Annotated in this window: 51 protein-coding genes and 2 pseudogenes (1 of these 53 only partly in view); 19 read left to right on the plus strand and 34 right to left on the minus strand. The window is 70.7% G+C overall.

The features are described from left to right. Positions 1 to 348: pseudogene (locus ACZ4TG_RS33960) on the plus strand (2-oxoacid:ferredoxin oxidoreductase subunit beta); the annotation flags it as partial. A 43-nt stretch (positions 349 to 391) separates the two neighbouring features. Here ACZ4TG_RS33960 and ACZ4TG_RS33965 read toward each other — a convergent pair. From ACZ4TG_RS33965 to ACZ4TG_RS33985, 5 genes are all read right to left on the minus strand, one after another. After that, positions 392 to 1333, minus strand: coding sequence for an aromatase/cyclase (locus tag ACZ4TG_RS33965; protein ID WP_468170738.1), 942 nt, complete (start codon positions 1331 to 1333; stop codon positions 392 to 394). 112 nt (positions 1334 to 1445) lie between these two features. Then, on the minus strand, positions 1446 to 1709 hold the full coding sequence (locus ACZ4TG_RS33970; protein ID WP_468170741.1) for an acyl carrier protein: 264 nt from the start codon (positions 1707 to 1709) through the stop codon (positions 1446 to 1448). Between the two features lie 292 nt (positions 1710 to 2001). Next, complete coding sequence (locus tag ACZ4TG_RS33975; RefSeq protein WP_468170744.1) at positions 2002 to 2823, minus strand: AfsR/SARP family transcriptional regulator; 822 nt, start codon at positions 2821 to 2823, stop codon at positions 2002 to 2004. A 331-nt stretch (positions 2824 to 3154) separates the two neighbouring features. After that, positions 3155 to 3988: an AfsR/SARP family transcriptional regulator gene (locus ACZ4TG_RS33980; protein WP_468170747.1), complete on the minus strand. Its 834-nt coding sequence runs from the start codon at positions 3986 to 3988 to the stop codon at positions 3155 to 3157. Positions 3989 to 4301: 313 nt separating this feature from the next. After that, positions 4302 to 4928: a ScbR family autoregulator-binding transcription factor gene (locus ACZ4TG_RS33985; protein ID WP_468170750.1), complete on the minus strand. Its 627-nt coding sequence runs from the start codon at positions 4926 to 4928 to the stop codon at positions 4302 to 4304. A gap of 490 nt (positions 4929 to 5418) precedes the next feature. On the opposite strand from ACZ4TG_RS33985, the gene ACZ4TG_RS33990 reads away from it, so the two are divergent. Next, positions 5419 to 6423: a ScbA/BarX family gamma-butyrolactone biosynthesis protein gene (locus ACZ4TG_RS33990; RefSeq protein WP_468170753.1), complete on the plus strand. Its 1005-nt coding sequence runs from the start codon at positions 5419 to 5421 to the stop codon at positions 6421 to 6423. A 26-nt stretch (positions 6424 to 6449) separates the two neighbouring features. On the opposite strand, the gene ACZ4TG_RS33995 is transcribed toward ACZ4TG_RS33990, so the two are convergent. Further along, the gene (locus tag ACZ4TG_RS33995; protein ID WP_468170756.1) at positions 6450 to 7292 is read right to left on the minus strand and encodes an SDR family oxidoreductase; all 843 of its coding nucleotides are present in this window, start codon (positions 7290 to 7292) and stop codon (positions 6450 to 6452) included. Between the two features lie 137 nt (positions 7293 to 7429). Here ACZ4TG_RS33995 and ACZ4TG_RS34000 point away from each other — a divergent pair, with 137 nt between their 5' ends. Further along, the gene (locus ACZ4TG_RS34000; RefSeq protein WP_468170759.1) at positions 7430 to 8113 is read left to right on the plus strand and encodes a ScbR family autoregulator-binding transcription factor; all 684 of its coding nucleotides are present in this window, start codon (positions 7430 to 7432) and stop codon (positions 8111 to 8113) included. A 177-nt stretch (positions 8114 to 8290) separates the two neighbouring features. After that, positions 8291 to 8755 carry a GNAT family N-acetyltransferase gene (locus tag ACZ4TG_RS34005; protein WP_468170762.1) on the plus strand — a complete coding sequence of 155 codons (465 nt, stop codon included), beginning with the start codon at positions 8291 to 8293 and terminating at the stop codon, positions 8753 to 8755. A gap of 23 nt (positions 8756 to 8778) precedes the next feature. Here ACZ4TG_RS34005 and ACZ4TG_RS34010 read toward each other — a convergent pair whose 3' ends face one another. The 3 genes from ACZ4TG_RS34010 to ACZ4TG_RS34020 form a co-directional block, all read right to left on the minus strand. Continuing rightward, the gene (locus ACZ4TG_RS34010) at positions 8779 to 9777 is read right to left on the minus strand and encodes an AraC family transcriptional regulator (RefSeq protein WP_468170765.1); all 999 of its coding nucleotides are present in this window, start codon (positions 9775 to 9777) and stop codon (positions 8779 to 8781) included. 51 nt (positions 9778 to 9828) lie between these two features. After that, the gene (locus tag ACZ4TG_RS34015) at positions 9829 to 10671 is read right to left on the minus strand and encodes an NmrA family NAD(P)-binding protein (protein WP_468170768.1); all 843 of its coding nucleotides are present in this window, start codon (positions 10669 to 10671) and stop codon (positions 9829 to 9831) included. A gap of 67 nt (positions 10672 to 10738) precedes the next feature. Then, the gene (locus ACZ4TG_RS34020; RefSeq protein WP_468171084.1) at positions 10739 to 10951 is read right to left on the minus strand and encodes a DUF4287 domain-containing protein; all 213 of its coding nucleotides are present in this window, start codon (positions 10949 to 10951) and stop codon (positions 10739 to 10741) included. 108 nt (positions 10952 to 11059) lie between these two features. On the opposite strand from ACZ4TG_RS34020, the gene ACZ4TG_RS34025 reads away from it, so the two are divergent. Beyond that, positions 11060 to 11869, plus strand: coding sequence for an alpha/beta fold hydrolase (locus ACZ4TG_RS34025; protein ID WP_468170771.1), 810 nt, complete (start codon positions 11060 to 11062; stop codon positions 11867 to 11869). 15 nt (positions 11870 to 11884) lie between these two features. On the opposite strand, the gene ACZ4TG_RS34030 is transcribed toward ACZ4TG_RS34025, so the two are convergent. Continuing rightward, a complete protein-coding gene (locus tag ACZ4TG_RS34030; protein ID WP_468170774.1) occupies positions 11885 to 12304 on the minus strand; it encodes an SgcJ/EcaC family oxidoreductase in 420 nt (139 codons plus the stop codon). Positions 12305 to 12363: 59 nt separating this feature from the next. Here ACZ4TG_RS34030 and ACZ4TG_RS34035 point away from each other — a divergent pair, with 59 nt between their 5' ends. After that, positions 12364 to 12909, plus strand: a complete 546-nt coding sequence (locus ACZ4TG_RS34035) for a flavoprotein (RefSeq protein ID WP_468170777.1) — start codon at positions 12364 to 12366, stop codon at positions 12907 to 12909. Positions 12910 to 12920: 11 nt separating this feature from the next. On the opposite strand, the gene ACZ4TG_RS34040 is transcribed toward ACZ4TG_RS34035, so the two are convergent. From ACZ4TG_RS34040 to ACZ4TG_RS34070, 7 genes are all read right to left on the minus strand, one after another. Continuing rightward, positions 12921 to 13427, minus strand: coding sequence for a DinB family protein (locus ACZ4TG_RS34040; RefSeq protein ID WP_468170780.1), 507 nt, complete (start codon positions 13425 to 13427; stop codon positions 12921 to 12923). Then, complete coding sequence (locus tag ACZ4TG_RS34045) at positions 13424 to 14617, minus strand: epoxide hydrolase family protein (protein WP_468170783.1); 1194 nt, start codon at positions 14615 to 14617, stop codon at positions 13424 to 13426. The genes ACZ4TG_RS34040 and ACZ4TG_RS34045 overlap by 4 nt, the downstream gene beginning before the upstream one ends. 366 nt (positions 14618 to 14983) lie before the next feature. Continuing rightward, the gene (locus ACZ4TG_RS34050; protein WP_468170786.1) at positions 14984 to 15805 is read right to left on the minus strand and encodes an AfsR/SARP family transcriptional regulator; all 822 of its coding nucleotides are present in this window, start codon (positions 15803 to 15805) and stop codon (positions 14984 to 14986) included. Between the two features lie 230 nt (positions 15806 to 16035). Continuing rightward, positions 16036 to 16770, minus strand: coding sequence for a TetR family transcriptional regulator (locus tag ACZ4TG_RS34055; protein ID WP_468170789.1), 735 nt, complete (start codon positions 16768 to 16770; stop codon positions 16036 to 16038). A 133-nt stretch (positions 16771 to 16903) separates the two neighbouring features. Continuing rightward, entirely contained in the window at positions 16904 to 17773 is an 870-nt protein-coding gene (locus ACZ4TG_RS34060; protein WP_468170792.1) for an AfsR/SARP family transcriptional regulator, read from the minus strand. A 249-nt stretch (positions 17774 to 18022) separates the two neighbouring features. Continuing rightward, positions 18023 to 18625 carry a ScbR family autoregulator-binding transcription factor gene (locus tag ACZ4TG_RS34065; RefSeq protein ID WP_468170795.1) on the minus strand — a complete coding sequence of 201 codons (603 nt, stop codon included), beginning with the start codon at positions 18623 to 18625 and terminating at the stop codon, positions 18023 to 18025. Between the two features lie 258 nt (positions 18626 to 18883). Further along, a complete protein-coding gene (locus tag ACZ4TG_RS34070) occupies positions 18884 to 19789 on the minus strand; it encodes an RNA polymerase sigma-70 factor (protein ID WP_468170798.1) in 906 nt (301 codons plus the stop codon). A 174-nt stretch (positions 19790 to 19963) separates the two neighbouring features. Here ACZ4TG_RS34070 and ACZ4TG_RS34075 point away from each other — a divergent pair, with 174 nt between their 5' ends. Then, positions 19964 to 21022: an NAD(P)/FAD-dependent oxidoreductase gene (locus tag ACZ4TG_RS34075; RefSeq protein ID WP_468170801.1), complete on the plus strand. Its 1059-nt coding sequence runs from the start codon at positions 19964 to 19966 to the stop codon at positions 21020 to 21022. A 77-nt stretch (positions 21023 to 21099) separates the two neighbouring features. Here ACZ4TG_RS34075 and ACZ4TG_RS34080 read toward each other — a convergent pair whose 3' ends face one another. Together ACZ4TG_RS34080 and ACZ4TG_RS34085 are read right to left on the minus strand one after the other, a co-directional pair. Beyond that, positions 21100 to 21420: a hypothetical protein gene (locus ACZ4TG_RS34080; RefSeq protein WP_468170804.1), complete on the minus strand. Its 321-nt coding sequence runs from the start codon at positions 21418 to 21420 to the stop codon at positions 21100 to 21102. Positions 21421 to 21459: 39 nt separating this feature from the next. After that, the gene (locus ACZ4TG_RS34085; protein ID WP_468170807.1) at positions 21460 to 22953 is read right to left on the minus strand and encodes an NF041680 family putative transposase; all 1494 of its coding nucleotides are present in this window, start codon (positions 22951 to 22953) and stop codon (positions 21460 to 21462) included. Between the two features lie 136 nt (positions 22954 to 23089). Between ACZ4TG_RS34085 and ACZ4TG_RS34090 the strand changes: the two genes are divergently transcribed. Further along, a complete protein-coding gene (locus tag ACZ4TG_RS34090) occupies positions 23090 to 23626 on the plus strand; it encodes a hypothetical protein (protein ID WP_468170810.1) in 537 nt (178 codons plus the stop codon). A gap of 196 nt (positions 23627 to 23822) precedes the next feature. Here ACZ4TG_RS34090 and ACZ4TG_RS34095 read toward each other — a convergent pair whose 3' ends face one another. Together ACZ4TG_RS34095 and ACZ4TG_RS34100 are read right to left on the minus strand one after the other, a co-directional pair. Then, the gene (locus ACZ4TG_RS34095; RefSeq protein ID WP_468170813.1) at positions 23823 to 25130 is read right to left on the minus strand and encodes a cation:proton antiporter domain-containing protein; all 1308 of its coding nucleotides are present in this window, start codon (positions 25128 to 25130) and stop codon (positions 23823 to 23825) included. 108 nt (positions 25131 to 25238) lie between these two features. Beyond that, positions 25239 to 25973, minus strand: coding sequence for a TetR/AcrR family transcriptional regulator (locus ACZ4TG_RS34100; RefSeq protein WP_468170816.1), 735 nt, complete (start codon positions 25971 to 25973; stop codon positions 25239 to 25241). A gap of 101 nt (positions 25974 to 26074) precedes the next feature. Here ACZ4TG_RS34100 and ACZ4TG_RS34105 point away from each other — a divergent pair, with 101 nt between their 5' ends. The 6 genes from ACZ4TG_RS34105 (at position 26075) to tpg (ending at position 33554) form a co-directional block, all read left to right on the plus strand. Then, positions 26075 to 27325 carry an FAD-dependent monooxygenase gene (locus tag ACZ4TG_RS34105; RefSeq protein WP_468170819.1) on the plus strand — a complete coding sequence of 417 codons (1251 nt, stop codon included), beginning with the start codon at positions 26075 to 26077 and terminating at the stop codon, positions 27323 to 27325. Positions 27326 to 27552: 227 nt separating this feature from the next. Continuing rightward, positions 27553 to 28227, plus strand: a complete 675-nt coding sequence (locus tag ACZ4TG_RS34110) for a ScbR family autoregulator-binding transcription factor (RefSeq protein WP_468170822.1) — start codon at positions 27553 to 27555, stop codon at positions 28225 to 28227. Positions 28228 to 28396: 169 nt separating this feature from the next. Next, entirely contained in the window at positions 28397 to 29674 is a 1278-nt protein-coding gene (locus tag ACZ4TG_RS34115) for a ParA family protein (RefSeq protein ID WP_468170825.1), read from the plus strand. Then, positions 29671 to 30636, plus strand: a complete 966-nt coding sequence (locus tag ACZ4TG_RS34120) for a ParB/RepB/Spo0J family partition protein (RefSeq protein ID WP_468170828.1) — start codon at positions 29671 to 29673, stop codon at positions 30634 to 30636. The genes ACZ4TG_RS34115 and ACZ4TG_RS34120 overlap by 4 nt, the downstream gene beginning before the upstream one ends. Positions 30637 to 30746: 110 nt before the next feature. Beyond that, a complete protein-coding gene (gene tap, locus ACZ4TG_RS34125; RefSeq protein ID WP_468170831.1) occupies positions 30747 to 32993 on the plus strand; it encodes a telomere-associated protein Tap in 2247 nt (748 codons plus the stop codon). 6 nt (positions 32994 to 32999) lie between these two features. After that, positions 33000 to 33554: a telomere-protecting terminal protein Tpg gene (tpg, locus tag ACZ4TG_RS34130; RefSeq protein WP_468170834.1), complete on the plus strand. Its 555-nt coding sequence runs from the start codon at positions 33000 to 33002 to the stop codon at positions 33552 to 33554. 264 nt (positions 33555 to 33818) lie between these two features. On the opposite strand, the gene ACZ4TG_RS34135 is transcribed toward tpg, so the two are convergent. The 3 genes from ACZ4TG_RS34135 to ACZ4TG_RS34145 form a co-directional block, all read right to left on the minus strand. After that, positions 33819 to 34196, minus strand: a complete 378-nt coding sequence (locus tag ACZ4TG_RS34135; protein WP_468170837.1) for a DUF6009 family protein — start codon at positions 34194 to 34196, stop codon at positions 33819 to 33821. A gap of 179 nt (positions 34197 to 34375) precedes the next feature. Next, positions 34376 to 35950, minus strand: coding sequence for a DNA primase family protein (locus ACZ4TG_RS34140; protein ID WP_468170840.1), 1575 nt, complete (start codon positions 35948 to 35950; stop codon positions 34376 to 34378). After that, complete coding sequence (locus ACZ4TG_RS34145; RefSeq protein WP_468171087.1) at positions 35947 to 37047, minus strand: bifunctional DNA primase/polymerase; 1101 nt, start codon at positions 37045 to 37047, stop codon at positions 35947 to 35949. Before ACZ4TG_RS34145 ends, ACZ4TG_RS34140 begins: the two co-directional genes overlap by 4 nt. 1075 nt (positions 37048 to 38122) lie before the next feature. Here ACZ4TG_RS34145 and ACZ4TG_RS34150 point away from each other — a divergent pair. Next, positions 38123 to 40543 (plus strand): UvrD-helicase domain-containing protein, encoded by a 2421-nt coding sequence (locus ACZ4TG_RS34150; RefSeq protein WP_468170843.1) that lies wholly within the window; start codon positions 38123 to 38125, stop codon positions 40541 to 40543. A gap of 396 nt (positions 40544 to 40939) precedes the next feature. Here the strand turns inward: ACZ4TG_RS34150 and ACZ4TG_RS34155 are convergent, their stop codons facing one another. The 5 genes and pseudogenes from ACZ4TG_RS34155 to ACZ4TG_RS34175 form a co-directional block, all read right to left on the minus strand. Continuing rightward, the gene (locus tag ACZ4TG_RS34155) at positions 40940 to 43462 is read right to left on the minus strand and encodes a hypothetical protein (RefSeq protein WP_468170846.1); all 2523 of its coding nucleotides are present in this window, start codon (positions 43460 to 43462) and stop codon (positions 40940 to 40942) included. Positions 43463 to 44780: 1318 nt separating this feature from the next. Next, a complete protein-coding gene (locus ACZ4TG_RS34160; protein ID WP_468170849.1) occupies positions 44781 to 45986 on the minus strand; it encodes a ParB/RepB/Spo0J family partition protein in 1206 nt (401 codons plus the stop codon). Then, positions 45983 to 47143 (minus strand): ParA family protein, encoded by a 1161-nt coding sequence (locus ACZ4TG_RS34165; RefSeq protein ID WP_468170852.1) that lies wholly within the window; start codon positions 47141 to 47143, stop codon positions 45983 to 45985. The genes ACZ4TG_RS34160 and ACZ4TG_RS34165 overlap by 4 nt, the downstream gene beginning before the upstream one ends. A 59-nt stretch (positions 47144 to 47202) precedes the next feature. Continuing rightward, positions 47203 to 47499, minus strand: a pseudogene (locus ACZ4TG_RS34170) (alpha/beta hydrolase); the annotation flags it as partial. 244 nt (positions 47500 to 47743) lie between these two features. Then, entirely contained in the window at positions 47744 to 48094 is a 351-nt protein-coding gene (locus tag ACZ4TG_RS34175; RefSeq protein WP_468170855.1) for a winged helix-turn-helix transcriptional regulator, read from the minus strand. A gap of 48 nt (positions 48095 to 48142) precedes the next feature. On the opposite strand from ACZ4TG_RS34175, the gene ACZ4TG_RS34180 reads away from it, so the two are divergent. The 3 genes from ACZ4TG_RS34180 (at position 48143) to ACZ4TG_RS34190 (ending at position 51137) form a co-directional block, all read left to right on the plus strand. Beyond that, entirely contained in the window at positions 48143 to 49048 is a 906-nt protein-coding gene (locus tag ACZ4TG_RS34180) for an NAD(P)-dependent oxidoreductase (protein ID WP_468170858.1), read from the plus strand. A gap of 916 nt (positions 49049 to 49964) precedes the next feature. Then, positions 49965 to 50669: a hypothetical protein gene (locus tag ACZ4TG_RS34185; RefSeq protein ID WP_468170861.1), complete on the plus strand. Its 705-nt coding sequence runs from the start codon at positions 49965 to 49967 to the stop codon at positions 50667 to 50669. Positions 50670 to 50720: 51 nt separating this feature from the next. Next, positions 50721 to 51137, plus strand: a complete 417-nt coding sequence (locus ACZ4TG_RS34190) for a hypothetical protein (RefSeq protein WP_468170864.1) — start codon at positions 50721 to 50723, stop codon at positions 51135 to 51137. Between the two features lie 220 nt (positions 51138 to 51357). On the opposite strand, the gene ACZ4TG_RS34195 is transcribed toward ACZ4TG_RS34190, so the two are convergent. The 4 genes from ACZ4TG_RS34195 to ACZ4TG_RS34210 form a co-directional block, all read right to left on the minus strand. Beyond that, positions 51358 to 51942 carry a DUF4352 domain-containing protein gene (locus ACZ4TG_RS34195; protein ID WP_468170867.1) on the minus strand — a complete coding sequence of 195 codons (585 nt, stop codon included), beginning with the start codon at positions 51940 to 51942 and terminating at the stop codon, positions 51358 to 51360. Between the two features lie 75 nt (positions 51943 to 52017). Further along, complete coding sequence (locus tag ACZ4TG_RS34200; RefSeq protein ID WP_468170870.1) at positions 52018 to 53163, minus strand: DUF6183 family protein; 1146 nt, start codon at positions 53161 to 53163, stop codon at positions 52018 to 52020. Between the two features lie 266 nt (positions 53164 to 53429). Beyond that, complete coding sequence (locus ACZ4TG_RS34205) at positions 53430 to 54395, minus strand: SDR family NAD(P)-dependent oxidoreductase (protein WP_468170873.1); 966 nt, start codon at positions 54393 to 54395, stop codon at positions 53430 to 53432. Between the two features lie 225 nt (positions 54396 to 54620). Next, on the minus strand, positions 54621 to 55145 hold the full coding sequence (locus ACZ4TG_RS34210; RefSeq protein ID WP_468170876.1) for a hypothetical protein: 525 nt from the start codon (positions 55143 to 55145) through the stop codon (positions 54621 to 54623). A 253-nt stretch (positions 55146 to 55398) separates the two neighbouring features. On the opposite strand from ACZ4TG_RS34210, the gene ACZ4TG_RS34215 reads away from it, so the two are divergent. Further along, positions 55399 to 55638, plus strand: coding sequence for a hypothetical protein (locus tag ACZ4TG_RS34215; protein ID WP_468170879.1), 240 nt, complete (start codon positions 55399 to 55401; stop codon positions 55636 to 55638). Positions 55639 to 55860: 222 nt separating this feature from the next. Here the strand turns inward: ACZ4TG_RS34215 and ACZ4TG_RS34220 are convergent, their stop codons facing one another. Further along, on the minus strand, positions 55861 to 56553 hold the 3' portion of the coding sequence (locus tag ACZ4TG_RS34220) for a ClC family H(+)/Cl(-) exchange transporter (RefSeq protein ID WP_468170882.1). Its footprint extends 597 nt past the window's final position; the window shows 693 of its 1290 coding nt (coding positions 598–1290); its start codon lies beyond the right edge, outside the window; the stop codon is at positions 55861 to 55863.

The raw sequence follows: 56553 nt of genomic DNA on the forward strand, positions 1-56553 counted from the left end.
CTCGAACACGGCCAGCCCATCCGCTTCGGCACCAACCAGGCCAAGGGCGTCATCCGCAACCCCGCCACCGGAGACCTCGAAGCCGTCGAGATCACGGCGGAGAACGCGTCGCGGATCGTGATCCACGACGCGAACACCACCAGCCCCACCACCGCCTTCGCGCTCTCACGACTGGCCGACCCCGACACCCTCCACCACACCCCCATCGGCGTCTTCCGCAACGTGCAGCGCCCCGTCTACGACACCCTCATGGCCGACCAGCTCGACACCGCCGTCGAGCAGCAGGGGAAGGCGGACCTCCCCGCGCTGCTGACGGGCGGCGACACCTGGACGGTTCTCGGCGGCTGACGCGGAGGACCAGGGCGCCGGACCTCCGCTCGCGGTCCGGCGCTCAGACCGCCCGCAGGCTCCGCACCGACCGCCGCGCGTACTCCCGGGCCGGCCCGAAGGTGGCCTCGCTCTCGCGGCCGAGGGCCTCGCGGACGTACCGGCGCGCCTGTGGCAGGTCGGCGTCGGGGCCGAGGACGCGTCCCACCATGTCCTCGTCCAGCAGCACGTTGTGCTGGGAGTACACGGTGACACCCGTCGCGTCCGGGACGACCGACCATTCGCCCGTGTGCGCGGCCAGCAGGGCCGAGGGCACGGTCTGCTTGTAGACGATGCGGCCGGCCGCCGGGAAGCAGACCCGTACGGACTCCGTCGTGTACGCGGAGCCGTCGGCGGTCAGCGTGTCGATGCCGGCCCGCTGTACGCCCGGCCGGTCCTCGACGAGGCCGACCCGCGCGACGTGCGGTACCCGGCCGGGCCAGGACGCCACGTCGTACAGGAACTCGTAGACCGGCTCACCCGGTCCCTCGATGCGCACGGAGTCCTCGAAGCTCAGCATGAGCCCGTCGAGCCGCTGCCAGCGTTCGGCGGCCTCCCGCAGCCGGTCGAGCATCGCGCGTCCGCTCGCTGCTGCGGCCGCGCGGGCCCGCTCGACGTCGGCGGTCCGGTTCCCGGCGACGGTGAAGTCCTGCTCCAGTGTCAGCCGGGACCAGCCGGGGGCCAGCTGCCGCACGGTCCAGCTGCCGCCCATGGAGGTGACGGGGGCCGCGGGCAGCTCCTGGCGGAAGTCGATCCGCCACCGCTCCGCGTCCAGGGAACGCCGCCACAGCGAATGCCGCGCGGTCCCGTCGACGGCGGCCCACAGGGAGAACCGCTCCCGGGTACCGTCGAAGTCCAGCCGCTCGACATGGACGGCGGCCGGCACCAGCAGCGGCCACTGGGCGGTGTCGGCCACCAGCCCGTACAGAACACCGGCCGGTGCGGCCGCATCCACTGCGTATGACATCCGGTGCACTCGCTCTACAGACATCAGACACCCTCTCTCAACGCTTGATGCAGAGCCTGTCCGTATCCGCAGGAAGCTTCCTGGACTCCCGCTGGAGTTCCGGCGACACGGTTCAGACCGCGGCGCGGGAGCCCAGCACGTGGTTGACCAGTTCGAGATAGCGGCGCGGGGTGTCGGCGTACTCCATGGCCTCTTCGTCGAAGACGACGTCGAACTTCCGCTCCAGGTAGCCGGTGGTCTGGAGGACCGAGAGGCAGTCGTAGCCGAGCTCCACCCAGTACAGGTCGCGGACGTCGTCGTGCAGTTCGACGCCCTCCTCCTCGCCTCCCCAGACGCGCAGGATGCGCGTCAGGTCGGTGAGCTCCAGCCGGTCCATGGTGTACCTCTCTCTCCGTCCGCGAGCACGCAGACGCGCCCCGGGTACACCGAGCCTGACCAACCCCCCTGGAGCTCCGCTCAACGCCCCCTGGCCCCGCCGATCCGACCCGGGGCGGAAATCCAGCCTCGCCGGCGTTTGAGGCGCGGGGTCCGGGGCGGAGCCCCGGAAAGCCGGGCGCAGCCCGGGCCGCTCGCGCAACGGCGCCGCACCCGAAACCGGCCCCGGCCCCCACCACCGCCCGGCAACCCAACACCCGGCCCGGCGGCCCCGGTTCACCCCCGGCCAGGGGCTAGGCCGCGTAGAGGTCGAACGTCGAAGACCGCCGCGGCCCCGCCACCACGTCCAGCGCCGGATCCACCCGCAGCATCGCCTGGTGCAGCCGCTGCAACTGCTGCGACGGCTCGACCCCCAGCTCGTCGATCAGCCGCGTCCGCAGCCGCCGGAACACGTCCAGCGCCCTGGCCTGCCGCCCCGACCGGTAGAGCGCGACCATCGCCTGCGAGTGCAGCCCCTCGTGCTGCGGGTGGCGGGCTATCAGTTCGGTCAGCTCCGCGAGGAGTTCGGTGTGCCGCCCCAGCCGCAGGTCGACGTCGATCCGCCGTTCGGTGGTGACCAGCCGGCTCTCCGCCAGCCGCAGGACCTCGATGTCGAGGATCGGCCCCACCCGTACGTCGACGAGTGCCGGCCCCTGCCACAGCGCGAGCGCCCTGCGCAGCAGGTCCGCCGCGGTCTCGTCGTCGCCCTCGTCGAAGGCGGTCTGGCCGCCGGCCACGAGGGTCTCGTACTCGTGGACGTCCACGGACTCCGGCGGGATCTGGAGCAGGTATCCGCCGTGCCGGGTCGCGAGGACGTCCTTCGCCGAGCCGGGGGCTCCCGGGCCCATGGCCGTGCCCAGCCTGCGGCGCAGCTGGAGGATGTACGTCTGCAGGGTGGTGAGCGCGCTCTGCGGCAGGTCGGTGCCCCAGATCTCCTCCATGAGGGTGGGCACGGGCATCACCCGGCCCGGGTAGAGCGCGAGAAGCGCCAGGATCTGACACGGCTTGCCCGCCGTGGGAACGATCGATCCTCCGTTGACCTCGGCACTCAAAGGCCCCAGAACCTGAATCTTCACGGTCTCCCGTCTCCCCTCCGCAATTCGTCGCGCCACTCTCGGATTTCAGCATTCGTCCCGAGCACGGTAACGGCGCCCATGGCAACGTCACAGAATTCTCGAGCCGGCGTCGAGCAGCCCTCCGATCCCGGTGTGCACGGATCGGAAACCGTTGGATTCCACATGGTGACCGCACCTGACCTCCGGCCTGGCCACCACTCAGTTCGCAACTGTTCCGTTCGGCAGTGGGAGAGGATGTGTCACGGCTTTTCCATTCCCCTGCGGAGATTCATTCGGCAATTACCTTGAATTAACGCCCGATGACCGATCGACTGGCCGGTCAGCTGGCCGGTCAGCCCGCTCGTACGAGGCGCTTGCGTGCGGCTTCCGGCGTTTCCACGGGGTTCTCGGGGCCCGTCATGAGGATCGAGCGCTGGAGCCGGCGCAGGGCCGCGGACGGTTCGATGCCGAGCTCGCGCACCAGCGTGGCGCGCAGCCGCTGGTAGACGCTGAGGGCTTCGCCGCGGCGGCCGGAGCGGTGGAGGGCGAGCATGAACTGCCCGTGCAGGTTCTCGTGGGTGCGGTACCGGCTCGCCAGCACCGTCAACTCCGCCAGCAGCTCCCGATGACGGCCCAACCGCAGATCAGCCTCGATCCGCTGATCCAACGCACACAACCGGGTCTCCTCCAGCCGCCGCGCCTCCATGTCCAACTGCACCCCACCATGCACATCCGCAAAAGCAGGCCCCGACCACAACGCCAGCGCCTCCCTCAACAACCGCGCCGCACCCGGATGATCACCCGCATCCATCGCCCGGTACCCCATCCCCGACAACCGGTCGAACTCCCGCACATCACTCGTCCCACCACCACTGCTCAACAAATAACCACCCGGCAACGTGACCAGCACATCCTTCGCCGTCCGCGCGTCACCGGCCCCGTCCTCGGCCGCTTCGAGCGCCGTGGCGATGAGCGTGCGCAGCTGGAGTACGTACGTCTGGAGCGTGGTGCGGGCGCTGCGCGGGGGCTCACCGCCCCACAGCTCCTCGATCAGGGCGTCGACCGGGACCACCCGGTCGGCGTGCAGCGCGAGGAGGGCCAGGACCTGCCGGGGCTTGGTGGCGGTCGGCGTGATGGAGATCCCGTTCTCCCGCACGGCCAGTGCACCCAGTACATCGATGTCCACGTCGTACTCCCCCTGTCCGTGTATGAATCTCCCTCAGTAAAAAACCAGACCCACGGTTTGTCAATATGAAACCGACCATGCTGTTTTAGTCGAAAGATCTCCCGCCAGACCCTCAAAACCCCCTCTGACCTGGCTAGTTACTCCACAGAGAGCATGACTGTCTCTCCGAAATCCCTCGGCATCACCTCCAGAACGGGCCGAGGTACGAGCGAAACAGACCATGGAGCCTACGTACGCCCACCCCAGGGCGGGCACACGAACGCCCCGGCTCCCCACGCATCCGCGCGGAGGGCCGGGGCGCAGCCGCACCGTCCTACCGGGAGCCGGAGCCGGTTCCCTCGGCGGCGAGGCCGCCGAGGAGCGCCGGCGCCGCGAGGGTCGGCAGCAGCAGCCGCCAGAACCCGGCGACCGTGTCCCTCGACAGCCACATCGCGTCCCTGGCCCCGAGCACCCCGAACCCCAGGCTTGCGGGCACCACCGCGGTCACCACGTCCCGGGCCGCCACCCCAGGGCGCAGCTCGCCCTCCGCCTCGGCCCGCTCCATCTCCGCCTCCACCCACCTGCGCCACCACTCGCGCAGATCGGCCCGCGGCGGGCGGGACACCTCGCCGCTCAGCTCGAAGCCGGCCCGCAGCACCACGTCGTCACGCAGGCCCAGCGAGAGTGCGTGCGTGACGTCGATCAGGCGCTGCACCCGGCTCGCCCCGAGCGGAAGCACCGGATCGGTGACGGCCACGAGCCGGGCCAGCGCCGCCTCCTCGACGGCATCCGCCAGGACCACCTTGCTGGCGAAGTGGAAGTGCAGCGCCCCGTTGCTCACCCCGGCCTGCGCACTGATCGCGGCGAGCGAGGCCACCGCGAAGCCCTCCCGGTCGAAGATCTCGGCCGCGGACCTGATCAGGGTCTCGCGCGTCCGCGCCGCGCGTTCCTGCTTGACCATCAACTGCTCCGTCACTGCGAGGGACTGCCGCACCTGCCGAGAGGGCAGGGCGGTCTGGGTGCTGCGGAGCTTCGCGAGGGGGCTGAGCCCGGGGGTACTTCCGGGCCACCGCTCAGAGTCGCGGCACACCCCGCCGCCAAGGCGAGGCCCCGGCGCCCCACTATAACCAACCGTCCACGCGGTTTTTTGGGGAGCTGCGTCCACGCTTTGGTCAAGGGTGGAATTCCGGCCGACTTTTGGGCACTTTCGGTGACCGGCCTCAAGAATGGCTCTCGTACCGCTCGAATCACGCGGTCCCGAAGAAGGCCGCGAGGCCGCCGCGGAGAACGGAAGAAGGGGGCCGGCCTGCGAAATCAGGTGAATGGAGCCAATGTCTCCACTTCTGGGGCGCCCAACTGTCAGACACCCCTGGATATTATACCGGTTGGTATGTATCTTTCCGGCGAGAAGCAACTCATGCCCGTCTCGCCACCGCAGCCCAGGGGGAGCAATGTCTGCGAGCACGTTTCGAGTTGAGCGCACCACAACAACACGGGACTCCCGAGAGAGAGCCACCGCTCTAAGGACTCGGCCCAATGGCTTCCAACAGGCCACGTGGACCACCACGGTTCCCAAGGAACTGGTCCACCGGGCCGCAGTGGCCGAGGTGATGCTCACCGGGTGGGAACGGCACGACGACACCCACTTCACGGTGACCGCGCAGTGGCCGCGCAGCCACAGCTTCTTCACCCCGGTGCACGGTGGGCTCCACGACCCGCTCATGGTCGTGGAAACGTTCCGTCAGACCGGCTCGCTGCTCGGCCATGCCGAGTTCGGCGTACCTTTCGGCCACCAGTTCCTGATGCGGGACCTCGCCATAGCGGTACGGCCCCAGCACCTCGAAGTCAGCCGTACGCCCGCCTCGGTGGAGATCGAGGTCGTCTGCAGCGACGTCAAGTGGCGCGGCCTGCACCTGGCGGGACTCCGCTACGACGCCTCGATCCGCCGTGACGGCCAGCTGGTGGCGACGGCCGGCAGCTCGTACAAGTGCACCTCACCGGTGGTCTACCGGCGGCTGCGCGGCGACCGCGCGCTGAGCGGCGGCGAGCAGCGGCTGCTGCCCCTCACCGCCCCGGCGGCCCCGCAGAGCGTGGGACGCATCTCGCCCGTGGACGTCGTGCTGTCGCCGACGAACGAGTCGAACCGCTGGCTGCTGAGGGTGGACACCCACCACCCCGTGCTGTTCGACCACCCGGTCGACCACGTGCCGGGGATGCTGCTCCTGGAGGCCGCCCGCCAGGCCACGGCCGGCGTGCTGGGACGCTCCTGCTACCTGCCGCTGGACATCAGCAGCCACTTCGAGCGGTACACCGAGCTGGACTCGCCCTGTGTCATCGAGGCCCAGCGCCTCCCGGGGGTCCTGCCCTGCGGCGGCGAAACCGTCCGCGTGACCGGCCATCAGGACGGCTGCCTCGTCTTCAGCGCCATCGTGACCGCCGCGTCACCGCACCGCTGACCCACGACGGTGCGCACGGGGCCGGGTCACGCGAAAGCGTCCAGGTGGTCCCGGGCCCATTGCCCGAACGATCCCGCCGGCCGGCCGGTCAGCTCGCCGACCGCGCCGTCCACCCGGACCTTGGCGCCGTCCCGCTGCCTCTCCGCACTGTGCAGCAGGGCGTCGACCACGGCCTCCGGATAGCGCTCCCGCCACAGAGCCCGCGCCTGGCCGGGCCCCAGCTCCTCGAACCGCAGCGGACGGCCGAGCAGGGTGGCCAGCTGGGCCGTCTGCTCGACCGCACTGATCGCCCGGGGCCCGGTCAGCGTGTAGGCCCGGCCGGTGTGCCCGGGCTCCGTGAGCGCGCGCACCGCCACGTCCGCGATGTCGCGCGGATCGACGCAGGCGTTGGCCGAAGTCCCGTAGAGGGCCCGCACGACGCCCTCCGAGCGGATGGCGGCCGCCCAGCCCAGCGTGTTGGACATGAACGAGCGCGGCCGCAGCAGGGTCCACTCCATCCCGGAGCCGCGCAGGAGGTCCTCGTTCTCCCGCTGCCAGGTGGTGAGGGGATCGTCGGCCGAGCGATCCTCCACCGCCGCGGCGGAGAGTTTGACCACGTGCCGCACCCCTGCCGACCGGGCGGCGTCGAGGAAGGACGCGTCGTGGTCACCGCCGACGCGGCTGGTGACGAGCAGGGCGCCGGACACCCCGCGCAGGGCGTCCGACAGCGACCCAGGATCGTCGTAGTCCCCGCGCACGACCTCCGCGCGGGGACCCGTGCCGGTCACCTTCCCGGGCTGTCTGGCGACCACGCGCACCGCCCTGTCGGCGGGCAGCCTGCGCAGCACCTCGCGGCCCACCGTCCCGGTGGCACCCGTCACAAGGATCATCGGACGTCCTTCCCGATCAGTACATGTCGGTTATTTGTCAGGTGTGGGTTCACACTGCCGTAACCCGCTGTAAGATACGAACTAGACGGTTTATATATGGAATCTTTCCGAGGTTCGTCGATCGAGTGGAGAGCACCGTGGCAGAGCAGGAACGCGCCATCCGCACGCGCAAGGCCATCCTGCTGGCGGCGGCCAAGGTCTTCGAGGAGCGCGGCTACCAGACCGCGACGATCTCCGAGATCCTGTCCACGGCCAACGTGACCAAGGGCGCCCTCTACTTCCACTTCGACTCGAAGGAAGACCTGGCCCACGGGGTGCTCGACGCCCAGAGCCAGAACCTCGTCATTCCCGACCGCCCGTCCAAGATCCAGGAGATCGTGGACATCATCATGCTGCACACGTACCGCCTCCAGACCGATCCCATGGTCCGCGCGGGCGTACGGCTGACCATGGACCAGCTGGCACAGGGACTCGACCGCACCGGCCCGTTCCTGCGCTGGTCGGAGACCATGCTGAAGCAGCTGGAGACGGCCCGCGCCCAGGGCGAGCTGCTGCCGCACACCGTACCGGCGGAGACCGCCGACATCCTGGTGGGCACCTACGCCGGCATCCAGTCCATGTCCCAGGCGCTCAGCGACTACCGGGACCTCGAGGTCAGGGTCAGCGCGCTGATGCGCCACCTGCTGCCCGGCTTCGTGCAGTCCGCGGTCCTCGCCTCCCTGGACATCTCCGAGAGCCGGGGCCGGCGGGTCTACACCGAGGCCGTGGGGCACACGGACGAGCTGACCCCCGACGCGGTATCGCGGGAGTCGGCCGCCTGACCGGCCCCGAAGACCCGCCCGGCAGTGCCGTCGGCCCGCATCCTCCCGCACGGCGCTGCCTCCCCGGCCGATACCCGCCCCTGCATGACGCGCAAAATATACCGCTTACCTGGTTTCTTTAACCCCTCTTGTGGCACAGGAATCGGGACCGCACCGTGCAAGCCCTACGCTTCACCCGTGATCAATTCAGCACTCCGTCTTGAACCGGTCACCGCGGAGAACTTCGACGCGGTGTGTGCGATACGGCTCCATGCCCACCAGGACCATCTGGTGTCCCCCGTGGTGAAGTCGCTCGCCGAAGCGTACGTCCACGGGGCGAAGGCCTGGCCGCGGGCAGTGGTCGACGGCGGCGAGGTCGTCGGATTCGTCATGGCCTTCCTGGACTTCCCCTGGGACGGCCACCCGGACGACCGCCGCTCGGGCATCTGGCGCCTGAACATCTCCGCCGGCCACCAGGGCAAGGGCTACGGCCGCTTCGCGGTCCGGGCCGTCGCCGAGGAGATCCGCCGCCTCGGCGGCGACCGGGCGTACGTCACCTGGCATCCGGGCGAGAGCACCCCCGAGCCCTTCTACCTGGGCCTCGGTTTCCGCACCACGGGCGAGGTCAGCGGCGACCAGACGGTCGGCGTCCTCGCCCTCTGACCTTCGCCCTCTGAGCGCCCCGGTTATCCGCGCAGCACCACGGTCCTCGGCCGCCCCGCCTCCACCGGGGCGGCGCCGCCCGCCGGCCTTCCCGTACGGAACTCCTGCGGGCTCACCCCCCGCACCCGCTTGAAGGCCGCCGACAGCGCGAAGGCGCTCCCGTAGCCGACCCGGCGGGCCACCGTCGCCACCGTGGCCTCCGGCTCGCGCAGCAGGTCGGCGGCCAGGGCGAGCCGCCACCCCGTCAGGTACGCGACGGGCGGCTCCCCGACGAGCTCCGTGAAGCGCCGGGCCAGGGAGGCCCGCGAGACCCCGGTCTTGACCGCGAGGTCCGCCACCGTCCAGCCGTACGCCGGGTTCTCGTGCAGCAGCCGCAGGGCCGGCCCGACCACCGGATCGCTCTGGGCCCGGTACCAGGCCGGGGAACCCGACCCGGGGGCGGCCAGCCAGGCCCGCAGGACGCCGATCAGCAGCAGGTCCAACAGCCGGTCCAGGACGATCTCCTGACCCGGCTCGTCCCGGCCGATCTCCGAGGCCAGCAGCGCGATCAGGGTGGCGTCCGCCGTCCCCGCCGGGCGGACCAGGACCGTCGGCAGCGCGCTCAGCAGCCGACGCCCGATCTCGCTCGGCGCCTGGTAGGTGCCGCTGAGCATGACCGCCGCGCCCGCGTCCTGGAGCTCCTCGCCCCAGGTGCGCACCCCCAGCGCCATGGTGTCGGTGACGTCCTCGCCCGCCTCGGTGTTGCAGCGCTGGTCCGGGCCGACGGTGATCTGCACCGGGGTGTCCGGCGCATCCGCGACCGTGTACGGCACGGGTCCCCGTATGACCGCCACGTCACCGGGCCCGACGGGGACCGGCTCGCCCTCGTCGGGCAGCAGCCAGGCCGTGCCCTGCGTCAGCGTCATGACCGAGAGGGGGGCCCGGTCCTCCACCCGCAGGGCCCACGGCGGGTTGAGGACGGACTTCTGGAGGAAGGCGCCCCGGGCCTTGGGGCCTTCGAGCAGGCCGGTCAGCGTGTCCATGGGCCCATTCTTCTCCCCGGAGGGCGCACCGCGTACCGGATCCGCCACGGTTCACACGTCCCAGACGCCGGTGGCCGCCGCCTCCCGGGCGAAGTCCGCGAAGTCCCTGGGCGCCCGGCCCAGTACCTCCTCGACCCCGTGCACCAGGTGGGCGTTGCGCCCGTCGAGGATCAGCGTGAACAGCTCGGCGAAGTCCTCCGGGACGTCGTTCGCCCGCAGGACGGCGCGGTATTCCTCGTCCGAGACGGGGACGTACGCGATCTCGCGCCCGGTCGCCTTCGACAGCTCGGCGGCCACGTCGGAGAAGCTGAGCAGGCGCGGCCCCGACAGCTCGTACGTCCTGCCGATGTGCCGGTCGTCGGTCAGCGCCGCCACCACCACGTCCGCGATGTCGTCGGTGTCCACGAAGGGCTCGACGGCGTCCGCGGTCGGCAGGGCGATCTCCCCGGCCAGGACCGGCCCCAGGAAGAGGTCCTCGTTGAAGTTCTGGTTGAACCAGCTGGCCCGTACGACGGTCCAGTCCGCGCCGGAGGCCTTCAGGTTGTTCTCGCTGAGCTCGGCCGCCGGCTCGCCCCGCCCGGACATCAGGACCAGCCGGCGCACTCCGGCAGCCACGGCCGCCTCCGCGAACGCGCCGACCTGCTCGGCGGCGCCCGGGAAGGCGAGGTCGGGGTGGTAGGTGACGTACGCCCGGTCGACGCCTTCCAGCGCCGCTCCCCATCCGGCCGGCTCGTTCCAGTCGAAGGCCGGTGCCCCGCGGCGGGACCCGATCCGGACCGTGCGGCCCTGGGCGGCGAGCTTCTCGGCGACGCGGCGGCCGGTCTTGCCGGTGCCCCCGACGACGAGGGTGGCCGGGGCGTTCTGCGTGCTCTGCGTGTTCTGTGTCTTCGTCATGTGACCAGTCAACCGGCGCCCGCCGAGACGCAACATAGCCGAAGAGCTCAACCGCATACGCGAGCGTCTACGCCCGCCCCTCCTCGGTGAGGGTGTGCGCGACCAGGGCGTTGGCGTGGCCGTGGCCGATCCCGTGCTCGGTCTTGAGCCAGGAGACCAGCTCCATGTGCTTGGTCAGCGGGGAAGACCGGATGAGGTCCTTCCACTCTGCTACCGGGCGGCCGTACTTCTTCTCGATCGAAGGGAAGTAGCTGGCGGGGCCCTTCACCGGCTCGGTCATCTCGTGGTGTCCCATCTGTTCGTGGTCGGGCGGAGCTGTCACACGGGTAGACCGGATCCGCACCCGGAACTCATCGCGCTCAGCAGGAAAAAACCAGATGATCTTCGCATGACCTGGACCGACCGCACCGTCACCCGCGCCGGGGTGCGCCTCTCCTGCCGCGACAGCGGCACCCCCGACACCCCCGGCACCTCCCCCCGCGCCCCCGTCGTCCTGCTCCACGGCCTCGCCGGCCACGTCGGCGAATGGGACGCGCTCGCGGCGGCCCTCGCCCCCCGCCACCGGGTGATCGCCGTCGACCAGCGCGGCCACGGCGCGAGCGAACGCCACCCGGCCGACGTCTCCCGCGCGGCCTACGTCGCGGACGTGGTCGCCGTCATCGGGCAACTGGGCCTGGACCGCCCGGTCCTGATCGGCCAGTCGCTCGGCGGACACACCGCGATGCTCACCACGGCCGCCCACCCGGAGCTGGTCCGCGGCCTGGTCCTGGTCGACGCGGGCGCTGCCGCCGCGGACCCCGGTACCCCGGACGAGATCGGAGGCTGGCTCGACTCCTGGCCGGTGCCGTTCCCCTCGCTCGACGCGGCACGGGAGTTCCTGGGCAGCGAGGCCTGGGCCGCGGGCCTGGAACGGCGCGCCGACGGCTGGTACCCCCGTTTCGAGCGCTCGGTCATGGTCGCCGCGATCACCGAGAACACCACCCGCGCGTGGTGGCCGGAGTGGGAGCGGGTCGGCTGCCCGTCCCTGGTGGTGCTCGGGGAGCGGGGGATCGTCCCGCCCGGCGAATCGATGCGGATGCTGAACGTGGGCGGCCCGGACACCACGGCCGTCTCGGTCCCCGGTGCCGGCCACGACGTCCACCTGGACCGCCCCGATGTACTGAACGGCCTGCTGACGGAGTTCCTGGCCCGCCTCTGAGCCGCCCCGGCACACTCAGCCGGCGTGCACCGGGGTGTTCTGGCAGGCGGTCAGCAGCCAGCGCCCGTCCTCCCCCTTGGTCATCACGTACAGCGGGGCACCCTCGCTGCCGCCGTCGGCCGCCGACGTGTACACCTGGCGGACCTTGACGGCCGCCACGTCGGGCCGCAGGAACTGGGTGTGGACGACCTCGTACGTGACCTCGCCGTCCCAGTCCGAGGCGGGCAGCACGGCACGGGTGAAGGCGGCTATCTCGTCGAAGCCGATGAGGACCTTGCCGTGGCCCGTGGTCCACAGCGCGTCGGGGTGGAAGAGGGCCAGGAACCCTTCGGCGTCCTTGTCCCGCTGGGTGCGCTCGACGACGGCGACGATCTCGGCGATGGCCTGGATGTCAGCGGTCCGGTCCGTGCTGCGGTGTGTGATCTCGTTGTCCATGCCGACAACTCTGCGCCCTCAAGTATGGTCGAGGTCAAGGAATGTGATCACATGACGGTATGACGAGGACTCTGTACCTGCTCTGCTCCGCCGCGCCGCCCGTCTTCGACGTGGCCCACGTGATCGAGGACGCCCAGTCGCGCGGCTGGGACGTCTGCCTCGGTCTGACCCCGACGGCGGCGCACTGGGTCTCCGGGAGCCTCGACGGTCTGGCCGCCCTCACCGGCAACCCGGTGCGCTGGCAGTACAAGCTGCCCGGGGAGCCGGACGTTTGGCCCGCGGCGGACGCCCTGCTCTTCGCCCCGGTCACCTTCAACTCCCTCAACGCCTGGGCGCTCGGCCTCACGGACCGGTTCGTCGGCGGGGTGGCCGCCGAGGCCCTCGGCAAGCGCGTCCCGGTCGTGGCCATGCCCTGCACGAACGCCGCGCTCGCGGCGCACCCGCAGTTCGACCAGTCCCTGGCCGTCCTGCGGGGTGCCGGGGTCGAGCTCCTCTACGGGGAGGGCGGCTACACCCCCGGCCCGGTGGGCGAGGAGGCTTCCGGGCCCTTCCCGTGGGCGGTGGCCCTGGACGCGGTGGACCGTACGGCCACGCCCGCCCCGTAGGAGACGTCCGGCTACTCCCCCGTCGCCCCGTCGATCGCCTCGCGCAGCAGGTCGGCGTGCCCGTTGTGCCGGGCGTACTCCTCGATCATGTGGGCCAGGATGTAGTGCAGCGAGTACGGCTGGTCCCCGGAACGCCCCTGCGCGTCGAGAGACTCGGCGGCCTCCACGATTTTGCGGGAGCGCTCACAGGTCTCCTCCCAGATCCTGAACGACTCCGCCGGGTCCGCGTCCTCGACGTGGAACTCCGTCCGCTCGCCGGCCTCGTTCTGCGGGAAGTAGCCCCGTACGTCCTCGCCGTTCAGGACGTTGCGGAACCAGCCGCGCTCGACCTCCGCCAGATGCCGCACCAGCCCGAGCAGGCTGAGCCCGGACGGCGCGACGGCCTTGCGGCGCAGCTGCTCGTCCGTCAGCCCCGCGCACTTCATCATCAGGGTGTCCCGCTGCCACTGGAGCACGCTGGTGAGTGTGGCGCGTTCGTCGCCCGCCAGGACGGGCCGGGTCCGCTGTTCGTCTCTCATCGACCGATGATCACATCCCCGCGCAACTCCCGGAAGAAGTCCCGCACGTCCTGCACCAGCACCTCGGGCACCTCCATCGCGGGGAAGTGCCCGCCCTTGTCGTACGAGGTCCAGCGCACGATGCGGTCGGTGCGCTCGGCGATGTGCCGCAGGGGGATGAAGTTGTCGCGGGGGAAGTCCGCGAGGGCGGTCGGGGTCTTCGACACCTCGGGCGGCTGCCCGTAGTAGTCGGCGTGCGCGCGCTCGTAGTAGATCCGGGCGGCCGAACCCGCCGTCCCCGTGAGCCAGTACAGCATCACGTTGGTCAGCATCTGGTCCCGGTCGACCGGCGAGGCGGGGTCGCTCCACTCGGCGAACTTCTCCCCGATCCAGGCGAGCAGCCCGACCGGCGAGTCGTTCAGCGCGTACGCGAGGGTCTGCGGCCGGGTCGCCTGGATGTCGGCGTACCCCTGCCGCTCCCGCGCCCACACCCGGTACCGCTCCCAGGAGGCCACCGCCCGCGCCCGCTCGTCCGGACCCAGCCCGGCCAGTTCCTCCTGCGAGGGCTCGGCCGTCGCCCCGGCGCCCGGCAGCAGGTTCAGGTGCACCCCCACCACGTTCTCGGGCCGCAGCCGCCCCAGCTCCCGGGAGACGGCCGCACCCCAGTCCCCGCCCTGGACCCCGTACCGCTCGTAACCGAGCCCTTCCATCAGCACCCCGAAGGCCCGGGCGACCCGCTTGAACTCCCAGCCGGGCTCGGTGGTCGGCCCCGACAGGGCGAATCCGGGAATGTGGGGCAGCACCAGATGAAAGGCATCGGCGGGATCCCCGCCGTGCGCCCGCGGATCGGTGAGCGGCCCGGCAACGCGCTGGAATTCCACGAAAGACCCCGGCCAGCCGTGGGTCATGAGCAAGGGGGTCGCATTCGGCTCGGCCGAGCGAATGTGCGCGAAATGAACGGTCGCCCCGTCGATCTCGGTGGTGTACTGCGCCCAGCGGTTGATCCGCGCCTCGGCGGCCCGCCAGTCGTACTCCTCGCGCCAGTACCGCACGAGCTCCCGCACCTCATCGAGCGGCATCCCGTACGCCCGCCCGGCCCCGCTCACCTCACCGGGCCACCGCACCCGGCCCAACCGCTCCCGAAGGTCGTCCAGCTCCCCTTCGCCGACATCCAGCCGAAACTCCCGAAACCCCAGCCCAAACTCACTCATCCCCCCACCCTGCCACTCCCCCACTCCCGCCGGCCAAGTCCGGCCCCCCGGCGTATCCCGCCTCGGAGGCCACTCCAGCCCCAGCATCACCGGCCAAACCGGTCCCGACGGCCAAATCCGGCCGGGGGCGGCCACAATCCGGCCCGGGGCGGCCAAACCCGGCCGGGACCAGCCGAAATCCAGCCCGGGGGCGGCCAAAATCCAGCCTCGCCGGCGTTTGAGGCGCGGGGTCCGGGGCGGAGCCCCGGAAAGCCGGGCAGCCCGGGCCGCTCGCGCAACGGCGCCGCACCCGAACCCGGCCCCCGCCACCGCCGCCCGGCAGCCCAACACCCGGCCCGGCGGCCCCGGTTCAACCCCGGCCAGGGGCTACGCCGCGTAGAGGTCGAACGTCGACCCCCGTCTCCCTCCCGCCGCCACGTCCAGCGCCGGGTCCACCGCCAGCATCGCCTGGTGCAGCCGCTGCAACTGTGGCGACGGCTCGACCCCCAGGTCGTCGATCAGCCGGTTCCGCAGCCGCCGGTACACGTCCAGCGCCGCCGCCTGCCGCCCCGACCGGTACAGGGCGACCATCACCTGCGAGTGCAGCCCCTCGTGCTGCGGATGCCGCGCGGTCAGCTCGGTCAGCTCCACCAGGAGTTCCGTGTGCCGCCCCAGCCGCAGGTCGACGTCGATCCGCCGCTCCACCGTGACCAGCCGGCTCTCCTCCAGCCGCATGACCTCGATCTCCAGGATCGGCCCGAGCCGTACGTCGACCAGCGCCGGCCCGTCCCACAGCGCGAGCGCCGCCCGCAGGAGGGCGGCCGAACCCTCGTCGTCACCGTCCTCGAAGGCGGTCTGCCCCCGGGCGAGGAGGCTCTCGTACCCGTGCACGTCCACGGCCTCCGGCGGCACCTGCAGCACGTACCCGCCGTGGCGGGTGGCGAGAACCTCCTTGGCCCCGCCCGGCCGCCCCGGCCCCATGGCGGTACCCAGCCGGCGGCGCAGTTGGAGGATGTACGACTGGAGGGTGGTCAGCGCACTCTGGGGAAGGTCGTGCCCCCAGATCTCCTCCATGAGGGTGGGCACGGGAATCACCCGGCCCGGATGCAGCGCGAAAAGCGCCAGAATCTGCCGCGGCTTGCCGGCAGTAGGAACGATCGAGCCCCCGTTGACCTCGGCACTCAACGGACCCAGAACCTGAATCTTCACGGTCTCCCCTCCGCATTTCGTCGAGTTGCCTCGATATTCGACCTTCGTCATTCAACCTTCGACGCAAGATATCGGGACCCCGCGCAATGTCACCGATTCGTTGAGCCCGGTTCGAGCGCATCAATGGCCCCGAACCTGCGCCCCACACCCGGATCCGACCGCGCCCACGCCCCGCGGCCCGGCCGGCGGCGGCCCCGGCACCGCACACGGCGCCAGCACACGGCGCCCACCTACCCCCCAACCCCCACGCCCTCAAGGCACCGTTCTTCCCCGGCACCCTCGTCGCCCCCGGTCCGGTACTCCCCGGACCGCGCCTCCCCCACCAGGCTCGGCAGCAGCAGACCCCACAGCGCCGCCACCTTCCCCCTCAACTCCCGGTACGACATACCGGTCCCCGACAGCACCTCGATCCCGCAGACGGCGGCGGACACCAATGCCTCCGCCCCCTCCCACCGGCCCCCGGCCGAGGCACCGGCCGAGGCACCGGCCGAGGCACCGCCCCCACCGCCCGAACCGCCCGCCAGCTCCCCCGCATCGCGCGCCATCCGCAGCAGCCCGTACACCACCGACAGCCACGCCCCGTGGAAGTCCACCACCGCCGGCTGCTGCCCGACGCGCCCCGCCCGCCCGGCACACTCCTTGGTGATCCGGAAGCTCGCCGGGATCGCCGGATCCTCGTGCAGCGTCCGCGCCAGCCAGTGCGTCGTGTCGATCAGCGCCTGCAGCGGCGAGGCCCCGGCCTCCCGCAAGCCCCGCACCGCCTCGTGCAACAGCCCGCAGCCCCGCTGCTGGACCGCGTCCGCCAGTTCGTCCTTCGAGGCGAAGTGGAAGTACAACGCGCCCTTGGTGACCCCGGCCGCGCCCGCGATCTCCCCGAGCGTGGCGTTGGCGTAGCCGTTGCGGTGGAACATCTCGGCCCCGGCAAACACCAGCCGCCTACGCGTCCGCTCAGACCTCTCCTGCACCGCTCGTCTCCTCTCACCCGGGCCGGCCGTCAGCGGCGCCGCACGCACCGCCACCGCCTCCGCCCAGCCCCACTCGGCAGCCACAAGACCGCCCTCGGCCCCCGCCCGGCCGGCACCCGGGCGTCCCGCGACCTCAGACCCGTACGAGCCGCTCCACCCGAGCACCCTCAACGGCCGCGGCGCCAGCACCAGCCGCGGCGCCAGCACCAACCGCGGCCCCGCCCTCCGGCCCCGCCATCAGGATCGAACGCTGCAGCCTCCGCAGCGCCGCCGACGGCTCAAGCCCCAGGTCCCGGACCAGCGTGGCCCGCAGCCGCTGGTACACGTCCAGCGCTTCGCCGCGGCGGCCGGAGCGGTGGAGGGCGAGCATGAACTGCCCGTGCAGGTTCTCGTGGGTGCGGTACCGGCTCGCCAGCACCGTCAACTCCGCCAGCAGCTCCCGATGACGGCCCAACCGCAGATCAGCCTCGATCCGCTGATCCAACGCACACAACCGGGTCTCCTCCAGCCGCCGCGCCTCCATGTCCAACTGCACCCCACCATGCACATCCGCAAAAGCAGGCCCCGACCACAACGCCAGCGCCTCCCTCAACAACCGCGCCGCACCCGGATGATCACCCGCATCCATCGCCCGGTACCCCATCCCCGACAACCGGTCGAACTCCCGCACATCACTCGTCCCACCACCACTGCTCAACAAATAACCACCCGGCAACGTGACCAGCACATCCTTCGCCGTCCGCGCGTCACCGGCCCCGTCCTCGGCCGCTTCGAGCGCCGTGGCGATGAGCGTGCGCAGCTGGAGTACGTACGTCTGGAGCGTGGTGCGGGCGCTGCGCGGGGGCTCACCGCCCCACAGCTCCTCGATCAGGGCGTCGACCGGGACCACCCGGTCGGCGTGCAGCGCGAGGAGGGCCAGGACCTGCCGGGGCTTGGGGGCGGTCGGCGTGATGGAGATCCCGTTCTCCCGCACGGCCAGTGCGCCCAGTACATCGATGTCCACGTCGTACTCCCCTGTCCTTGGATGAGTCGCAAGAGTCAGTAAAAAACAGGACCGGCGGTTTGTCAACGCGCATCCAGCCGCACCAGTTTCAGGCCAGCCGCACCCAAGCCCCACTCAAGAACAGGCTCTGACCTGCGAGTTCACCAGCATCCCCACATCCAGCAAGCCCCCGAAGCACTTCGACCACACCTCACGACGAGCCCACAACCCCCCAAAACCACCCCGAGAAACAAACCATTCAGTCTGCTTCTATTCCGCCCAAGCCCCCACGGAATCCCCACCCGCCACCAGCCTCGGCAGCACCAACGCCCAGATCCGCGCAAGGGTCCGCGGCGCCACCCACTCCGGCTCGGCCGCACCCAGCAGCTCCAGGCCCACGGTCGACGCCACCACCGCCCGGGCCGCGTCCTCCGCGGAAACCCCCTCGGCGAGCATCCCCTCCCGCTCCGCCGCACCGAGCAACTCGACCACCCACAGCCGCCACTGCCCCCACAGGTCGACCCGGGTGCCGTGGGCGGTATCGGCCGAGAGCGCGAAGCCGGCCCGCACCAGGACGTCCTCCCCGAGCAGCTCCATCAGCGCGGCCGTCGACTCCACCAGCGCCCGTACGGGGTTGCCGACCGCCCGCGCCGCGCCCGTGATCCCGCGGACGGCCTCGGACGCACGGTCCTCGACGGCCCAGGCGAGTTCGGTCTTGCTCCGGAAGTGGAAGTGCAGCCCGCCGGCGGTCACTCCGGCCCTGCGGCTGATCGCGGAGACGAGCGCGGAGGTGAACCCCTCCTCGGCGATCACCTCCGCGGCAGCGCGCACCAACGATTCCCGCGTGCGCGCCGCACGCTCCTTCTTGATCATGGAGGCTCCACACACCGCGATTCGCCGCATTCGCCGCACCCCCGGCTTAGCGCGCGGGATACGGGATCTTGGCGCCACAGTCGGCTCCCCGGCTGGAGGCGAGCCGGACTGAGACCGGAGCCAGCACTTCCGGCTCCATCCCCCGAGCCCGCCCGGACCATTAACGGCGTTAACGGCGTTAACGGCCAGCGGCGGGAGGCGGGCGGCGGGCATGGACCGTTAACGGCGTTAACGCCGTTAACGACCGCCCCGGATGATTCAGCGGCTCACAGCGGTTTCCCGCTCCATGCGCGTCAGCTTCTCGGGGTTGCGCACGGAGTAGATGCCGGTGATGGCTCCGTCCTCGACCCGCATGGCCACGACCAGGTCGATCTCCCCGCCGACCCGCACGATCAGCGCCGGAAGGCCGTTGATCTGTGCCGGCTCCAGCGTCGCCACGGGTCCCCACACCGCCACGCCCGCGGCCAGCAGCCGGGCCACCTTCTCGGCTCCGACGGTGGGCCGCAGCATGGCCTGCTTGATGCCTCCGCCGTCGCTCAGGGCGACGACCTCCGGCGCGAGGAGGTCGACCAGCCCTTGCAGGTCTCCCGTCTCGACCGCCCGCTGGAAGGCGCCGAGCGCGGCCCGCGTCTCGGCAGCGGAAACGACACCGCGCGGTCGGCGCGCGGCAACGTGCGCCCGCGCCCGGTGGGCGATCTGCCGGACCGCGGCCGGCTTCTTGTCGACGGCCTCCGCGATCTCCTCGTACCCGAGGTCGAACACATCGCGCAGCACGAACACCGCCCGCTCGGCCGGTGCGAGCGTCTCGAGAACCAGCATCATCGCCATCGAGATGCTGTCGGCCAGCTCGACGTCCTCGGCCACGTCCGGCGCGGTGAGCAGTGGTTCGGGCAGCCAGGTGCCCACGTACGACTCCTTGCGCCGACCGAGCGTACGCAGCCGGCCGAGCGCCTGCCGGGTGGTGATCCGGACCAGGTACGCACGCTGCTCGCGCACCGTGTCGAGATCGACGGCCGCCCAGCGCAACCAGGTCTCCTGAACGACGTCCTCCGCGTCCACCGCCGACCCGAGCATCTCGTAGGCAACGGTGAAGAGCAGCTTGCGGTGGGTGACGAACGCCTCGGTGGCGGGGTCGGGACGGCGACGGCGGCCTTCCTCGCTCATGCCGGGGTCTCCTCATTCCTTCGCTGTCGACCGTGTCACCCACAAGACGCCGGATCCCGCTGTTCTGTGACACCGCTTCCCTGTGACGCGCGACACGTCGAGGGGGTGTCACAGGGGCCGGCCGACCGGCATCTCATGTGCGACCAGTCACCAGGGCAGGAGCAGGAGGCCGACATGCAGGTGGTAGTGGTGGGCGCCGGTTACGCGGGCATGCTCGCGGCGAACCGGATCGCCAAGAAGGTGAAGACCGCCGAGGTCACGGTGATCAACCCGCGCCCCGACTTCGTGGAGCGCGTCCGGCTGCACCAGCAGATCGCGGGGACCGCCTCCGTCGCGACGCCCCTCGCGTCGATGCTGCGCGACGGGATCACTGCGCGGATCGGCACCGTCGACAAGATCGGGGACGGTTGTGTCGCTCTCGACGACGGCGCGAGCGTCGACTTCGACTACGCGTTCCTCGCCGTGGGCAGCACGGTGCGGCCGATGCCGGGAACGATCCCGGTGGGCACCTGGGAGGGCGCCGAGCCGGCCCGCCTGGCGCTCGCCGCCCTGCCTGCGGGCAGCACGGTCACGGTCATCGGGGGCGGTGCGACGGGCGTGGAGACGGCGGCGGAGGTGGCCGAGGCGAGGCCGGACCTTCGGGTGCGGATCGTCGGTTCATCCGTCGGCCGGGACTTCTCCCACCGGGCGTTCCAGCGGGTCCGGTCCGGGCTGGAGCGGCTGAAGGTCGACATCGTGGACGACGGCGTCACGGAGGTCGCCGACGGCGTCGTGCGCCTTCGGTCGGGAGCGGCGTTCGCCTCGGACCTGACCCTGTGGGCGATCGTGTCGGGCGTCCCCGACCTCGCGGCACGCAGCGGTCTCCAGGTCGATGGGGAGGGCCGCGCCCTCGTGGACGGGTACCTGCGCAGCGTCGACGACGAACGGATCTTCGTCGTGGGCGACTGCGCGGCAGTACCCGGCGCCCGTTTCGCCTGCGCGCTCGCCACGCTGCAGGCCGCCCACGCGGCCGACACCCTGGCCCGCCTGATCGAGGGCCGCAAGCCCGAGCCGTACTCCCTGCGCTACGTCGCACGGGCCGTCACGCTCGGACGCAAGGACGCGGTGGGCCAGTTCACCCGCCCCGACGATTCCCTCCGGCGGACCTACATCACCGGACGGATCGCGGCCGCGGTCAAGGAGCTGGCGTCCCGCGGCGGGAAGTACGGGGCCCGCACCGGAGCCGGCGCTTGAGCAACCGGATCGGAAGCAAGCACTTAACTTGTCGTTTATGGTGCGGCCGAGATGGAGGGCCGGCCAGCGAGGCACGTTCAGATCCAGTTGCCCCAGCCGAACGTTGCGATGTAGGCCCGCCGGATGGCATCCCAACCACGGCCGCTGCCGATGTGGATCACTGCCAGCGCAAGGACGAACCAGGCTGTGAAGACACCAGCAATGATCAGTGCCCATCGAGGGCCGGAGAAGCTGGCGACCACGATGAGGGCGATGATGGTCACGCCCAAGCCCATGTGGGCGGCGGGCAGATCGGAGCGCAGGGCTTCGCGCAAAGCGTGGCGTTCTTGCTGCATATCCCGGGTGTGGCGGGAAGAAGCCGCGCCTTCGCGGTTCTCTCGCTCAGAGCTGTGCTCCATGAGGCCCCCGGTTGGTCCAGCTGCGACTACCCGAGCAGCCTATGCCGTGCTGTGATCGCGGTCAGCATCGGTTTTGCGTCGGGGTTTTGTCCCCTTCTTGTGGTGGGCGGGCCGACTGTAGGCCTCGCCAGTCGCGAGGACGCGCCCCACCTCGTAGCGGCGGCCGGGCTGTCGGTTCTTCGAGCCGAGCGGGCGTCCGGGGCCGGGTCGGGTGGGTTTCGGTGCACAGGCTGGCGTACCAGTCTTCGCGCGTAGGTTCCTGAACCCGCGCCGGACCCGCGCGGGGGTGAGTCTGTTCGGTTCCGCCGGGCGTTCCCACGGCCGGCGGAGGTCCCGTGCGAGAGGGCGGGCGAGGCGGAGCTGGGCGTGCGCGGCCAGGACGAGCCAGGTCCAGCGGTCGGCCGCCTCGGAGTCCCGCAGCCGCGGCCGGGTCCATCCGAGGGTCTGCTTGAGCAGCCGGAAGGTGTGTTCCAGGTCGAAGCGTCGCAGGAAGGACTGCCAACATCGATCGATGTCCTGCGTGGTGGCGCCGGTGCCGGACCACCACAGCCAGACGGGCTTGTTCACCCCACCGCTGGGCAACTTCTCGACCGTCAACCGGATCACGGTGCCCTCGATGATCGGCAACGGACCCTCGTGGTCGAGCCACGCAGCTCGCCGGGTCAGCCGGGGGTGGAGCCGATCCCACGCCTGCGCGGTCGCCGCCCCGTACCGGTCGGTGTTGGTGACGGTGACCGCGGTGACCTCGCCCCACGTGGACGGGTCACCGAAGACGAACTCGCCGCCGTGCTTGGGCGGACGACCGCCTTGGGGTGGGCAGATCCACGGCACCGGCACGGGCTTGCGCATCACCCGGTCCGAGCGGAGCCGGCCCAGGATCTCTACAGGGAGGTCGGCCAGGAGATGGGCGATGCGGGGCGCGTCGTAACCAGCGTCCAACACGACGAGGATGTTCGAGTCCCCGTCCCGCCATTGTCCGGCGTCCATGAGGCGTTCGACGACGTCGCGGACCTGGTCGGCGGTGACCGCCGCGACATCGGCCCCGGGCTCCAGACGGATCGCGTCCAGCAGCGCCGTCCAAGAGGTCCGGCCAGTCTCCAGAGCGGCGACGATCGAGGAGGGCCAGCCGGGCACCATCTGGTGCTTGCCCAGGCCCCTGCCGAACGTGTGGCAGAAGGAGCGGTCCGAAGAGGTGTCGGCGTCCGGCCGGAGCCACGGGGAGACATCCACCGCCAACACCAGGCGGCCATCGGCAGCCCGGGGCAAGGACACGCCAGCCAAGGCCCGCCGCAGCCGGGCGACGTCAACCCGACCTCGGTTGATCGCGCCGTACAAGGCCCCGTGCCCGCGCCGATGTTCAGGAGCGAGTGCCAGGTCCACGAGAGTGCGGACCGGACCATCGGTGCACAGCAGCGCGTCGCACAGTTCGAACAACGCGTCTCTCCGGGAGACCATGCATGCGTACAGCTCCGACCGGAACTCCGACACTTTCGCGAACGCGTCTGGTTGGACGCTGTGCTCGACCAGTCCCACGATCCCGGCCTCCGTGCCGCATTGTCGCTGAGCACAGGATCGGGCCACGGCCTCGCGCACGTCCGGTGAACTGGGGAATCGTCGATCAAGTTCGAGCCCCGTTCGACACCCCAAATGGCGAGCTTAGAATCTGACGATGATCGAGATCCTCGACAACCTGGACGTGCTGTCCCTGGCCTACCTCGACCTCATGACTGTCGAGATGCGCGGCATAGCCCTGGGGGCGCCAGCCATCAGCGTTCCACGCCAGAGCATCATCCAGGCCCAGTCCTCCGTAGTTGCCCGGTACCGCGGCGGGACCGACATCGACAGCGAGTACTACGACGCCGACGGGCGGCGCCTGACCCTCGACGAGGTCGTCGACCACGCTGCCCAGTCAGATGGATTTCTGTACTGCGCCGACAAGCTCACCTACAAGGTTCGGGCCGGTACGGTCGTCGGCTTCACGATCTACGGCCCGCATCTGTCCCACTTCGCCCACCTGACCTCATACGAGGAATTCCTGGATGCGTTCGGCAGGCCCGATCAGGCGCATGAAGACGAGGCATACGGAGACCTCATGGGCTACGTCAACTACTACTGGGGCGCTCAGAAGTGTGTGAGGTGGGATACCTGGGACCATCGAGTGAGCCTGATCAACCTGGGTGACTTCGAGGGAAACGCTCGCCCGTGACCGAACGTGCCAGATCCAGGCGACGTGAGCGTGTCCTGGCGCGAACCGGATGGTGGCAGGCTGCCAGCAACGGAACCGCCGCCTGAGGTTAAACGGCAAGCTTAACGGCGTTAACGCCTCAACGTCTTAACGGCGTTAACGTCTCGACGCCGTTAACGCCGTTAACGCCGTTAACGCTCCATCCCCAGCAGGCCGTTCACCCGCCCCCGGCGCCAACACCGGGCCGGGGCCCGCCCCCAGCGGCGTTAACGCCGTTAACGGCGTTAACGCCCCGCCTCCTCAGCTCCTTCACCACCGGCCCCGTCACCCCCGTCGTCACCAGGGCCATCAGCACCAGCATCGTGAACAGCTCGGCTCCGATCACCCCCAGCCCGAGCCCCACGTTCAGCACGACCAGCTCCGTCACGCCCCGGCAGTTCATCAGGGCCCCCAGCATCACCGCGTCCCGCCGCCCCTCCCCCGCCAGCAGCGCGGCCGCCGTCCCCCCGCCCCACTTCGCGGCGACCGCCACCACCAGCACCACCGCCGCCCAGAGCCAGGCCCCGGCACCGCCCAGCAGCCCCACGTCCGTCCGCAGCCCGCTCCCCACGAAGAACAGCGGCAGCAGCACCGGCACCGCGAACTCCCGCATCCGCTCCGCCGCCTGCTCCACCACCCGCACCCCGCGCGGCACCACCGCCCCGAACACGAACGCCCCGAACAACGCGTGCACCCCCATGGCGTCCGTCCCGTACGCCGCCAGGCAGAGCCCGCTGAACAGCGTGACCACCACACCCGCGTCGCGCCCCTCGCCCCACCGGCCGACCGCCCGGGCCAGCAGCGGCCGCACCCCCCACCACATCCCGGCCAGGAACCCCCCGGCGAGCACCGCCCCCCACTGCCCGCCCGCGGACCCGCCCAGGACTCCGCCGCCCGGTCCCGCCACAGCCACCACCACGGCCAGCAGGCACCAGGCGACCACGTCCGTCACCGCCGCGCACGCCATCGCCAGCGTCCCCACCGGCGTCCCGTACAGGCCCTGCTCGGTCAGGATCCGGGCCAGCACCGGGAACGCGGTCACGCTCATCGCCACGGCCACGAACAGCACGAACGCCGGCCGGCCCACCCCCTCCGGCGCGAAGGACCCGTACATCGCCAGCGCCAGCAGCCCCCCGAGGCCCAGCGGTACCCACACGCTCGCCTGGCTCACGACCACCACGGACCGCCCGCGGCCCCGCAGGAGCCCGCCCTCAAGCTCCAGCCCCACCAGGAACATGAAGACCAGCAGCCCCAGGTTCCCCAGCAACCCCAGGTACGGAAGCACTTCGCCCGGCAGCAGCCACTTGCTCCCCGTCGGCCAGACCCATCCCAGCAACGACGGACCGAGCAGGATCCCCACCGCGATCTCCCCGACCACGGCCGTCTGCCCGAACCGCCGCATCAACGCAGCCCCCGCCGCGCACACGAGCACGACCACCGGTACGGCGATCAACACCCCCGGCAGCGGATCCACCCCACTCGCCACAGGCCCTCCCCAGAACGGCGTCTCCCCGCACCCCTCCCCGTAGGCCACTGCACAGGAACCGAACCCCACCCGCAGCGCCCGGACTTCCGGGAGTCCGAGCGCGCCCCCTCAGGACCCCCCGCCCCTCCCCTCCATCAGCAGCCCCAGCCCGTCGAAGATCCGCTCCAGCCCGAAGTCCAGCGCCTGATCCTGTCCCCCGTGCTCCGCCACCGAGGCCAGCGCGGCCCCGAGTGCCGGGTAGCGGTCCCCGTGCTCCCGCATGATCTCGCCGAGCACCTTCCCCAGCTCCGCGTCCGGCCCACCCTTGCCCGCGGTCGCCCGCTCCTGCTCCGCGATCCCCCGTACGTGCCCGGCGACCAGCACCACCGCGTCCATGGCCTCGGCCCCGCTCAGCCGGCATCCCTCAAGCCCCACCAGGGCCCGCTCCATCCAGCCGACCTCCCGAGGCCCCATCACCCGCGCCCCCACGGTCGCCTCCAGCAGCCACGGATGTGCGCGGAACCCGGCGAGCAGCCCCCGCGCCCACACCCCGAGCCTCTCCCGCCACCCGGCGGCCGCCGCCAACTCCGCGTCCAGTACCCCGGGCTCCGGCATCGCCGCCTCCACCATCAGCGCGACGAGCTCGGCCTTCCCCGGCACGTACCGGTACAGGGCCATCTTCGTGACCCCGAGTTCCCCGGCCACCCGCTGCATCGATACGCCGCCCAGCCCTTCCGCGTCGGCGATCGCGACACCCGCCCCCGCGATGCCCTCCAGCGTGAGCCCGCGCTTGGGCCCCCGCGCGGGCTTGGCCGGCGGCCCCCAGAGCAACCGCACCGCCGCGCCCCACTGCTCATCCGACATCTGATCCCCTTGCGCTCGCACCAAAACTGCGTCTACCGTACACGGAACAATAAGTGTCCGCCGGACGCAATTTTAGGCCACATCTCACCACAGGAACCCTCATGCCCGCGCACCCACACGAGCCCACGCACCGCTCCCCGGCAACAACGCCGACAACAGCACCAGCAACGGCAGCACCAACCGTCCTCATCTCCGGCGCGAGCATCGCCGGCCCTGCCCTCGCCTACTGGCTCGGCCGCAACGGCTTCCGCCCCACCGTCGTCGAACTCGCCCCCGCCCTCCGCGAAGGCGGCCACGCCGTCGACTTCCGCGGGGCCACCCACCTCACCGTCCTCGACCGCATGGGCATCCTCGACGAGCTCCGCCGCATCCAGACCGGCGGCAGCCCGATGACCTTCGTCGACCAGGACGGCAAGCAACTCCTCCACCTCCCCGCCGCATTCGCGGGCGGTGACATCGAGGTGCTCCGGGGCGACCTCTCGCGCGTCCTCTACGAGGCCTCGCTGCCCACCACCGAGTACGTCTTCGGCGACTCGATCACCGGCCTCGCCGAGACCCCCGACGGCGTGGACGTCACCTTCCGCCACTCCCCGCCCCGCACCTTCGACCTCGTCATCGGCGCCGACGGCCTCCACTCCAACGTCCGCCGCCTCGCCTTCGGCCCGGAGCGGGAGTTCGTCACGCACCTCGGCTACTACGCCGCCTCCTGGAACCTGCCCACCCGCCTGGACCTCGGCCGCCCGGGCAGCACCGGTTACAACGCCCCGGGCCGCCTGGCCTCCGCGACCGCCGAGGGCGCCTTCTTCCTCTTCGCTTCGCCGGAGGTCCCGTACGACCGCCACGACCTCGCCGCCCAGAAGGCCCTCATCACCCGGGCCTTCGCCTCCCTGCCCTGGAAGACGCAGTACCTGCTGTCCACCCTCCACAGCGCCGAGGACCTCTACTTCGACTCGATCAGCCGGGCCGACGTCGGCACCTGGTCCACCGGCCGGATCGCCCTCGTCGGAGACGCCGCCTGCGGCGCGACGATCGGCGGGATGGGCACCGGTACCGGGATCGTGGCCGCGTACGTCCTGGCCGCCGAACTCTCCCGCTCCCCCGAGGACCCACGGGCCGCCTTCACCCGCTACGAGTCCCTGGTCCGCCCGTACGCCCGGCGCTGCCAGAAGGGCGGCGACCGTACGGGGCCGTTCCTTGCCCCCGCCACCACCCCCGGCCTGCGCCTTCGCAACACGCTCCTGGGCCGGCCCCGCTGCCTGGCCTGGATGTTGAAGCAGGGCGAGAAGGCGGCCGCCCTCGCGCTCCCGGACCCCGTCCCCCTCGCCGTTAACGGCGTTAACGCCGTTAACTAACGGACCCCAACCCTCCACTTAACGGCGTTAACGATCGGAGGCGTGCCCTCCACTTAACGCCGTTAACGGCTGGCCGAGCTGTGCCACAGCCCTTCCATCCCCTCACCCGCTCAAAAAGTACTGGTCGACTGGTTTTTTTTACCCTCACCCCACTACATTGACCAGGCATCACCACCCGCACGACCGCCGCGGCATCACGCTGGGCCGGACACCATCAGGAGACACACATGGCGAGGGCCAGGCAGGAGCGTGCCGAGATCACCCGACAGGCGATCCTCGACGGCGCGGCCATCGCCTTCGACGACGCCGGCTTCCACGGCACCAGCCTCAGCGACGTGGTCAAGCACGCCGGAGTCACCAAGGGCGCCCTCTACTTCCACTTCCAGTCCAAGGAGGCCCTCGCCCGCACCCTGATGGACGAGCAGTTCCAGGTCTCCGACGGGCTTCCCGCCGTGGAGAACCCGGGGCTCCAGACGGCCATCGACATGACCCACCAGATGGCGAACGGACTGCGCGGCAACGTCCGTATCCGTGCCGGCATCCGCCTGGTCGTCGAGTTCGGCTCGTTCACGCACCCGGACCCGACCCCGTACGACACCTGGATCGAGACCGCCCACAGCCTGCTGACGCCGGCCCAGCAGGCCGGCGACATACTGCCCGCGCTGGACGTACAGGACCTTTCGACCTTCCTGATCGGCGCGTTCACCGGCATCCAGGTCACCTCGTACGTCCGCACCACCCGCGAGGACCTGCACGCACGGGTCACCGATCTGTGGACGTTCCTCCTCCCCGGGATCGTGCCCGCGCAGCGCATCCCCGCTTTCGATCCGGCGGGCTCGCCCGAATGCCGGACCGCGCTCGGTCTGTCGGCCCCGGACTCCCCACCGGTCCAGGTCGGCTGACGACGTATCCAGGGCGGCCTCGCACACGCCGTGGCGAACCACGGGGGTGCTCGCTACGGCGTGGACGAGGCCGCCCTGGCGCGTACCCGCACCCCCCGCACCCCCTTTCGTTAGCAAAACCCAAGCGTGGTGCCCCCCAACACCCTGGAACGTTAGTAAAGTCCCTCTCATGACTTCACCCTCGTCCCAGACCGACCGCGAGAAGGTCGTCTCCAAGCTCCCCCCGTGGCTCCGCCAGGAGTTGAAGATCCGCACCGCCCAGCTGCGGGTCGACATCCAGGACGCCGTCCACCAGGGCATCGCGCACTGGAGCGCCCTCGCCTCCGCCCCCTCCCCCGTCGACACGTCCGGCGCCGAATCGTTCTCCACCTGGCTGCCCGCCGGACAGTGGGAGTCCTTCCGCACGGATGCCAGGCACCGCGGCGTCTCCCTCATCCAGGGCCTCGCCCAAGCCGTCCAGCTCTGGCTGGAGATGAACCCGGCCCCCACCGTCCGGCGGCCCTCCGTCGTACGGCGCATCGTCGTCTGCAACCAGAAGGGCGGCGTCGGCAAGACCGCCATCACCGCCGGCACGGCCGAGGCCCTCGCCGAGGACCCCTCCACCCTCCACCCCGTCCGCATCGCCCGTCAGCTGGCCCGCGTCTCCGCGGCCGCCACCGACCACGACGGCGCGTACGAGGAACAGCAGCCGGAGCCGACCACCCCCCTCGACCTCGAAGACCTGCCGGGCCTGGGCATGCGCGTCCTGCTCGTCGACTTCGACCCCCAGGGCCACCTCACCAAGCAGCTCGGCCAGCAGCCGCTCCCCATCGGCGGCGACAGCCTGACCTGCCACATGGCCGGCGAGGCCAAGGGCCCGCTCGCCGACCTGATCGCCCCCATCCCGGACAAGCGCTTCGGCGACCGGCTGCACATCCTGCCCGCCTGCACGGACGCCTTCCTCCTCGACGTCCGCCTCTCCACCGTCCGCGCCCGCGAAGCCGCCCTCGAACGCGCCCTCGCCCCCGTCGAGTCCGACTACGACGTCATCCTCATCGACTGCCCCCCGAGCCTCGGCCTCAGCATGGACGCGGCCATCTACTACGGGCGCCGCCGCGACGCCGAACAGCCCGGCGCCTCCGGCGCGCTGATCGTCGTACAGGCCGAGGACTCCTCGGCGGACGCGTACGACCTGCTCACCTCCCAGATCAACGATCTGCGCGACGACCTCAGCCTCGACATCGACTACCTCGGTCTCGTCGTGAACCTCTACGACGGCCGCCGCGGGTACATCGCGACCTCCTCCCTCCAGGCCTGGATGGACATAAAGGATCCGCGCGTCGTGGCCGTCGTACCCGACCTCAAGGAACAGCGCGAAGCCGTCCGCGTGAAGCAACCCCTCTTCGTCTACGCCCCCAAGGGCGACCAAGCGGTCGCCTTGCGCGCCCTCGCCCGGGAGATCTCATGAGCAGCAAGGCCGACAAACTCGGAGTCTCGGCATCCTTCGCCCGGGCCCAGCCGGTCGGTGTCAGCTCCCGCCGGGCCGCGATCGCGGAGGCCACCGGAGCCCCCACTTCCGGCGTGGTCCCGCCGTCCGAGGTCCCCATCGAGGCCCTCGCGCACAATCCCTTCAACCTCCGCGAAGACCTCACGGAGCTCGACGAACTGGCGGCGTCCCTCACCGCCCGAGGCCAGCTCCAGCCCCTCGCGGTCGCCACCCGCATGGCGTTCATGGAGGCCCACCCGGGCCAGACCGACGGCCTCGGCCGCGCCCCGTACGTGGTGATCGACGGCAACCGCCGTCTGGCGGCAGCGCACCTGGCCGGGCTGAAGACGATCCAGATCCACGTCAACGACGCCCTCTCGGCAACCGCGGCGGACATCCTCGAATCGGCGCTGATCGCCAACGTCCACCGGGTCGACGTGGCCCCCATGGATCAGGCGCGCGCCCTCCAGGAACTCGTGGAGGTCCACGGTTCTCAGGCCCAGGTCGCCAAGCGGCTCGGCAAGACCCCGGCCTGGGTCTCCCAGCGCCTGACCCTCCTGAACCTGACGCCCACCCTCCAGGAGAAGGTGGAGACGGGCGAGCTGAAGGTGGAACCGGCGCGCCGCATCGGCCGCCTCCCCCAGGAGGACCAGGCCGCGGCGGCGGACGAGACCATTAACGCCGTTAACCCCCCGCGCCAGCGCACCCGGCCGGCCCCCGCCCCCGTTAACGGCGTTAACGCCGTTAACGCCCCGGCTCCCTCCAGCACCCCCACCGCGCCCCCCGTTAACGGCGTTAACGCCGTTAACGCCTCGACCCCCTCCCCCAACCCCCGCATCACCATCGCCACGAACTCCCCGGAAACGATCGCGGACGCGCTCACCGCCCACCTCACACCGGACGACCTCAAGGCCGTCACCGAGCTGCTGATGACCCGTATCTGAGGCCGCACCCACGCCGGGGGCGCTGACGGCATTAACGCCGTTAACGCCCCCACGTGCGTTTCATGTGCGTTTAAGCGTGCGGTTCACATAGGCTGCTGCTGGAGGCCCCCATGAGTGAGATGAACGAGTTGAACGACCACCCGGAACAGACGACGCTCTTCGCGGCGGTGGACGCCCTGCTCCAGGAAGCCGCGGCACAGGACCGGCTGCCGCACCCCGACGAACGCAAGCGCCTGCGCGAAGCCGCCGGGCTCAGCCAGGACCAGATCGCCAAGGCGCTCTCCGTCCGCCGCGAAACGGTCACCTCCTGGGAAACCGGCCGCACGGCCCCCCGCCCCCCCAAGCGCGCGGCCTACGCCCGCCTCCTCGAAGGCCTCTCCGCCCTCCACCCCGTTAACGGCGTTAACGCCGTTAACGCCCCCGCGGCCCCCGCACCTCCCCCGGCCGCCGGGCCCGAGGCCCCGGCACCCGAACCGGGACCCCAGAGGCGGCACGAAGCGGGCCCCACCACGGCCCCCCAACCCCCTCGCCCCCTTAACGGCGTTAACGGCGTTAACGCCCCCACCCCAGCGGCCACCCCGGCCAGCCCGGACCCGCACTCCTCCCCCACCGACCGCGCCACCGTTAACGCCGTTAACGCCGTTAACGCCGTTAACGCCGTCAAGGCGACCCCTCCCCCCACCCCCCTGGCAGGCAACGGCCCCCTCGCCGTCCTCGACGGCTCCGGCCACGCCCACACCGCCGGCGGCCAGATCCTCGACCACCCCACCACCGACCTGCCGGCCCTCATCTCCTGGGCCCTCGGCCCCGACGCCGACCTCCGCTCCCCCCGCCTCCACCGCAACGGCAAGGACGGCGACCCCCTCCTCGTCCTCACCCCGGCCGCCACCGAGGCCCTGGGCCTGCCGCTGACCCTCGACGACCGACGCGCCCTGCGCCTGCCGGACAACCACCCCACCCTCAAGCAGCTCGCCAAGAGCAAGTGGCAGCTCACCCGCCGCGGCTTCGGCCCCTGGCCCCGCATCTACCGCCCCGCCACCCCCACCACCGGCCGCCAGTGCGTCCAGCTCGCGATCCTCCCCTGGGGCGCCCTCGACCCCCGCGCCTGGGGCGAGGACACGGCCGAGCTCCCCGCCCCCGAGCTCGCCGCGCTCCTCACGACCTACGCGACCCGCGTCCTGACCCCCCGCGGCTCCACGGCGGTATCCGGCCTGGAGCTCATGACGGCCCTGCGCCCGCCCACCCGCGCGGCACGCAACCCCGCCACCAACGCCTGGGAGTCCGCCCCCGTCGCCGGCTCCCTCACCCGCCCCGTCGACCCGGCCCCGCCGGAGGCCCCCGACGAGCACCCGGTGGTCGCCGCCCTCTACCCCCGCTCCCACCAGCGCACCCCGGACCAGGTCCTGGACGAGGAGGCGTACGACTGGATCCGCGACCCGGAGCTCCTCAGCGACGCCGAGTGCACCCGCAGCCACGCCGTCGGCATCGACGTGAACATGGCCTTCGCCGCGGCCGCCAACCGCCTCACGGTCGGCCTGGGCCCGGCGACCCACGTCGAGCGGCCCCGCTTCGACCCCAAGACCCCCGGCTGCTGGCTGGCGGACCTCTCCGCCCTCCAGCTCGACCCGCGCCTGCCCAGCCCCTTCACCCCCCACGGCAAGCCCCCCACCGGCCCCGCCTGGTACGCGACGCCGACCCTCGCCTACGCCCAGGAGCTCGGCCACACCGTCCACCCCACCGAGGCCTGGCTGCGCCCCGACAACGGCCCGTACCTCGACGCCTGGTACACCCGCCTGCGTGACGCGTACATGGCCACGATGGCGGACCTCGGCGTCACCCCGACGCTCACCGAGGCCGAGTTCCTCACCGCCATGTCCGTCCACAAGGAGCACAGCCCCGCCCACACCGCGGTCCTGTCCGCCATCAAGTCCACCGTCAAGGGCGGCATCGGCAAGCTCCGCGAACGCCCCCAGGGCGCCGGCTACCGCCCCGGTGAACCCTGGCCCGCCCTCGAACGCCCCACCTGGCGCCCGGACATCCGCGCGGCCGTCATCTCCACCGCCCGCGTCAACATGCACCGCAAGATGCAGAAACTCGCCGGCGCAGCGGGGGAGTACCCCATCGCCGTGCTCTCCGACTGCGCGGTGTACCTCTCCGACGGCCCCAGCCCGCTCGACTTCCTCCCCCGCACCCCCGAGGGCAAGCCCCTGCCCGGCGGCTTCCGCCTCGGCGTCAGCCCTGGCATGGTCAAGCACGAGGGCACGCAGCCCCTCCTCTGGGCCGTCCAGATGCTCGACGAACACCTCAACCCGGCCCGCCACATCAAGGGCCACGACGCAGCGGCCGACGGAGAGTAAGCAGTCATGCCCGAGATCGACGACAGCCTCACCCGCGCCGACGAGCAGCACTTCACGCGTCCCGTCCCCAAGTCCCCCCAGGCGCGCATGAAGTTCCTGGTGAAGTCCACCCGATCCACCAAGGCGGCCGCACAGCTCCTCGGCGTCTCCCCCCGCACGGTCGAGCGCTACGTGAAGGGCCAGATCAGGACCCCTCGTCCCGAGCTCGCCACCCGCCTCGAAGCGGAGGTACGCAAGCGCTGGCAGCCCGTGGTCCGCAAGCGCGCCCGCGACAAGGCAGCCCGTACCACCGGCCTGGTCATCGAGACCCGCGCCCGCTTCGGCTTCACCGCGGCCCCGGGCACCACCGACGACGGCCGCATGCGCCGCATCACCCAGCACCTCCCGGCGGCGTACGCCTCCCGCCTCTTCACCGCGCAGGAAGCCGGCGCCTCCGAGGCCCAGCTCCGCGCCATCGCGGCGGAGGGCCTCCAGGAGGTGTACTTCAAGGACAACGGCGCCCGCGCCTCGAACCTCCTGGTCGAGTTCACCGACATCGACTACGTCGACTTCGCCTTCTAGCCGGCTTGCTCCTCAGGGACCCAAGGGACCGAAGGGACTGAAATTCGCCATTACCCGAAACGATTCTCAGCCATCACTGCCAGCACGGCCTGCGCCCGTGGCACCGAAAAACCGCAGGTGAGAGCCCTCCACGCCAAACAGGCAAGACTCACTTCCCGCCAGCGGAAGAAGAACCGAGGAACCGAGGGACCAAGACCAGGGACCAAAGCCAGGTACCGAGACCAGGGACCGAGACCGGACACCAGGGGTCAGACACCAAAAGGGTCAGGCAACGGTAGGTGCGGACAGCCCTCGCTGCGAGCGTTCGGTCTTCCTGCCGACCTGCCTGGGTTCGATCGTGCGCGGGTCGACGGCCTCGCCCGGAGCGCCTTCCCGGTAGAGGCCCTCGGGCTCGGCGTCCCGGTCGTGCGGCAGCAGGTAGAACACACGCCGCTTCTGCAAGCCGCTGTCCGGGTCCGCTTCCGCGGTGTCGCCGAGTTCGGTGAAACCGATCATGCGCCCGTCGCGGTGGTAGCGCGGCTTTCCCCGGCGGCGGGGAGTCTTGTCCAGGGCCTGTCGCACGTAGTCGAGCTCTTCAGGGTCCTCCAGCCACACCACTTTGACCTCGTGGGCGAGATCGCTGGCTGACAGTAGCGAGCTCATGGCCTGAGTCCTTCCTCGTTCACGTCGGCCCTCCGGGCCCCTGGTCTCTCCGCGCCGCGAGCGGCGCCGATGCCGATATGCGACAGGACCCCGAGGGTCTCCGTCGGCGGGTGGGTGTGTTCATCGTCCTTGTCCATCGTAGGGGTGCCCGTCCCGAGGTGGCGGCACACGTCGGCCAGTCACGTCGTGCTTGCCCTGTTCGCGTCACGCGGAACCTGCTCCTCGTCGGCCAGGAGGGCAAGCCCCGGGTAAAACTTCTGGCCGTTCGAGCGAAGCATCTCGTTGGGCGAGGCGACGCCGACTTCGGCGCGAATGCGGGTGGCGAACGCGCGGGTCGTGGCGGGGCGCAGGCCCTCGCCGTCGAGGCACCAGGCACTGTAGGCGCGGTAGAGGGCTCCCTGCTCGACCTTGAGGTCGCGGGGTTCGGCCAGGTGCGCGCCGGTGGTGCAGCACTCCGCGAGGAACCGCCCGATGTGGTCCTCGGTCGTGGCGTAGGCCTGGGTGGCCGCGCGCACGACGTTGGGACCCGTCAGGGGCGGCTTGCCGGCGAGGTAGGCCTTGGCCCCCTGGATCATCCAGTGGAGGATGCCCGGGCCCTCCTCCTGTACGAGCGCCTCCGCCAGGTTGTCGATCTTGCGGTGGTCGGGGACGACCTTCTCGAAGGGGATCAGCCTGATCCGCCGCCAGAAGGCGTGCCCGCCGGTGCCGACCTCCGGACGGTGGTTGCCCAGCAGCCACAGCTTGTGCGTCGGCTCGAAGCTGAAGAAGTCCTGCCGCATGCGGCGGGCCTTGAGGCGGTCGCCACCCGTGAGGAGCTTGACGCGGGCCTCGTCGAACTTGTCGTGCGGTTTGAGCTCGCTGCACACGAACAGGCGCCGCCCGTGGAGTTCGGTCAGCTCGGTGGAGTGCTCGTTGAACTTTCCGCGCTCCATGAGGAAGCCGGGCGGCGCCACGTCCGCGTAGTCGCCGAGGATCTTGATGACGACGTCGAGCAGGGCCGACTTGCCGTTCGCGCCGACTCCGTAGAGGAAGGGCAGCACCTGCCCGCCGACGTCACCGGTGATGGAGTAGCCGAGCAGGAGATGAAGGAAGTTGATCATCTCCTTGCCCTTGTCGTCGTCGCCGAAGGTCTGTGCGAGGAAGGCGTGGAACCTGGGCGTGGGCATCGCCTCGGGCGCCAGATGGGTGGCGCGGGAGTGCAGGTCCCGGGTGGGGTTGGGCTTGTGCAGGTCGCCGGTGCGCAGGTCGACGACACCGGCCGGCGTGCACAGCGCGTACTTGTCGCCGTCCAGGGTGTCCGGGTCCAGGGCGAGTTCGGGGGAGGCCTTGGCCTGGGTGAGCATGGCCTTCACACCCGAGGTCGACATGGTGCGCTTGCGGTGCTGGGCCAGCTCCCGGTCGGTGAAGACGCCACGCGGGTCGTGGGCCGGCAGGTCCTCCGCCATGTCGCCGGCGGCCCAGATCGCGGCCTTCTCCCCGCCGGTGCGCTTCCAGCGGTACTCGTCCCAGACGTACCAGCCCAGGCCTTCCACGTGCCGGAACCGGTCGTGGTGGAGGTAGGCGAACAGTTTGGCGTTGCCGCGGTCGGTGAGGTTGTGCAGCAGGCCCGCCTGGATGAAGTCCGCGCCCGCGGCGGGGGCTCCACTCTGCTGGGCGGGCAGGCGCCGGCCCGGCGCGGCGGTGTCCGTGGTGAACGCGGCGAGCTGTTCGGCCGCTGCCTGGGCGTTGAACCCCGTGCTACCAGCGCTGCTCATGGGCGTCCCTTGGGGTGGATCGGTCGATCGCTTCCGGCGCGCAGCCCTGTTTCGACGATGAGTACGTTTCGGCGTGGCTGGTGGGGTCGGGCGTGCTCCGCGGCTTCGATGAGCAGCTGACGGGCCTCCGCCTCGGTGAGGTGCCCAGCGGCGGCCAGGCCTCCGGCGGTGAACGCGGCTCGGTTCAGTTTCTCGCTGAACGCCGTCCCCTCGGGGCTGGCTCCGCAGGAGCGGACCTCGTCGAGGAGGGAGGCCAGCACCCGCTGTCCGGCCTGTCGGTGTCCACGGGGAGCCCGGGTCTGCGGTCGTGGCAGGGGGGACTGGGTCGAAGCGGGGGATCGCCCCGGAGCGGGGGATCGCCCCGGAGCGGGGGATCGCCCCGGAGCGGGGGATCGCCCCGGAGCGGGGGAGGGCTCGACGCAGTGGCCGGTTCTCACGAGCTCCGCGTTGAGCCACAGGGGCAGGACCGCGGGCACGCGGGCTCCGGGCAGCGGCTCGTAGACCCCTGCGGCCGTTCGCGTGGAGGGCGCCACGATGTAGCCTCCGACGGCGCGGACGTCCACCTGCCAGGCCAGCGCCACCTTGGAGCTCGACCCGCTGGAGCAGCGGAAGCGCGGCCCGTCCTGGGCTGCCCGGTACCAGATGTGCATGCCTCCGGAAGGCGTACGGACACGCAACGTCGAGGTGTCCTCGCAGGGGTTGGGCGCGGACCTGTAGGCCGCCAGCAGCGCCAGGGTGTCGAAGCCGCTCTGCAGTCCGGTCAGGTCGACACGGTCGTCGATGGGGATGCCCGGCAGCAGCCGCTGGCGGTCCGGCAGGGCTGCCCCGTGCGCATCGACGTCGATCACCACGAGCCCGGCGGGTCCGCAGGCGACTCCGATGCCGAAGTCGGGGTCGTTCCCCCACCACCGGCGCACCGTGCCGGGGTCCGTGGTCGCCGCGTGGAAGCCGTGGCACCAGCGTCCCCGCGCACGGCAGGGGCACTCCTGAGGGGCGTGCCGGGCGGTACGGCACTCGGAGCAGTTCGGCGCGGGCGTCTTGGTCCCCGGGGCCAGCGGGTGCACCGGGTAGCCCCTCAGGGCCATCCAGAGGGCCACGTCCACTGCTGTTCCGCCGCTCACGTCGTGTGGCGGGTTCTCGGAATGGACGGGCACTGGCTCTTCCTTGACGCGATGTGAGGAACGGCTGCTGCGGTCCCGGAGCCGCTCGCTGAAGTGCGCTCTCACCTGCAGTTCAGGGACCAGAGGGACTGAAGATTCACTATCGCGGAGGTTACCTCAGAGTCCGCTGAGACTCAGGTCCCATTTACCGCTGTATCGAGAGTTCAGTCCCTTCAGTCCCTCAGTACCTGGAGCTTTAGGCAGGTTCCTCCGCAAAAATTCCGTCCCTGAAGCCGATGGACTCCCGGGCGTGTCGCAGCTGAGTACCCATGGTGCGTGCTCGCGGCTCCTCCCGCCCTCAAGCCGGGCTCCAGCAGAGCTCCTCCACCTGCCGCTCCGGAGGCACGTCGGGTCACCCGCCGCTCCAGGCCGGGTGGAGTGAGCCTCAGCTGCTGAAGGGTCTGGACTCCGGTTCAGTCCCTGGGGGTTCAGTCCCTGGGGAAAAGGCCAGGTCAGGGCGGTTTGGATTGGGTGGGAGGGACTGAAGGGACTGAAGGTTGGTACTTCCACTTCTCATGCGTGTGTGTGTATGCGCGGGCGTATGTAAGGGGTGCTGTGAGCGTGGGTGGCTCATAACTGGGAAATTGAGTCCCTCCAGTCCCTGGACGACGGGGGGAGGGCCGTTGACCTGCAGGTTTATGTAGTGACTGAAGGGACAGGGACCGAAGGTGGTCCACCGGCCTTCAGTACCTGGTCGGGGGGAGCGGGTACCGAGGGAGGGGGAGAGGCGTCATCGGAGCCGTCAGCCCGCTCGGCTGCCACGAGCGACTCAGGGACTCTGGACGGCCCTTGGAGGCTCTCGCCTCGGCGCTCCGGCTCCAATCCCCGGCAGGGACCCGTCCGCCCGTCACAGGCCCCCACAGGCCCCTACAGCCACGCCGAAGCCCCGGAGCCGCTGCGAAATGGCTGAACACCGCACCCGATTCCCCCCGAGGTGGCATTGACTGGCGGTTACCGAGGAGACAGCTTGGGTGATCGTGTTGGATGGAGCAGGGCACGGGGGAGGGGCAGCATGGCCATGGAGCCGACCGGGGAACAGCAGGCCGCCCGGGAGTTATTCGTCGAGGGACGGGATCTGGCCCTGGTGGCCGGGGCGGGGACGGGCAAGACCGCGACCTTGACGCTGATGGGCTCCGCCACCCGCAAGCGCGGCCTGTACATGGCCTTCAACCGGTCGATCGCGGACGACGCCCGCAAGAGGTTCGGCGGGAACGTCGAATGCCGGACCTCGCACTCGCTCGCGTTCAAGGCCGTGGGCAGGGCCTACGGGCCGCGGCTGGCGGCCTCCGCCCGTATCCCGGCGAAGCAGACCGCCCGGCTGCTCGGCATCACGGCGGACCTGGCGGTGAACGGCACCAAGGTCAAGGTGAACCACCAGGCACGACTCGTGATGGGCATGCTCCGCCGGTTCTCCTACAGCACCGACCTCCAGGTGATGGCCCGGCACTTGGAACGCCTGAACGGCCTCGACCTCCAGGGCCAGGAGTACGTGGCCCGGACCCTGCTGCCCTACGCCGAGAAGGCGTGGGAGGACATCCGGAGCATCGACGGCAAGCTCCGTTTCGAGCACGACTTCTACCTGAAGATGTGGGCGATGAGCCGGCCCGTGCTGCCCGGCGACTTCGTCCTGCTGGACGAGGCCCAGGACACCAACCCGGTACTGGAAGAGGTGTTCCTAGCCCAGTCCGCACAGCGCATCTGCGTCGGTGACCCCGCCCAGCAGATCTACGGCTGGCGCTCCGCGAAGGACGTCATGACGGGCTTTCCCGCCGAGCACCTCCACTTGACGCAGTCCTTCCGCTTCGGCCCGCGCATCGCCGAGCAGGCGAACCGGTGGCTGCGGCACGCCGAATCCGACATGCGGCTGACGGGATCCGGCCCGGCCGACTCCCGCATCGGCGGAGCGGCAGCGCCCGACGCGGTGCTGTGCAGGGGGAACGCCGACGCCATGAGGGAGGTCCTCGCCCACCTGGACCGGGGCATCCCGGTGGCTCTGGCGGGCGGAGGCAGCGCACTGGACCGGATCGCGACGGCCGCCCAGGAACTCAAGGCGGGACGGCGCACCAGCCACCCGGAGCTGTTCCTGTTCGGCTCCTGGGGCGAAGTGCAGGAGTACGTCGAGCAGGACCAGGCCGCGCAGGATCTGAAGGCGATCGTCCAGCTCGTCGACGCGTACGGCCCGGAGCTGATCCGCGCGGCCGTGGAGCGACTGAGCCCCGAGGAGCAGGCCAGGGTCACCGTCTCCACCGTCCACAAGGCCAAGGGCCGCGAGTGGGCCACCGTACGCATCGGCGGCGGGTTCTCGGAGCCCGGGGTGACCGAGGAGGGGCGGCAGCTGCCGCTGCGCGCGGACGAGGCGCGGCTGATCTACGTGGCCGTCACCCGTGCTCGCCGGCATCTCGACGTCCTCGGGATCACCTGGGTGGACGGCTACGAGAAGGGGATCGCACACGAGGCCGAGAGCGGCACGGTCGCCGGCGTCCCCCTGATCGGCCTGAGCCTGACCGGCCAACTGGCGTACGCGAACTCCCCCGTGTCCCGCTTCATGGCCCAGCACCTGCCGAACAGCGCGGCGCCGGTGGGCCACTACCAGCGGAGCATCGCGGGTCTGCCCCATCCCGTGCAGCCCATCGACGTACAGCGCCCCGGCTGGGCGGCGCTCGGCCACGCCGTCGACTACCGGCTGCGGCTCTCCCTGGGCCGCCCCCTCGGCGCGGCCGTCTCCCTGGGCGTCGAACTCACGGGCTCCGGACATCCACTGCCCGGGGCACCCGCGCCCGGCGCCCGTGCGGCCCTCCGTACGGCCGGCCGGGAACTCCTGGCGGCCGTCGAGGACCACCTCACGGGCCGCGGGCCGCTGGGCGAGGAGGCTCTGAGCAGGCTGTGCTTCGTCGCCGCGTACTTCGAGGACGTCTCGCGCACCGGCCGGGTACGCCGCTTCAGCCCCCTCGCGACCGCCGACGGCGCAACGGCCCTGCCCCGGCTGTGCGCCGGGGTCCCGGACTACGTGGTCGAGGACCTGGCCCGCCAGATGGAGCTGGCCGAGGGCCCGTTCTCGTACTTCCGGTCGCTGCCGGAGCGAGCCCGCGTCTGCGGACCGACCTTCACGGGCAGTACGGACCTCGGAGGCGCCGACGCCGATTTCATCCTCGGCGGGCTGCTCCTCGACTGCAAGGCCACCACCCGGCCCCAGCGGCTCGGCCGCGAGGAGGTCTACCAGCTCGCCGGCTACCTCCTGCTGGACTACGACGACCACTACGGCATCGACCGGGTCGGCCTGTACCTTTCGCGCCAGGGCCACCTGATCACCTGGGAGGTCCCCGAGTTCCTGAAAGCCCTGGGCGCCACCGAGGAACTGCCGAAGCTGCGCGAACGCCTACGCCGCCACCTGCGCGCCGCCACCCGGCGGCCCGACCAGGACGCCTCCCGCTGAACCCCCCGCACCCTGAATTCACCCGGTCGGCCAACCTCCGGACGGGAGTTGCCGACTTCGAAACCCCTGAGCGCCCCGCTGACGTCCTGCCGGGCGGCGGGGGATCCCATCACACCAGAGGGCTCGCGACAGGGCCTGTGAGCGGGCATTCTGTCGGTCGATTTTCATCATGATCCACGAAGAACGTCCGCCGAACCCGGGACGAATGTCCCGTCTCACCGAAGGCTGAGCATTCTCACCGAACTTTGACCGCCTCGGTCGTCTGCCCGCTCTCGGCACGTGGCTGACCCATCGTGTGACCCGCCGGGGCGCCACTCCGGTGCGGATGGAAAGCGGGCTCCTCGACTGTCGTGAGGAGCCCGCCGGTTCACGAGGGCTCGGGTTCTACCGCACCGGTCAGACCTGAAGGATCAGTGCTTCCACCTGTTCGAGCGTTGTCACGCTCGCCTGGGCCGCGGCCCGGGCCTTCGTCAGCTTCTCCATCCACTCGATCCGCTGCTCGGCCGGCAGCGCGTCCTCTCCGAGCTGGACGCGCAGGCGGTGCGCCTCCTCGAAATCCGTCATCAGGGTGTGGGCGGAGTCCACGGCCTGCTCGTAGCCGCCTTCGACGAGTTCCACACGGGCGGGCAGCTCCCGGCGCAGCATGGCCAGCTGGTCGTGCGGATCGGCCGGCGGGGCGCCGCGCACGGTGGTGACAGCGGGATTCGTGCTGGCTCCTGCCGAGGGGGAAGCGGTGGTGCTTCCGGGGTCGCCCGGTGCCGGGCGGCCGAGCTCCACGGGGAACGTCTCGTCGAACCACTCCTTGTCGGCGACGTAGTGGGTGGGCTGGCCGTCGATGTCAGGAGCGATCACCATCCCTGCGGTGATCGGCGTCCGGTCTTTGGCCCAGTGCTGCTCCCCGTAGCAGATCAGAGGCGTACCGTCTTCCGCCTCGGGTGGCTGCGTCGCGTCCGGGTGCTCCAGCACCGCCTTCGCGAACGCGAGGAGAAGTGCCCGGCTGATGTTCGGGACGCTGGTTGCCGTGTACGCCAGGGTGAGGGCGGCGAGGGCGCTCTTGGGGGTGCGCCGCACGCCCTTGCGGCCCTCGCCTGCCTCGCTGCCCTGGCCGGCGGTGATGAAGGGCTGCGGAGCGTGGATGAGCGCCGGTGCCATGCGCTGGACGAGGGCTGCCCAGGCGGTCGCGTCCCCGGCCTCCGCCCCGAGGAGGAGCACCTTGAGCGACCGCGGGTCCTGCCCGGCGCCCTTCGCGGTCTCCGGGACGCCGAAGAGGCCGAGGGCGGAGAGGATGTTGCCCCGGTGCAGGAACAGCTGCGCGATGGCGGCGGACCACAGTCGGGTGCGTGCCTCTGCCGTCTTCGCCTTGGTCTGGCTCCACGCCGGCTCCTGCAGTGTCCCCCTGACGATCGGCCAGAAGCGCCCCGTGTCGCGGACGGTGCGCGTGCTCGTCCGCTTCGGGGCCTCGGGCGGGATCTCGGGGAACACGAGCGCGGTGATGGCGCGCACCGCGATGTCGCGGAGCACGGCAGGGGAGACGTCGTCGCCCGTGGGCACGAGTGGCACGAGCGGGTCGAGCGGTCCGTTGGCGGTCAGCGCGTCGCGCACACCGACCAGGTCCAGGAGGTCCGCGCCGCGCGCGTCGGGGAACGCCTCGGTGAGCGCGTCCGCGAGGAGCGATTCCCTGGCGTAGGCGTCGACGAGCGTTGCGAAGAGGGCGATCAGGCGCGCATCCTCGTCGTAGGGCTGGATGCCGCGCAGGTGGTCGTTGACGTTCAGCGTCCGCAGTACGTGTTCCAGAGCCGCCGGCTTGGTGCAGCCGATCACGATCTCCGCGGAGACCGTGGCGATCTTCCCAGCCCGGACCGACGGGTCGGTCGCCTCCGTCTCCGGCTTGGCGACGACCTCGTTGAACCGGTCGGAGAGCCGGTTCAGGATCTCCCGCTGACTCACCAGCAGCAGTTCGGGGTCGGCCGTCTTGCCCTTCGGCATGGGGAGGAGGGACTGGGGCATCCCCGTGACCAGGTGTTCCGGCCGCACGCGGAAGATGTTGAGACGGGCCAGCGCACGGTTGTTCCCGGTCACGGCGGCCAGCCGCCACAGCTTCGACACCGTGCCGTCGGGGCGGATGATCTGCCACTGCTGCAGGACGTTCATGCCCTTGGAGAGCTGGCCCGCGTCCACGAGGGATTCGGCCAGGTCGTAACCGCGGGTCTGCCCCGCACGCTCCAGATTCTCGGCGGCGTACCGCTGCATGTGGACGGCCACGTCGTACGGCTGCTCGGCGAGAGCGAGTGCCGCCTTCGGTTCCCCGTCTTCCTCCGCCGCCCGCACCACAGGACGCGGCCGGCGGCCACCGAGGGCGGTGAGGAGGGCTTGGCGCTGGGCGTCGAGTTCCCCCACGCGGCGCTCAGCGGCCTCATGCTTCTGCGTGGCCGCCGCCAGAGCCTGCGCGACGTAGGTGCTGTCACCGGCCGCCCGGCGGCAAGTTTCCCGCTCCTTCTCGGCGGTCTTCGCGGTCTTCCTGGCCTCGTGCAGCGCCTGCTCAGCGGCGACGAGGTCCTTGACGCACTGGCTGGCCCCGGCAACGGGCGGTGACCAGCAGTTGACGGTGCGGTCGTTGAGGTCCCACGGGATCACCGCAGCACCATGGACGTCACACATCAGCAGCAGTACCTGCTCGTCGCCGGCCTGCACGAGACGGTAAGCCGAGGGCTTGAGCACCTTCTTGCCGCTTCGGGTGGCGATCAGGCCCTTGATCTCGGTGTCCGGGAGAGCGGTTGCCAGTCCCTCGGTAATCGCCTGCCGCGGAGGTGGTACGACCCCGTGTTCCGCGCAGGTGTTCTCGATGGCGTCCGCGAGGTTCCGGCCGTAGGTCTCGGTGCCGATGCCCGGGTAAATGCCGTCAGGTCGTTTCGCGACCATGGTGTTGTCCTTTCACCCGGGTGCCCCGGGCGAACACGCAAGCCCCCGTCCCTCGGGAGCGTGTCACGCGCCCGAGCGCCGAAGCCTCGTGCCGACGAGGAATGACCCGACACCCTGAAGGGGTATGCGGCGTTCCTCGCCCCGTACGGCCCACCTGCCAACGCCCGAAGGACGATCAGCCCCAACAACGCCTCGGTGGCGTCTGGACGTCTCGCAGCTTGCTCCTGCTCCGCCGACGGCGGCATGAGGCGGACGCCGGTGATGAGCCACCGACGTGCAGCACGGAATCTGCCACCCGCTCTCGCGCAATGCCGAACCAGGACGGCGGACTCCACTAGATCAGGTGATTCGACCATCAACTGCGCCGCCCGCAGGGCAATTTGAGGTACGGCACGATGGCAACGGAGCAGCATCAGCTGGCAAGCCGGGCTACGCGGCTCTGGCCTGCGGGCCGTCGATCGTGCGCCGATGAGCAACTCCGACATGCGCGGTACTCCTGGCTCAGCAGGCCTGCATGCGGCGGCAGCGGCAAGCTCCTCGGCTATGCGCCGTCGGCGTCAAACTTCGAACGTAGGATTGCGATCATGATTCGTTCGGCGGAGTGGAGTTGACCAGCCGTGATGCCCCCGTACTGCGCGATATGCAACGCGTCCTCCAGGGACCACGACTACGAGACTTTCACGCTCGTCTACTTCCGTGCGATAGAGCCACCTCTCGATCATGAGGGGCATCCCGAGAACGCGCTCTGGTTCTGTAAGGGCCACGTCCGGTACACCGAGGGCAAGACCCACATGAGCGCCATCCTGGCCATGGTCCACATACGCGCGGCGATCCGACGCAACGCCCAAAACCCCTGGCCACTCCCCAGCATGCCCTGAGCCCCATGCCTTTCCGCCAAGGCCGATGGAGTTGAGCGGAGTGTGCCGCTGCCATGTCACACGAAATCAAGCGTCCATGGATTTTCGAGGCTCCGGCGCCCGGGACCTTCATCGCGAGCGGTCACAGATGTCGTGCCCGGAACCGGCGTCAGGCGCCGGACAAGACGGAAGGCCCTCCACCGAGGTGGAGGGCCTTCCGCGCCTGAGTAACAGATGACTTGACTATATCCGCCCCGACGAAGTGCGGACACCCGGACTGAGCCACACCACCCGATCGTGTCCTGCTGACTGACGAATGTTCGGTCCCTGCCCGGCGTAACCCTCATACCCGCAGGTCAGAGCGTTCTGCTGGGGAACGGACAGGGACCGGAGGGACTCAAGGGACTGGAATCTCGAATTCCGTTCAGCGCCGGCGACGAGAGGCCGACGCCACTCCACGGCTACCGGCTCGGCTTGTCGCTCTCGGCCAGGAGGAGCGTCAGCTCCGCCCGGTGCTCGGCCGACATGTGCGTCCGGATCGCCTCGCACATGGCCTTCGGGTCCTGCCACGGAAGCGAGGTAGCCTCCGCTGCCCGGCCCTGAGACGGGATGCCCCCCTCCGGCCCCTCCGCCGGAGCGGCACTGGCCACCACCAGCGCGGGAGCCGAGGTCACCCCGACCGGTTCGCCGACCGCAGCCTCCTCGGCCCCCGACCTTTGTCCGCGGACAAAAGTAAGACCCTCCTCCGCAGCTGCAGCCGCAGCCGCAGCCAGCCCGCTGTCCGCAGCCGGCCCGCCGTCCGTCTCCGGATCTTTGACCGCGGACAAAAGTCGGCCCGCCTCCCGGCCTCCAGGCGCCGGAGCCGACTCCTGCACACCGCGCAAGATCTCCCGCTGCACCGCCTTGACCTGGGCTTCCTGCTCCTTGCTCCCCCTCAGGAAGGCGAGCAGTTCCGCCGCCCCGGCCCCCGGCCGGTCCTTCGCGGTGCGCGCCAGAAGCCGTCCGTCACGCTCGGGCAGCTCCCCCGCGCTGAGCATGCGCTGGATCTCCTCCGGCAGCTCCAGCAGCACCAGCTGGTTGGTGACCCAGGAGGGCGAGCGGCCCAGCCGCTCCGCCGCACGCGACTTGGCCCCGTGCTCACGCCCCTCCTCCACACAGGTCTCCACCAGCTGCAGCACGCCGCGGGCGCGCTCGATCACGTCGAAGTCCTCGCGTTCGAGGTTCTCCGCGAGGAGGTGGTCGATGAAGTCCGTACGGGAGGCGGCGAGGTCGTCCCGTACGACGAAGTCCAGCGCCTCCAGCCCCACGTGCAGCGCGCTGCGAAAGCGCCGCTCGCCGTTGATGAGGACGTACGGAGCGGACCCGATCCGGGGCCCGTGGTCGGGCCACAGCCCGAGGTAGGCGTCGCGCCCGACCACGACGCACGCCGAGAGCTGGGCCTGGCGGAGCTCCTCGCCGAAGCGGGTCTTCTCCTCGTCGGTGCCGAAGTTCCGGCGGGGGTTGAGGGGGGTCGCGGACACCTGGTCCAGGGGGATCCGTACGAGCTCGTACGCGGGCACCTCGCCCTGCGCGACGGCCTTGGCCCGCCCGCGTTCGCTCCGGCCGCCCGTACCACGGCGGGCGTTGCTGAAGGCGGCGCCCGTGCCGAGCAGGTCGCTCTTGCTCATGCCGCGATCCTCCGGGCGATCTCGCGCATGGCCTCGGACTGCTCGCAGTCCGGCGCGTAGTGCAGCAGCGGCAGCTTCACGCGGACCGCTTCGCGCTGTTCCTTCAGGTCGGCGATGACCGTGATGACGGGCGGGTCGCCGAACTCCTTCCAGCTGTTGAGGGAGGAGGTGACGACGAAGCCCTTGCGGCTGTCGTAGAGGTTGACGACGAACCCGAGCTGGGCGATCTCGATGTCGAGGTCGTCGGCCAGGTCCTCGATCTGCTCGCTGAGCATGTCGTACGCGTCGGCGGAGGTGTCCTCGGCCTGAACAGGGACGATGATGCCCGAGGTCTTCGCCGCCTCGCCCTCCCGGGTGCGCGCGTAGTAGAGGGCGGTGTCCATCGTGTAGCCCAGGCTGGGCGGGCAGTCGACGACGACGTAGTCGAACTCCTCCTCCAACTCCTCCAGCGCCTTCTCCAGCGCGGTCTCCTTCGTCCGGACATGGCGCGTCGTAGCCAGCCGGGCGTCCAGGAGGAAGGCGTCCTTGCAGGCCGGCAGCAGGAAGAGCCGGCCGGCGAACACCCCGTGCTCGATCGGTACGAGCAGCTCCCGCACCCGGCCCTCGATCTCCCCGAGCATGTGCTTGGCGAGGCTCGGTTCCTTGATGCCCAGCATCTCGGCGCCCAGGTGCCGGGTCAGGTGCCCCTGCGGGTCGAAGTCGATGACGCAGACGCGGGCACCGGTCTCCGCGAGGGCCTGCGAGACGCCGTTGCTGATGGCGCTCTTGCCCACGCCGCCCTTCTGGTTGCAGACCACGACCCGGCGCGCGCCCTCGTGGGACGGCCTCCGTCGCCCGGTGGGGGAGGGGTGCGTGTCGAGCCACAGCCGGATCGACTGGGCGACGCCCTGGTTGTACGGGACCTCGCGTACGCGGCAGTCCTCCTTGAACTCCCCGTACAGCCCGACGGGGAGGTGGGTGGAGAAGAAGGAGACGCCGGAGGTGTCCACGGGCGTCGCCCCGGAGGCATCGGCACGCCACGCGTGGATGCCCTCGGTGACGGCGTCCTGGATGTCCACGCCCAACTGGGCGGCGCGGACCTTGAGTTCCTGCCGCAGGGCCGCAGGCAGCTTCGCGACTACCTTTTCCCTGGATTCCGGATCGTATGGAGCGCTCATGCGCGTACCTTGCTCACCATCACGGGCGAAGGCGAAGAGGCACACCGCACGATTCCTGCTTACTTCGTCCGAGTCACGCCTTGGCGCAGGATGCGCCGGAGCCGACGGGTGCGGGCGTCGCGTGCGTCGTGGCTGAGGGCCGCGTGCGGTGCGATGCCGTCGAAGCCGTGGTAGCCGCCGGGCCATACGTGGAGTTCGGCCTGGCCGCCGGCCTGCCAGATGGCGTCGGCGTAGGCGACGTCCTCGTCCCGGAACATCTCGGCCGATCCGACGTCGATGTAGGCCGGGGGGAGCCCATGATCATGGCGCCGCCGTGCAGGTAGTAGAGCAGGGGCAGCGGCCCCACGAGCCCGGCCGGCCGCGCGCTCACGAGCGTGACGTCCGCTCCGTCCAGCGGCCCCGGCACGCGGAGTTGGCGTAGCCAATCACACCGCCCGGTTCTTCATGGGACCCGTCGAAGCGGACGCTCCCGCGCCACCCCCGCAGTACCCACCTTTTTGTGGGTACTTGGCTGCGGCCGGCAACCCACCGATCCTGGTCAAGGGCGGTCGAGAGGGCCGCCGGATCCGGGGGAGGCGTGGGGGTTGGCCGTGCGGGGAATCAGGAGGCGGACTGGGCGTCGGTGAGTTTCTCCAGGCGGCGGTGGCCCCAGTCGGAGACGGGAGCCAACGCCTCGGAGAGGTCCCGGCCGAACGCCGTCAAGGAGTACGTGGTCTTGAGCGGGAGTACGTCGTGCACCTCGCGGTGCACCAGTTCGTCGGCCTCCATCTCGCGGAGCGCCTGAGTCAGAACCTTCTCGCTGAGACCGGGCAGCTGCCGGCGCAGTTCGCCCGGGCGGTGCGGACCGGATTCCAGCAGCCAGAGCAGAGCCGTCTTCCACTTCCCGTCGATCACCGCGATCGCGGCAGTTACCCCGCACACATCCGGGTCCTGGGCACGACTGCGCGTCATATTCGTCCCGTTCCTTAACGATTATCGATATTTCCATGGAGCTGAACCATGTCTTCACACACCGAACAGTCTGCCCTCACCCCCGGCGACAGCGTCACCGTCCTGGGTCTGGGACCGATGGGCCGCTCCCTGGCGGGCGCGTTCCTGGACGCCGGTCTGCGCACCACCGTCTGGAACCGGACGCCCGGCCGGGACGGGGAGTTGGTCGCGCGCGGCGCCGTCAGCGCCCGCTCGGCCGAGGAAGCGGTTGCCGCGAGCGGGCTGACCGTGGTCTGCGTGGTGAACTACGACGCGGTGGACACCATTGTGCGGGGCGCGGCGGTCACTGACGCCCTCAAGGGGCGCACCCTGGTCAACCTGACCGCCGACACTCCGCACCGGGCCCGGGACGCCGCGGCATGGGCGGCCGAGAACGGTGTTCGCTACCTGGACGGTGCGATCATGACGCCGGCCACGACCATCGGCTCGCCGGCCTCGGTGTTCATCCACAGCGGCCCGGAAGACCTCTACCGCGAGCACCAGCCGGTCCTGGAGGCGCTGGGCGGCACCCACACCCACCTCGGCGAGGAGATCGGCCGGGCAGCGGCATACGACATCGCACTCCTCGACATCTTCTGGACCGCCATGGCGGGCTACGCCCACGCGTTGGCGATGGCGCGAGCGGAGGGTGTCACCGCGCGACAGCTGGCGCCGTTCGCCCAAGGCATCGCCGCCATACTCCCGCCGCTCTTCGAAGAGTTCGCGGAGGATGCGGACAACGGAACGTTCTCCGGCGAGATCAACCCCCTCACCTCAGCAGCCTCGTCGATGGCCCACATCGTCCACACCTCCGAGGCCCACGGCATCGACGCGGGAGTGATGCGCGCAGCGGAAGCCCTGGCCGGCCGAGCGATCGGGGAGGGACACGGCGGAGACGGGTTCATACGGATCGCCGAGGTGCTGGGCCGTAGTTGAGGAGGAGGCCGAGGAGGCCCACGGCGTCGGCCACGACGGCCACGGCTGAAGCGGAGTTCTTGTCCGTCCTCCACCTCAGGCCCTCGATCCCAGGGGCCAGCCCCTGGACCCCGCCAGCGCCTGGCCGCGCTGGACCGGCCGTGGCATGGGGGGCTACTCGCCCCCCAGACCCCCTCGCCAGGCGCTCGGGCGCCCTGGACCCGCTCCCCCTCGCGCCCTGCCCCGGCTCCCTGACGGTCGCCGGTGCACCCCTCGGGCGCTGGGCGCCCTCACTGGGCACGAGGGCCTGCGCACAACGCGCCTGATGCCCCATGGGGCTGAGGAGGGGGTCCCGCCGAAGTGTGCCGTCAGCGGCACGGCACACATGACGGGTCGTCGGCTGGCCTGAGTACGGGGGGAGTTCGTCGGTGGGCCGGGTGTGTCAGGAGCGGAGCGGGCACGACCCGAGCCTGCCGATGTGCGTGGTCGCGTTGCTCTTTTATAAGAGGCCGCGGCCCGAGCACCGCCTCTGACCTGCTGGTTTGTCCGACGGTATGTGTCGCCCAGGACACATTTGACGTTCCGGAATGTGTACCCGGCGAGCACATTTCGCCGAAAACTAAAGCAGCGGTTGAGTTTCCGAAGGCGCGGAACGGCTTCGGAGCACCGCAGGTCAGAGCGTCGACCAAGCGGCCCGCCGACGCCCGTCAGCCTTCTTGAACACGCTCAAATGTGCCGCCATCGCGACAATCGAACTCAAGCAGGCGTGTACTTTCGGCGCGCAGGGGCCGAAAAACTCCACACCGTGTGTACTTTTGGGGCCTGGTTCGAACAGGCCCCGGACCAGAGGCATCTCTCGACGCGCCGCCGCGTCAAAAGACAAGCACACGTTGATTTTTTGGATAGTCTCGGACCGCCTGAGTAACAAGGAGGTCTTGTGACATCTGATCCGCCCGCCCGTCGTCGACAGCGCGGGCCCCGGCCCATCCCCGTCCCCACCGCCGCAGGGGACGACGCCGAGTACGGAGACATCCTGGCCGTTCTGGGCCAGCAGCTCGGGGAGAAGGTGGCCCAGGCCGCCGACCCCAGCGGCCGCCGTCGGCTCAAGGGAGTCCACTTCGAGTACGCGGCGGACCCCAAGGCCGTCCACGACATGGCCGGAGGTGCGGGCTACAGCCTCGCCAGCAACTGGTTCACCCAGCTCCTGGCGCAGCTGGCCGTCGCGAACAGCATCACCAAGTCCCAGCTGTGCGTGTTCCTTTTCGTCGCCGGGGGGCAGGTTCCGGGAACCGGCATCACCCAGTACACGCAGCAGGAGATCACGGACGGACTGAACAAGGTCGCCGCGCAGAAGGGCGGCAAGATGATCACGCGATCCACGGTCAACCGTGCCGTGCAGGCGCTGTGCGGCTACAACTGGGTGGAGAAGGCGGGCAACGGCCGGATCCAGATCAACGTACGCCTGTGGTTCCACGGCAACAGCACGGCCCAGCACGAGGTGCTCGCCGAGATCGCCGACCGGCACGAACACGACGTCGAGGCGTTCCCGTACGCGGTGGGCCCGGAACGCGCCCACCAGGAGGAACTCGACCTCGGCTTCGTCGTCGAGGAGACCGTTCGCCAAAGGAGGCGTACCGGGTGATAGTGCTGCCAGGCTCCCGCACGGGCACCTGTTCAAGAGGAAGGCTGTCCCATGGCTAACGTCATGTCTCCGATCGTCGCGGAGCGCATCTGGGCCCTGCCGCTGTCAGGGTCTGCCGTCAAGTTCCTCCAGTACCTCGTCTCGCGCAGCGACTTCGGGGGAACGCTGCCGGTCCGGCAGAAGGACATGGCGGCCGAGTACGGCGTGACCCCCCAGGCCGTCAGCGGGCTCATGGCGCCCCTGTGCGACCTGAACATCGTGCTCAGACCGCGCAGCGAGGAGCGCAACGGCAACTCGTACCGCCTGCACCCGCTCGCGGCGAAGTACGAGAGCCCCGAGAGCATGGAGGCGGCGTTCCGTGCGGCGCTCGCCCGCATCCAGGCGGGGGACCTGCCCAACCTGAAGCTGCCGACGTACCACCAGGCCCCGCCCGCCCCGACGGGCCGCCCCAAACTGCAGGTCGCCTGACCGCGCGGGACGGGACAAGACGGAAGGCCCCCCACCGAGGTGGGGGGCCTTCCGCGCCTGAGTAACTTGGTGCCCCCACTATATCCGCCGGGCACCCGATCCACGCGGCTCGATCGTGCCGCGCAGCGCGACCGTGTCTTCGGACCCGGCCGGCCGCAGGCCGTGGCCACCCCGATCCGGCGCGCGCGTCAAGGGCGCACGTCAGGGGCGCACCTCGTGCCTATCCGGCGGGTACGGTCCAGTCGATCGGCTCCTCAAGTGCCTCAGGGGCGTAGACGAGCCGGGCCGGCCGTTTGTCGCTCGGCACGGGGTAAGGGATCTTGCCGCGTACGCAGTCACCCCGCTTGACCAGCACATCGTTGGTCGGGAACTCCGGTTTGGGAAGGTCGCCACCGTTGAGGCCGGTGACCTTGATACGCGTCCCGTCCTCGTAGGCGAGCGACCAGGGGAACTGGCTGACCGAGAAGACATTGCTCGCGGTGTTGCAGACCTTGACCTCGACGGTGGCCCAGACATCGCCGCCCAGCGTCTTGCGGTCGGGCGGCTCGGGACCGTCGGCGGGCTGGGTGTAGGCGAGGGCGACGGCGGTGAACGTGCCGTCGGTGTTGGTGATCTCGGCCGCCTCACCCAGGGCGAAGCGGGTCTTGGCCGGCGTCGGTGAGGGCGAGTTACGGATCGCCGTGGGCCCGGCATCGGGCGTGGCCCGACCCCCGGCACCCTTGCCGGCCGACCCGCTGCAGCCGGCGCTGAACGAGGCGAGGACGAGCACCGCGCTCATGGATGCCGTGATGGTGTTGTGTCGCATGGTCCCCCCGGGGCGTACGTGATGTAGGGGCCAGCATCGCTGATCACTGACGCCGAGCATCACCCCACGGGGGAGTCAGTCGGTGTCGGTTGCCGCCAGTACCGACAGGCGCCGCCCGCCCGGCGCCAGCGCGGCCAGGCCGATGTCCCAGACCACCTGCTCGAACCAGTCCGTGGTGGTGCTGAAGCCGTACCAGGAGCAGTCCGCCACCCGCGCCTCCACCTCCTCGGGCGGTGCTCCTTCCGCGGCCTCCGCCAGTCCCGCCATCGACTGCCAGGCGGCGAGGCGGCCGTACGCACCCCGGCTGCCCGAGCCGTAGGCCCCACCCGAGGACGCCGCCGCGAAGAGCACGCGCCACACCTGGTCCGGCGTACATGCGGAGGCCGAGAACGTGGCCCCCGGCTCGTCCCCGCCGGCCAGGCACTCCAGTCCCAGCGAAGCGAGCGCACTCGGCACGACCTTCGCGCGAAGGGGCTCCTCGAAGTCGAAGATGCCCGCCTCGATACGGCCGTTGGACTCCTCCGCCCAGTTGGCGACGGCTGCTTTCATGGCCCTCTCCGTGGCCTCCGGGGTCACCTCCACCGCGGCCGGGACGGGGATGGTCCAGTCCGACCGCAGCTCGGATCCCTCGAAGGACCCGTACGGCAGTGAGTGGGCTTCGCCGCCGGCGCCGTACCCCGGCAGGGCGGGATCGGCTTCCATGACGGACAGCGTCAGAGGCAGCCAACCGAGCGGGTGGTACCTCCAGTGCGGCGACCTCGCCCAGCGGGCGATACCCGGCACCTCGGTCACCGGGACACCCCTGAGCACCAGCTCCTGGAGCAGGCAGATCCGAAGCTCCTCCGAAGCGCTTGCGGACGAGCCGCCGCCGGCGAATGCCACGGCCAGATCCTCCGCACGCTGGCCGGCGGCGAGCAACGACGCCGCGTAGCGGTCCATCTCTCGGCCCTTGAACCCCGGCGCGCTGATCAGCCGCAGTGCCGCTCCCGCATGCCCGGGCCCCGGAGTGCTGGTCAGGACGCGCAACAGATGGTCGAAGACGCTTCGGTACTGCCAGGCCGGGACGGCCGCCGACTCGTGCCGTCGCGCGAGCGCGATACCCAGCTCGGTCGCGAAGTCGATGTCACCTTGCGCGAGTCGCCGGTTGGCCATGTCCCACACGTCCGTGACGCTCGCCAGGCCGGGCGCCGCCATTACGATCTGCTCTATCTCGTCAGCCACGACGCTGAGCCTATGTCCCCGGCCGTGCCTGTCCGCGAGCACATCTGACCTGCCGGAACAAGCCCGCTGGCAGCCAGAGGGGGTCATGGACAGGCAGCTGGACGTCGAGCGGTGCTCGGAGATTTTCGCCGTGGGCGGGGCGAGCCGGTGCCCGATGCGGCGAGGACCGGCGGCAGCTGAGACGGCTGCCGCAGTGGAGCCGTTGCAGGGGTGGGCAACGCCCCGCTGCGCCGGGAATCCCTGGCGCTGATGCGCAGGGGCCCCGTTCAGGTGGTTGCCGCGAACGCGTCGACACCTGTGAGCTCGGCCGAGAGCTTCCACAGCCGCGCCGCGTGCCCGGGATCCGTTGCGTAGGCGCGTACGCCCCCGGTGAGTTCGCCCTCGCCTGCAGGCTCCGCGATGTCGCAGTCCTCGCAGTAGACACCGCCCATGCCGGCCAGCTGCGGGGATGTCGCCGCCCACACCTGTGTTGCCGCACCCTGGCTCGGGGTCTTGAACCCGGCGTCCGTCGGATTGCCGTCCTCGTCGATCCAGCCGGCAGCGCGCATCTCCTCCCGGGGTACGTAGCGCCCCAGCTGGGTGGCAATGGCGCCGGGGTGCACCGCAAACGCCCGTACCCGGGCGTCCCGGCCGAGCATATCGAGCTGTACGGCGAACAGCGCGTTGGCGGTCTTCGCCTGCCCGTACGCCTGCCACTTGTCGTAGCCGTGCTCGAACTGCACGTCGTCCCAGTGGATGTCCGAGAGCTGGTGGCCGTTGGAGGACACCGTGACGACTCGCGCCCCACCCCGGGCGATCACCGGCCAGAGCCGGTTGACGAGTGCGTAGTGGCCGAGGTGGTTGGTCGCGAACTGCGACTCCCAGCCCGGTCCGACCCGTGTCTCCGGGCAGGCCATGATCCCGGCGTTGTTGATCAGCAAGTCGATACCGCGGCCGGAGGCGATGAAGCGTTCGGCGAAGCCGCGGACGCTGTCGAGGTCGGCGAGGTCCAGTTCGTCGACCTCCACGCCGTCGATGCCGGCGACCGCCTCCGTGGCGGCCGCGCGGCGTCGGGCAGGCACCACGACATGGGCGCCGACGCCGGCGAGCGCCCGCGTCGTCTCCAGTCCGATGCCCGAGTAACCGCCGGTGACCACCGCGAGCTTCCCGGTCAGGTCGACCCCGCGCAGGACCTCCTCCGTGGTGCTCCGGGCTCCGAAGCCTGACCCGAACCTGTGCTGAGGAGTTGCCATGGTTCCAAGCTACGAGTCGCAGAGCGCTGGACATGACACGCGCGGCCGAGCTCTCGCCGAGCTCTCGCCGGGTTCACTCCGGCGACGGGCGCCCCGGGTCTTCGCAGCGGCCGATCACCGGGCACAGGAGTTTTCGCTGCTGCCCGCTCCCGCCCGCTCTCGGACACGCCCGGCGCCGCCCGTCGAGCGGCTGCCTCCGCCGTGTCGAGTGTGGCGCGGCCGTTCTCAGGACGATGCCGGTGCGGGTGTGAGCGCTGGTACGGAAGACGGTGTGGGGGCGGGGGAGGTCTTGTCACCGTCCACGCACGACAGCGACATGATGACCGACGACTGAACGCCCTGTGTCGCAAGGTCCCCCAGGAGGGGGGCGCTGACCGTCCAGTTGTTCTTCGTCAGGGTGAGCATCCGGCTGCCCACGTCGGGTCCGCTCTGCCAGCCGTGCTCGGAACGGGCCCTTGCGAAGGCCGCCTTGAGGGCGGTGTCCAACGTCTCCGACGCATGCAGTCCCGAGAGCCGTTCGTAGCACATGCCCAGTACGTTCGAGGGTTCCCTCTCCACCGTGATGCCTTCCGCCGCCAGTGCGGAGGTCATCTCCGACACGGCCGTGTCCGCGGGCAGCGGCGGACCCGAAAAACGCGGGGGCAGCGGGCCGAGGTCCTGCAGCGGATAGGCGCAGGCCGTCGCCGTCGCCGTCATCAATGCCGCCATGACCAGGGACGCCAGGGCAGTGCGCCTCTGTGGCTGTCGCACGATGGTGTCCGTCCTCTCTGTCGTCTGCACGGCCGACCAGTCTCCCATCCCGCCGATCTTGACGGACCACCGGCCACGGCCAGTGCTGTGACCGGACACCCTCGCTGCGATCAAGGGTGTCGGGTTCGAGCCGGTCGGCCAGGTACTCGGCACGGCCGTCTTCGGCATCGGGTACACCGGCGCCTGGGGCCGCCCGGGCGCGTGGTCGGTCGCAGGCGGCACGGAGGTGCCGTCCTCGAGGTGGGCGTCGTCCTTGTCGCAGTTGGTGAGGACGGTGTACGCGGCGCTGGGCCGCGCGGTGGCCGAGTGCCGCGCGCTCGGCGGCGACGGGATCGTCGGGGTGGAGCTGAGGGTCCGCGACTTCCCGGCGCGGGGTCTGGAGTTCACTGCGCCCAGCTGCTCAACCACGTCCGCCAAGTCGCCCGGAAACAGCTGGCCCTCGATGCGGCGAAGCGCGGCGGCGACGGGGTGGTGGTGGACGACCTGGAGTTGAGCGTGAGTGAGAGCGAGTGCCCGGCATACGGCAACTCGCGCGGCCTCAGCGCGGAGGCGGTCTTCGTCGGCACCTCCGTGGGTGCGGCCCCCGGCGGGTAGCCGGCCCCTGTCCACCAGCGACCGCGGCGGGCGGACCCGGAGTCCCGGCAGCGGCGGAGGCGGCCGAGGACACGGACGCAGCTCCCGCGTCCTGCTTGCTTCCAGGGACGTACTTGCGCCGTCAGGGGCGTTCCAGCATCCGGCGCCGCAGGCTGTCGTAGATGGGCTCGCTCTCCAGCCAGTCCGCGGTCACGGCCGCGGCGAAACACGCGATCAGCAACGGGGCCAGCAGCCCGGCGGCGCCGGTCATCTCCACGACCAGGACGATGCCCGTCAGCGGCGCCCGTACGACCCCCGTGAACAGCGCGGCCATCCCCACCACCGCGAACGCGGCCGGGCCCGCCGCGTGAACCGGCAGGAGGGGGGAGGCGAGCGCGTGGGCGAGGGTTCCCGACAGGGCTCCCAGGGCCAGCAGCGGGGCGAACAGCCCGCCGGGTGTCGCGGCCGCGTAGCTGAGCGGGCCGGCCACGAACCGCACGGCGAGGTAGGTCACCAGCGCCGCCAACGTCATGCCGCCGCCCGCCAACAGCCGCTCGCTCAGCGGGTCTCCGCCACCAGCCAGGAGCGGATCGACGGCCATGAGAGCTCCGACCACGGCCCCGATGGCGGCCGCCCGGACGGTGAGCGGTACCCGGGTCAGCCGGTCACACGCCCGCAGCATCCGTACGACCAGAGCGCTGTAGGCGGCGCCCAGCGCCCCGGCCGCCGCGCCGAACAGCAGGAAGACCGGCAGCATCCACACGGGCGGGGCGGGGATGCCCGGCATCGGGAACACGGGCGCGCCCCCCACGACGAGCTGGGAGCAGACCACCGC

Source organism: Streptomyces sp. NPDC028314 (assembly GCF_055565795.1).

Coding starts and splice junctions, on each gene's coding strand:
- ACZ4TG_RS33965 (WP_468170738.1), bottom strand. CDS start 1,333: ATGTCATACGCAGTGGATGCGGCCGCACCGGCCGGTGTTCTGTACGGG.
- ACZ4TG_RS33970 (WP_468170741.1), bottom strand. CDS start 1,709: ATGGACCGGCTGGAGCTCACCGACCTGACGCGCATCCTGCGCGTCTGG.
- ACZ4TG_RS33985 (WP_468170750.1), bottom strand. CDS start 4,928: ATGGTCAAGCAGGAACGCGCGGCGCGGACGCGCGAGACCCTGATCAGG.
- ACZ4TG_RS33990 (WP_468170753.1), top strand. CDS start 5,419: ATGTCTGCGAGCACGTTTCGAGTTGAGCGCACCACAACAACACGGGAC.
- ACZ4TG_RS33995 (WP_468170756.1), bottom strand. CDS start 7,292: ATGATCCTTGTGACGGGTGCCACCGGGACGGTGGGCCGCGAGGTGCTG.
- ACZ4TG_RS34010 (WP_468170765.1), bottom strand. CDS start 9,777: ATGGACACGCTGACCGGCCTGCTCGAAGGCCCCAAGGCCCGGGGCGCC.
- ACZ4TG_RS34015 (WP_468170768.1), bottom strand. CDS start 10,671: ATGACGAAGACACAGAACACGCAGAGCACGCAGAACGCCCCGGCCACC.
- ACZ4TG_RS34020 (WP_468171084.1), bottom strand. CDS start 10,951: ATGACCGAGCCGGTGAAGGGCCCCGCCAGCTACTTCCCTTCGATCGAG.
- ACZ4TG_RS34025 (WP_468170771.1), top strand. CDS start 11,060: ATGACCTGGACCGACCGCACCGTCACCCGCGCCGGGGTGCGCCTCTCC.
- ACZ4TG_RS34030 (WP_468170774.1), bottom strand. CDS start 12,304: ATGGACAACGAGATCACACACCGCAGCACGGACCGGACCGCTGACATC.
- ACZ4TG_RS34035 (WP_468170777.1), top strand. CDS start 12,364: ATGACGAGGACTCTGTACCTGCTCTGCTCCGCCGCGCCGCCCGTCTTC.
- ACZ4TG_RS34040 (WP_468170780.1), bottom strand. CDS start 13,427: ATGAGAGACGAACAGCGGACCCGGCCCGTCCTGGCGGGCGACGAACGC.
- ACZ4TG_RS34045 (WP_468170783.1), bottom strand. CDS start 14,617: ATGAGTGAGTTTGGGCTGGGGTTTCGGGAGTTTCGGCTGGATGTCGGC.
- ACZ4TG_RS34065 (WP_468170795.1), bottom strand. CDS start 18,625: ATGATCAAGAAGGAGCGTGCGGCGCGCACGCGGGAATCGTTGGTGCGC.
- ACZ4TG_RS34070 (WP_468170798.1), bottom strand. CDS start 19,789: ATGAGCGAGGAAGGCCGCCGTCGCCGTCCCGACCCCGCCACCGAGGCG.
- ACZ4TG_RS34075 (WP_468170801.1), top strand. CDS start 19,964: ATGCAGGTGGTAGTGGTGGGCGCCGGTTACGCGGGCATGCTCGCGGCG.
- ACZ4TG_RS34080 (WP_468170804.1), bottom strand. CDS start 21,420: ATGGAGCACAGCTCTGAGCGAGAGAACCGCGAAGGCGCGGCTTCTTCC.
- ACZ4TG_RS34090 (WP_468170810.1), top strand. CDS start 23,090: ATGATCGAGATCCTCGACAACCTGGACGTGCTGTCCCTGGCCTACCTC.
- ACZ4TG_RS34100 (WP_468170816.1), bottom strand. CDS start 25,973: ATGTCGGATGAGCAGTGGGGCGCGGCGGTGCGGTTGCTCTGGGGGCCG.
- ACZ4TG_RS34105 (WP_468170819.1), top strand. CDS start 26,075: ATGCCCGCGCACCCACACGAGCCCACGCACCGCTCCCCGGCAACAACG.
- ACZ4TG_RS34110 (WP_468170822.1), top strand. CDS start 27,553: ATGGCGAGGGCCAGGCAGGAGCGTGCCGAGATCACCCGACAGGCGATC.
- ACZ4TG_RS34115 (WP_468170825.1), top strand. CDS start 28,397: ATGACTTCACCCTCGTCCCAGACCGACCGCGAGAAGGTCGTCTCCAAG.
- ACZ4TG_RS34120 (WP_468170828.1), top strand. CDS start 29,671: ATGAGCAGCAAGGCCGACAAACTCGGAGTCTCGGCATCCTTCGCCCGG.
- tap (WP_468170831.1), top strand. CDS start 30,747: ATGAGTGAGATGAACGAGTTGAACGACCACCCGGAACAGACGACGCTC.
- tpg (WP_468170834.1), top strand. CDS start 33,000: ATGCCCGAGATCGACGACAGCCTCACCCGCGCCGACGAGCAGCACTTC.
- ACZ4TG_RS34135 (WP_468170837.1), bottom strand. CDS start 34,196: ATGAGCTCGCTACTGTCAGCCAGCGATCTCGCCCACGAGGTCAAAGTG.
- ACZ4TG_RS34140 (WP_468170840.1), bottom strand. CDS start 35,950: ATGAGCAGCGCTGGTAGCACGGGGTTCAACGCCCAGGCAGCGGCCGAA.
- ACZ4TG_RS34150 (WP_468170843.1), top strand. CDS start 38,123: ATGGCCATGGAGCCGACCGGGGAACAGCAGGCCGCCCGGGAGTTATTC.
- ACZ4TG_RS34155 (WP_468170846.1), bottom strand. CDS start 43,462: ATGGTCGCGAAACGACCTGACGGCATTTACCCGGGCATCGGCACCGAG.
- ACZ4TG_RS34160 (WP_468170849.1), bottom strand. CDS start 45,986: ATGAGCAAGAGCGACCTGCTCGGCACGGGCGCCGCCTTCAGCAACGCC.
- ACZ4TG_RS34165 (WP_468170852.1), bottom strand. CDS start 47,143: ATGAGCGCTCCATACGATCCGGAATCCAGGGAAAAGGTAGTCGCGAAG.
- ACZ4TG_RS34175 (WP_468170855.1), bottom strand. CDS start 48,094: ATGACGCGCAGTCGTGCCCAGGACCCGGATGTGTGCGGGGTAACTGCC.
- ACZ4TG_RS34180 (WP_468170858.1), top strand. CDS start 48,143: ATGTCTTCACACACCGAACAGTCTGCCCTCACCCCCGGCGACAGCGTC.
- ACZ4TG_RS34190 (WP_468170864.1), top strand. CDS start 50,721: ATGGCTAACGTCATGTCTCCGATCGTCGCGGAGCGCATCTGGGCCCTG.
- ACZ4TG_RS34195 (WP_468170867.1), bottom strand. CDS start 51,942: ATGCGACACAACACCATCACGGCATCCATGAGCGCGGTGCTCGTCCTC.
- ACZ4TG_RS34205 (WP_468170873.1), bottom strand. CDS start 54,395: ATGGCAACTCCTCAGCACAGGTTCGGGTCAGGCTTCGGAGCCCGGAGC.